This is a genomic window from Paenibacillus dauci, from assembly GCF_000971985.1.
Taxonomy (GTDB): domain Bacteria; phylum Bacillota; class Bacilli; order Paenibacillales; family Paenibacillaceae; genus Saccharibacillus; species Saccharibacillus dauci.
Genome location: NZ_KQ040801.1, coordinates 1 through 57,671 on the forward strand (window position 1 = coordinate 1; position 57,671 = coordinate 57,671).

54 protein-coding genes and 1 riboswitch (1 of these 55 running past the window's edge) are annotated in these 57,671 nt (G+C 46.5%); of the genes, 15 read left to right on the forward strand and 39 right to left on the reverse strand.

What is annotated here, in order from left to right; genetic code table 11:
• Positions 1-113 precede the first annotated feature (113 nt).
• Complete coding sequence (locus tag WH46_RS06130) at positions 114-1,415, reverse strand: MFS transporter (protein ID WP_046226111.1); 1,302 nt, start codon at positions 1,413-1,415, stop codon at positions 114-116.
• A gap of 116 nt (positions 1,416-1,531) precedes the next feature.
• On the reverse strand, positions 1,532-2,920 hold the full coding sequence (locus WH46_RS06135) for an aminotransferase-like domain-containing protein (RefSeq protein ID WP_046226112.1): 1,389 nt from the start codon (positions 2,918-2,920) through the stop codon (positions 1,532-1,534).
• A 443-nt stretch (positions 2,921-3,363) separates the two neighbouring features.
• Between WH46_RS06135 and WH46_RS06140 the strand changes: the two genes are divergently transcribed.
• Positions 3,364-4,005, forward strand: coding sequence for an RDD family protein (locus tag WH46_RS06140; protein ID WP_052714137.1), 642 nt, complete (start codon positions 3,364-3,366; stop codon positions 4,003-4,005).
• 225 nt (positions 4,006-4,230) lie between these two features.
• Here the strand turns inward: WH46_RS06140 and WH46_RS06145 are convergent, their stop codons facing one another.
• The 8 genes from WH46_RS06145 to WH46_RS06180 all read right to left on the reverse strand — a co-directional run bounded on the left by WH46_RS06145 (position 4,231) and on the right by WH46_RS06180 (position 11,261).
• Positions 4,231-4,599 carry an iron chaperone gene (locus WH46_RS06145; RefSeq protein ID WP_046226113.1) on the reverse strand — a complete coding sequence of 123 codons (369 nt, stop codon included), beginning with the start codon at positions 4,597-4,599 and terminating at the stop codon, positions 4,231-4,233.
• 328 nt (positions 4,600-4,927) lie between these two features.
• The gene (locus WH46_RS06150; RefSeq protein WP_046226114.1) at positions 4,928-5,566 is read right to left on the reverse strand and encodes a glycoside hydrolase family 11 protein; all 639 of its coding nucleotides are present in this window, start codon (positions 5,564-5,566) and stop codon (positions 4,928-4,930) included.
• 464 nt (positions 5,567-6,030) lie between these two features.
• A complete protein-coding gene (locus WH46_RS06155; RefSeq protein WP_046226115.1) occupies positions 6,031-6,600 on the reverse strand; it encodes an SF0329 family protein in 570 nt (189 codons plus the stop codon).
• Between the two features lie 147 nt (positions 6,601-6,747).
• Positions 6,748-7,284, reverse strand: a complete 537-nt coding sequence (locus tag WH46_RS06160; RefSeq protein ID WP_046226116.1) for a hypothetical protein — start codon at positions 7,282-7,284, stop codon at positions 6,748-6,750.
• Positions 7,285-7,357: 73 nt separating this feature from the next.
• Positions 7,358-8,080 (reverse strand): hypothetical protein, encoded by a 723-nt coding sequence (locus tag WH46_RS06165; RefSeq protein WP_046226117.1) that lies wholly within the window; start codon positions 8,078-8,080, stop codon positions 7,358-7,360.
• A gap of 515 nt (positions 8,081-8,595) precedes the next feature.
• Positions 8,596-9,579 (reverse strand): tRNA dihydrouridine synthase, encoded by a 984-nt coding sequence (locus WH46_RS06170; RefSeq protein ID WP_046226118.1) that lies wholly within the window; start codon positions 9,577-9,579, stop codon positions 8,596-8,598.
• Positions 9,580-9,814: 235 nt separating this feature from the next.
• Positions 9,815-10,705, reverse strand: a complete 891-nt coding sequence (locus tag WH46_RS06175) for a hypothetical protein (protein ID WP_046226119.1) — start codon at positions 10,703-10,705, stop codon at positions 9,815-9,817.
• A gap of 100 nt (positions 10,706-10,805) precedes the next feature.
• Positions 10,806-11,261, reverse strand: a complete 456-nt coding sequence (locus WH46_RS06180; protein ID WP_046226120.1) for a MerR family transcriptional regulator — start codon at positions 11,259-11,261, stop codon at positions 10,806-10,808.
• A gap of 170 nt (positions 11,262-11,431) precedes the next feature.
• On the opposite strand from WH46_RS06180, the gene WH46_RS06185 reads away from it, so the two are divergent.
• Positions 11,432-12,283, forward strand: a complete 852-nt coding sequence (locus WH46_RS06185) for an aldo/keto reductase (RefSeq protein WP_046226121.1) — start codon at positions 11,432-11,434, stop codon at positions 12,281-12,283.
• A gap of 119 nt (positions 12,284-12,402) precedes the next feature.
• Here the strand turns inward: WH46_RS06185 and WH46_RS06190 are convergent, their stop codons facing one another.
• The gene (locus tag WH46_RS06190) at positions 12,403-12,945 is read right to left on the reverse strand and encodes a GerMN domain-containing protein (protein WP_046226122.1); all 543 of its coding nucleotides are present in this window, start codon (positions 12,943-12,945) and stop codon (positions 12,403-12,405) included.
• A gap of 30 nt (positions 12,946-12,975) precedes the next feature.
• Positions 12,976-14,370, reverse strand: a complete 1,395-nt coding sequence (locus WH46_RS06195; RefSeq protein ID WP_331458220.1) for an N-acetylmuramoyl-L-alanine amidase family protein — start codon at positions 14,368-14,370, stop codon at positions 12,976-12,978.
• 333 nt (positions 14,371-14,703) lie between these two features.
• On the opposite strand from WH46_RS06195, the gene WH46_RS06200 reads away from it, so the two are divergent.
• Complete coding sequence (locus WH46_RS06200) at positions 14,704-15,639, forward strand: copper amine oxidase N-terminal domain-containing protein (protein ID WP_046226124.1); 936 nt, start codon at positions 14,704-14,706, stop codon at positions 15,637-15,639.
• A gap of 267 nt (positions 15,640-15,906) precedes the next feature.
• On the opposite strand, the gene WH46_RS06205 is transcribed toward WH46_RS06200, so the two are convergent.
• Positions 15,907-16,647, reverse strand: coding sequence for a glucose 1-dehydrogenase (locus WH46_RS06205; protein WP_046226125.1), 741 nt, complete (start codon positions 16,645-16,647; stop codon positions 15,907-15,909).
• A gap of 60 nt (positions 16,648-16,707) precedes the next feature.
• Positions 16,708-17,709 (reverse strand): LLM class flavin-dependent oxidoreductase, encoded by a 1,002-nt coding sequence (locus tag WH46_RS06210; RefSeq protein ID WP_046226126.1) that lies wholly within the window; start codon positions 17,707-17,709, stop codon positions 16,708-16,710.
• A gap of 187 nt (positions 17,710-17,896) precedes the next feature.
• Here WH46_RS06210 and WH46_RS06215 point away from each other — a divergent pair, with 187 nt between their 5' ends.
• Together WH46_RS06215 and WH46_RS06220 are read left to right on the forward strand one after the other, a co-directional pair.
• Positions 17,897-18,265 (forward strand): winged helix-turn-helix transcriptional regulator, encoded by a 369-nt coding sequence (locus tag WH46_RS06215; RefSeq protein WP_046226127.1) that lies wholly within the window; start codon positions 17,897-17,899, stop codon positions 18,263-18,265.
• A 247-nt stretch (positions 18,266-18,512) separates the two neighbouring features.
• A complete protein-coding gene (locus WH46_RS06220; RefSeq protein WP_046226128.1) occupies positions 18,513-19,073 on the forward strand; it encodes an NAD(P)H oxidoreductase in 561 nt (186 codons plus the stop codon).
• A gap of 121 nt (positions 19,074-19,194) precedes the next feature.
• Here the strand turns inward: WH46_RS06220 and WH46_RS06225 are convergent, their stop codons facing one another.
• Positions 19,195-19,581 carry a winged helix-turn-helix transcriptional regulator gene (locus tag WH46_RS06225; protein WP_046226129.1) on the reverse strand — a complete coding sequence of 129 codons (387 nt, stop codon included), beginning with the start codon at positions 19,579-19,581 and terminating at the stop codon, positions 19,195-19,197.
• A 200-nt stretch (positions 19,582-19,781) separates the two neighbouring features.
• Positions 19,782-20,750, reverse strand: a complete 969-nt coding sequence (locus WH46_RS06230; protein WP_046226130.1) for a phosphotransferase enzyme family protein — start codon at positions 20,748-20,750, stop codon at positions 19,782-19,784.
• A 289-nt stretch (positions 20,751-21,039) separates the two neighbouring features.
• Here WH46_RS06230 and WH46_RS06235 point away from each other — a divergent pair, with 289 nt between their 5' ends.
• Complete coding sequence (locus WH46_RS06235; protein WP_052714138.1) at positions 21,040-22,116, forward strand: polysaccharide deacetylase family protein; 1,077 nt, start codon at positions 21,040-21,042, stop codon at positions 22,114-22,116.
• Positions 22,117-23,107: 991 nt separating this feature from the next.
• Here WH46_RS06235 and WH46_RS06240 read toward each other — a convergent pair.
• From WH46_RS06240 to WH46_RS06290, 11 genes are all read right to left on the reverse strand, one after another.
• Complete coding sequence (locus WH46_RS06240; RefSeq protein ID WP_046226131.1) at positions 23,108-23,809, reverse strand: CPCC family cysteine-rich protein; 702 nt, start codon at positions 23,807-23,809, stop codon at positions 23,108-23,110.
• Positions 23,810-23,999: 190 nt separating this feature from the next.
• Positions 24,000-25,583, reverse strand: a complete 1,584-nt coding sequence (rlmD, locus tag WH46_RS06245) for a 23S rRNA (uracil(1939)-C(5))-methyltransferase RlmD (protein ID WP_046226132.1) — start codon at positions 25,581-25,583, stop codon at positions 24,000-24,002.
• A gap of 372 nt (positions 25,584-25,955) precedes the next feature.
• Positions 25,956-26,477: a glycosyl-4,4'-diaponeurosporenoate acyltransferase CrtO family protein gene (locus tag WH46_RS06250; RefSeq protein WP_046226133.1), complete on the reverse strand. Its 522-nt coding sequence runs from the start codon at positions 26,475-26,477 to the stop codon at positions 25,956-25,958.
• A 107-nt stretch (positions 26,478-26,584) separates the two neighbouring features.
• Positions 26,585-27,514 carry a YwqG family protein gene (locus WH46_RS06255; RefSeq protein ID WP_046226134.1) on the reverse strand — a complete coding sequence of 310 codons (930 nt, stop codon included), beginning with the start codon at positions 27,512-27,514 and terminating at the stop codon, positions 26,585-26,587.
• 364 nt (positions 27,515-27,878) lie between these two features.
• On the reverse strand, positions 27,879-28,778 hold the full coding sequence (locus tag WH46_RS06260; RefSeq protein WP_017814540.1) for a diacylglycerol kinase: 900 nt from the start codon (positions 28,776-28,778) through the stop codon (positions 27,879-27,881).
• Between the two features lie 90 nt (positions 28,779-28,868).
• Positions 28,869-29,642: a sirohydrochlorin chelatase gene (locus WH46_RS06265; RefSeq protein ID WP_026136324.1), complete on the reverse strand. Its 774-nt coding sequence runs from the start codon at positions 29,640-29,642 to the stop codon at positions 28,869-28,871.
• Between the two features lie 2 nt (positions 29,643-29,644).
• Positions 29,645-29,935, reverse strand: coding sequence for a YerC/YecD family TrpR-related protein (locus tag WH46_RS06270; protein ID WP_017814542.1), 291 nt, complete (start codon positions 29,933-29,935; stop codon positions 29,645-29,647).
• Between the two features lie 136 nt (positions 29,936-30,071).
• Positions 30,072-31,034, reverse strand: coding sequence for a magnesium/cobalt transporter CorA (gene corA / locus WH46_RS06275; protein ID WP_026136325.1), 963 nt, complete (start codon positions 31,032-31,034; stop codon positions 30,072-30,074).
• 104 nt (positions 31,035-31,138) lie between these two features.
• Positions 31,139-32,140 (reverse strand): inorganic phosphate transporter, encoded by a 1,002-nt coding sequence (locus WH46_RS06280; RefSeq protein ID WP_046226135.1) that lies wholly within the window; start codon positions 32,138-32,140, stop codon positions 31,139-31,141.
• A 214-nt stretch (positions 32,141-32,354) separates the two neighbouring features.
• The gene (locus tag WH46_RS06285) at positions 32,355-32,969 is read right to left on the reverse strand and encodes a DUF47 domain-containing protein (RefSeq protein WP_017814545.1); all 615 of its coding nucleotides are present in this window, start codon (positions 32,967-32,969) and stop codon (positions 32,355-32,357) included.
• 195 nt (positions 32,970-33,164) lie between these two features.
• A complete protein-coding gene (locus tag WH46_RS06290) occupies positions 33,165-34,334 on the reverse strand; it encodes a DUF3048 domain-containing protein (RefSeq protein ID WP_046226136.1) in 1,170 nt (389 codons plus the stop codon).
• A 687-nt stretch (positions 34,335-35,021) separates the two neighbouring features.
• Here WH46_RS06290 and WH46_RS06295 point away from each other — a divergent pair.
• The gene (locus tag WH46_RS06295; protein ID WP_046226196.1) at positions 35,022-35,552 is read left to right on the forward strand and encodes a DoxX family protein; all 531 of its coding nucleotides are present in this window, start codon (positions 35,022-35,024) and stop codon (positions 35,550-35,552) included.
• 126 nt (positions 35,553-35,678) lie between these two features.
• On the opposite strand, the gene WH46_RS06300 is transcribed toward WH46_RS06295, so the two are convergent.
• The 7 genes from WH46_RS06300 to WH46_RS06330 form a co-directional block, all read right to left on the reverse strand.
• Entirely contained in the window at positions 35,679-36,479 is an 801-nt protein-coding gene (locus WH46_RS06300) for a hypothetical protein (protein ID WP_046226137.1), read from the reverse strand.
• Positions 36,480-36,513: 34 nt separating this feature from the next.
• Positions 36,514-36,930: a hypothetical protein gene (locus tag WH46_RS06305; protein WP_046226138.1), complete on the reverse strand. Its 417-nt coding sequence runs from the start codon at positions 36,928-36,930 to the stop codon at positions 36,514-36,516.
• Positions 36,931-37,243: 313 nt separating this feature from the next.
• Positions 37,244-38,524 (reverse strand): helix-turn-helix domain-containing protein, encoded by a 1,281-nt coding sequence (locus WH46_RS06310; protein WP_046226139.1) that lies wholly within the window; start codon positions 38,522-38,524, stop codon positions 37,244-37,246.
• A 243-nt stretch (positions 38,525-38,767) separates the two neighbouring features.
• Positions 38,768-39,529 (reverse strand): thiamine phosphate synthase, encoded by a 762-nt coding sequence (gene thiE, locus WH46_RS06315; RefSeq protein ID WP_082208328.1) that lies wholly within the window; start codon positions 39,527-39,529, stop codon positions 38,768-38,770.
• Positions 39,526-40,335 (reverse strand): bifunctional hydroxymethylpyrimidine kinase/phosphomethylpyrimidine kinase, encoded by an 810-nt coding sequence (gene thiD, locus WH46_RS06320; RefSeq protein ID WP_046226140.1) that lies wholly within the window; start codon positions 40,333-40,335, stop codon positions 39,526-39,528. Before thiD ends, thiE begins: the two co-directional genes overlap by 4 nt.
• 81 nt (positions 40,336-40,416) lie before the next feature.
• Positions 40,417-41,214: a hydroxyethylthiazole kinase gene (gene thiM, locus WH46_RS06325; RefSeq protein ID WP_046226141.1), complete on the reverse strand. Its 798-nt coding sequence runs from the start codon at positions 41,212-41,214 to the stop codon at positions 40,417-40,419.
• A 125-nt stretch (positions 41,215-41,339) separates the two neighbouring features.
• A riboswitch (TPP riboswitch) is annotated at positions 41,340-41,441 on the reverse strand.
• 165 nt (positions 41,442-41,606) lie between these two features.
• Entirely contained in the window at positions 41,607-42,443 is an 837-nt protein-coding gene (locus tag WH46_RS06330) for an alpha/beta hydrolase (protein ID WP_046226142.1), read from the reverse strand.
• A gap of 256 nt (positions 42,444-42,699) precedes the next feature.
• On the opposite strand from WH46_RS06330, the gene WH46_RS06335 reads away from it, so the two are divergent.
• The 5 genes from WH46_RS06335 (at position 42,700) to ppk1 (ending at position 48,722) form a co-directional block, all read left to right on the forward strand.
• Complete coding sequence (locus WH46_RS06335) at positions 42,700-43,368, forward strand: DUF1129 family protein (RefSeq protein ID WP_046226143.1); 669 nt, start codon at positions 42,700-42,702, stop codon at positions 43,366-43,368.
• 457 nt (positions 43,369-43,825) lie between these two features.
• Entirely contained in the window at positions 43,826-44,833 is a 1,008-nt protein-coding gene (locus tag WH46_RS23300; protein WP_052714139.1) for a nuclear transport factor 2 family protein, read from the forward strand.
• A gap of 192 nt (positions 44,834-45,025) precedes the next feature.
• Positions 45,026-46,003: a polysaccharide deacetylase family protein gene (locus WH46_RS06345; protein ID WP_046226144.1), complete on the forward strand. Its 978-nt coding sequence runs from the start codon at positions 45,026-45,028 to the stop codon at positions 46,001-46,003.
• A gap of 204 nt (positions 46,004-46,207) precedes the next feature.
• Positions 46,208-46,426 carry a hypothetical protein gene (locus WH46_RS06350; RefSeq protein ID WP_017814558.1) on the forward strand — a complete coding sequence of 73 codons (219 nt, stop codon included), beginning with the start codon at positions 46,208-46,210 and terminating at the stop codon, positions 46,424-46,426.
• Between the two features lie 151 nt (positions 46,427-46,577).
• Positions 46,578-48,722: a polyphosphate kinase 1 gene (gene ppk1 / locus WH46_RS06355; RefSeq protein WP_046226145.1), complete on the forward strand. Its 2,145-nt coding sequence runs from the start codon at positions 46,578-46,580 to the stop codon at positions 48,720-48,722.
• Here ppk1 and WH46_RS06360 read toward each other — a convergent pair.
• Entirely contained in the window at positions 48,655-50,211 is a 1,557-nt protein-coding gene (locus WH46_RS06360; protein WP_052714140.1) for a Ppx/GppA family phosphatase, read from the reverse strand. The genes ppk1 and WH46_RS06360 overlap by 68 nt on opposite strands.
• Positions 50,212-50,454: 243 nt before the next feature.
• Between WH46_RS06360 and WH46_RS06365 the strand changes: the two genes are divergently transcribed.
• Complete coding sequence (locus WH46_RS06365; RefSeq protein ID WP_046226146.1) at positions 50,455-51,177, forward strand: HAD family hydrolase; 723 nt, start codon at positions 50,455-50,457, stop codon at positions 51,175-51,177.
• A gap of 109 nt (positions 51,178-51,286) precedes the next feature.
• Here the strand turns inward: WH46_RS06365 and WH46_RS06370 are convergent, their stop codons facing one another.
• The 4 genes from WH46_RS06370 to WH46_RS06385 all read right to left on the reverse strand — a co-directional run bounded on the left by WH46_RS06370 (position 51,287) and on the right by WH46_RS06385 (position 56,490).
• Positions 51,287-52,033 carry an SDR family NAD(P)-dependent oxidoreductase gene (locus tag WH46_RS06370; RefSeq protein ID WP_046226147.1) on the reverse strand — a complete coding sequence of 249 codons (747 nt, stop codon included), beginning with the start codon at positions 52,031-52,033 and terminating at the stop codon, positions 51,287-51,289.
• Between the two features lie 137 nt (positions 52,034-52,170).
• Entirely contained in the window at positions 52,171-52,878 is a 708-nt protein-coding gene (locus WH46_RS06375; protein WP_046226148.1) for a Crp/Fnr family transcriptional regulator, read from the reverse strand.
• Positions 52,879-53,052: 174 nt separating this feature from the next.
• A complete protein-coding gene (locus WH46_RS06380) occupies positions 53,053-55,128 on the reverse strand; it encodes a Na+/H+ antiporter (protein ID WP_046226149.1) in 2,076 nt (691 codons plus the stop codon).
• A gap of 75 nt (positions 55,129-55,203) precedes the next feature.
• Complete coding sequence (locus WH46_RS06385; RefSeq protein WP_046226150.1) at positions 55,204-56,490, reverse strand: serpin family protein; 1,287 nt, start codon at positions 56,488-56,490, stop codon at positions 55,204-55,206.
• A 214-nt stretch (positions 56,491-56,704) separates the two neighbouring features.
• On the opposite strand from WH46_RS06385, the gene WH46_RS06390 reads away from it, so the two are divergent.
• Positions 56,705-57,217 (forward strand): GNAT family N-acetyltransferase, encoded by a 513-nt coding sequence (locus tag WH46_RS06390; protein WP_046226151.1) that lies wholly within the window; start codon positions 56,705-56,707, stop codon positions 57,215-57,217.
• Positions 57,210-57,671, forward strand: the 5' portion of a protein-coding gene (locus WH46_RS06395; RefSeq protein ID WP_046226152.1) for a phage tail protein. 54 nt of this gene lie beyond the right edge of the window; 462 of the gene's 516 nt are visible here — the first part of the coding sequence; its start codon is at positions 57,210-57,212; the stop codon falls past the right edge of the window. Before WH46_RS06390 ends, WH46_RS06395 begins: the two co-directional genes overlap by 8 nt.

Genomic DNA, 57,671 nt, shown 5'->3' on the forward strand with positions numbered 1-57,671 from the left:
CCTGCAACATACAGGCAACAGCTTCTTCACGTGTCCTAACCTTTTTTTGAAATGTCCTTTACAAAGGGTACAGTTTAATCCAGCTGCCTCTTTTTTATATGCTTAAATCTCAATCACTGGGTAATGCTTTTACTGCGGCTCCACATAATCACTGGTATGAGCAGCAAGGACACTATGCCTCCGATGATCGACAATGTGGAGTAACTTGAGCCTGCCACGACCATGCCCGACAATACTCCTCCGGCAGCACCGGACAGAGCAATCAGTACATCCACGGTTCCCTGGGTTTTCGCCCGGGTCGAGGATTCCGTTGAATCGACGATCATAGCCGTTCCGCTAATCAATCCAAAGTTCCATCCCAATCCGAGCAGCACCAGCGCAACAACCAGCAGTACCATCGAATCTCCTGGCGCCCAGGCTGCCACCAATCCTGCCAACAGCAGGGTAATACCGGATGCTACAGCCATAGCCTTGCGTCCCAGCTTATCTACCAGCACACCCGTAACAAGTGACGGCAGATACATCGCTCCGATATGGAACCCGATCACCAGCCCGATCGCTCCCAGTCCATGCCCATGATGACCCATATGAACCGGTGTCATCGTCATAATCGCGGTCATCACCATCTGTGTCAGAATCATAACAATAGCTCCGGCAGTAATTCCCCTTTTGTTCTCGGCATGAGGGATAGCTGCCGGCTGTGATTTATCCAGGCTGTCCACTCTGGCAGCTTCAATCATCCGTGAGACCGTCAGGGGATCAGGCCGCAGCCAGATGAACAGAACAATCCCTGCCAGAATGTAAGCGGCGGCTGCCAGAATAAATGGCCCTGCCATCGCAGGCACACCGACTGCAAGAGCCACATTGCCCATGACATTGACCAGATTCGGTCCGGCGACCGCACCGAATGTAGTAAATACCATGGTCAGACTGACAGCGGTCGCTCTCTGCCGACTGTTGGCCAGATCCGTACCGGCATAACGTGCCTGCAAATTAGTCGCCGATCCCGCTCCATAGATGAGCAGAGACAGGAACAGCAGAAAGACATTATTCATTACAGCCGCCAGGATAACACCCAGCGCACCCACTCCACCGGTTATAAATCCGGCTCCCAGTCCGATTCCTCGGCCGCGACGCTGGGAGAGTCTACCTACCAATAGAGCAGCCCCCGCTGATCCAAAAGTAAACAAAGCAGACGGTACTCCCGCCAGTGCATCCGTACCGAGCATCTGCCGCGCCAATAGCGCACCGACCGTGACCCCGGCAGCCAATCCCGCTCCACCAAAAATTTGTGAAATGCTTACGATCCACAGGGTACGCTTGTATAGTGCATGCTGCTTTTCTGCGGAATGAACATATTCCTGCAATCGTGCCGACTGGCTATTCGGCATACTAATACTCTGATTATGCGACATCTTCTACTCTGCCTTTCCGGTATATAAATAATCGTGCATACCCTTGCTCCAAATATGAACGATCATAACACGCAGCAAAAAAGCCACACAATACAATAATTGTGTGGCGTACAATATTAGATGAGCGTATCCAGTAGATTTCGGAGAATGATTAATCCCTGCTCCAATTCTTCTACCGTGTCCGGTGCACATACCGAGATACGCACCGCTCGCTCAGGTATACTACTGCCGACGACAAAACGTTCTGCAGCATATACCTGCACGCCCTGCTGAGCTGCCAATGCTTCGAATTCTGCACCGGTGATTCTGCCCGGCAGCAGCAGCCAGCGGAATATCCCCGTCTCTGCACCGAGACAGGTGTAGTCTGCCAGATAGCGGTTAACGATCTGGTTTCGGTATGTATTCTGCTGCTGATGATTGGCGATTAGCGTCTCGAACTGATTCGATACAATCGTGCGGGCAGTCAGTTCGGTCAGCAGCGGTGACACAGCGATATTGAGATTATACAGTGCCTTGATCATCGGTTCCTTGAATGCTTCTGGTACAGCGACATAAGCCATACGCAGACCGGGAGCCATCGATTTGGATAGGCCGGCAATATGGATCACGTGCTCCGGGGCAAGGGACGCGATAGCAGGCAGCGGCTGATCGGTCAGCAGATGATAGGATGCATCTTCAACAATAAATATATTGTACTGCTCAGCAATAGCGGCAATTCTGGAACGGGTATTCATCGACATGACCGAAGCGGTTGGATTATGGTAATCTGGGATGAGATAAATGCCTTTGATATTCTCATTCCTGCACGCATATTCCAGAGCATCCGGACTCATCTCATACTGCTCCGAACGAATCGGTACCAGCTGCACATTCAGCATGGCGGCAGCTGTTTTGAGACCCGGATAGGTATGGGAGTCAGCGCCGATACGATCTCCCGGCTTGCACAGGCTGGCGAGTACAGCCGCAATCGCATTCTGTGCTCCATTAGATAGCAGAATACGGTCTGCAGTGGTATCGAAGCCGCCTTTGCGCATCAGCTTCACGGCAGCATCCTTTTGCCAGAGACTGTCACCGGCACGCCCATAGCCAAACCATTTGGCGTAATCCGTCTCCTGCAGCATACTTTTGAGCTGGTGAAGCAGCGGCTCATAGGAAGCATCATCCGGCAAGGTGGCGCCCATCTCGATCAGATGCTGCGGCTTTGTATCCTCCAGCAGATAGCCGCTCGACAGCGCATCATACGATACAAAGGTTCCGCTTCCTACCGTTGCACTGAGCAGTCCTTTTAGTTCGCAGACCTTGAATGCTTTGGAAATCGTGCTCAGATTAAGATCCAGATAATCAGCCAGCTCCCGTTGGGGTGGAAGCTTGGTGCCGGGTAACAGCAGACCGTTCATAATATCCTGTTCCAACTGTCCGGCCAGTGCCTGGTAAATAGGCTTTTGCGATTTGTCGATCTCCGGCTTCCAGCTCATCGGGTAATGTTCAAATGAATTAATGGGCATGATACGCATCCTTTTTATACTTTTATATGATGGTACTGATTATAGAACAAAAATGACAGTCTGCGTAAAGATGAATCGTTCTCTTCTCCATAAGGTCCTGTGGGCCTATTCCTTAAAAGTTACCTGCACATAATATAAGTCTATAGTTGAATATCTCTCTTCTTTTAACTTATATATAATATAGTTTTGGGGAAAGGAGGAAATAATCAATAGATTTAACATTCATTCCAGTAAACAGGCTGATATCAGCGAGACTCTTCAGCAAATAGGTGGTTACCGTATATACGATTGTTATACATATCGTACGACATGAATACAAGCCCATCCAAATAAGCATAGCGAGTTTTGATAGAAAGTTTGTACCCAATCGCTTCTTCTCATTACAGACAGAGGCAGCAGAACGAAATGAATACAATACATAGAAGCATGGAGGATTTGTTATTATGATGAATGAACATATGGATGTAAATGCAGCCCGAACGGTGCACAATCAACAAGTGTATCAGCAAAATGCAAGAGACGAATGGAAGGACCTGTATGCGGGATTCTGGAAAAGATTTCTAGCGACCTGTATCGATTCTTTTATTCTACTATTGGTAGCCGGCATTATGATCGGTTTCGTGGTTTTGATGCTTAATCTGAATGGTGATATGAATACCGGTTATGCTAATGAACCGATGTCGACAGGCAAGAGCGTCTTTGTTGCACTCTTTCCATTTCTGCTCCTATTGCTGGAACTGGTCTTCCCATGGCTGTACTACAGTATGTTTGAGCATTCCAAATATCATGCTACTCCAGGCAAAATGGTACTTGGTATTGTAGCGGTAGACCAACAGTATCGCCCACTGAGCTTTGGTAGAGCCAGCGGACGATATTGGGCACAGCTTCTGAATGGATTCACGCTAAATATCGGCTTCATGGTCGCTGGCTGGACAACACACAAACAGGCATTGCATGATCTGGTTGCTGGTACATATGTGGTGAACAAACATGCCCTGGAACGCCTGCATCAACAGCAGCGTGAATATGAGCAGCAGCTGCAGGAGTATAACAACCAGATGGCTGCGCAGAAGAATATACTCTAAATGAATATATGCTAAATAACTATATTCTAAATTCAAGCGTACAAAAAGACGACTGTTCTCAGTCGTCTTTTTTTGGCTTATCTATTGCTCCTCTATCACTGTTGCTTGCGGATATCTATGGATTGCGGATACGATAGCTGACCTTTACAATGCTTATCTCCCTGATCCGGTTCTTCTATTCCTGAGGTTCAGCTGATATATGCAGCAGCTCCCACTTCGTACTGGTTATCGCCAAAATGTTGAACAACCAGCTTTGTCTTCCAGATTAAACTGGATCATTTCCTGCAGTAATTCATAATTAACTTCGCTTTTCCAGGGAATCCGAAACAGCTGGTTGGTATGGGTATAACCTGCCTGTACAATCTGCTGTGCAAAGCGGTCGATTCCTGCTTTTTCCGGTGCGACAGAGAGGTGATGTTTGGCTGTACTGAATGCAATAATAAACGTGTCGTGATCCGTGAACATGGGCTGATTCCAGGCAATTTTCGGAACCAGATCCGGAAAGGTCTCGCCTACCCATGATAGTACATGTTCCATACGCTCCCGCTGCTGTGGATCATTCATCGAACCCAAGTATTCTGCAAATACTTCCATTGGTCTTCCCTCCTGAATAGAATATTCAAACTGTACCACTGGTCATTCTGTCCTGATCGCTGCGACGGGCAATATTGTAGTCTTTATTTCAGTTTGGAGCGTCTGGAAGTACTTTACAAGTGTTTTATGTACTCTTCTTTTCTCTGAAATTATAGTCGATTTACGAGTTTGCACCTGTCTGATCCATTCTTCATAGGATGCGCAAAAAAGGCTTATCCCCCTGTCTTTGGTAAAGACTGCAGGACAAGCCTTTTTCTAATGAAATTACAGGATCAGGCAGAGCCGTCTCCCACTTCTTTACGGTTCATACTGCAATAGACAGATTGCCTTACCATACCGTCACATTGGAGCTGCCGCTGCTCTGATAACCTTCAGTCGCCATGACCTGATACGACCAGGTGCTGCCAAGTTTCATACCGTGACTGGCCCATGCTTTTACATGGTTGCTAAAGGTGATCGTAGCATTGCTGCCGGTCGGACGCTTTGTCTGACGTACACTCCAGTATTGGGTGAATGTTTTGTGGTCGCCTTCGATCGAAGGTGCATCATAACGGGTGGTTGTGTAGATATCGTATACACCGCCGTCGCTGGTGACCGTTCCTTTGTATGTACCGGTCGGACGGTACGTTCCCCAGCTGTCTACGACATAATATTCAATCAGCGAATTGCGGGTCCAGCCGTATAAGGTCAGATAGCCGTTACCGGATGGTGCCCACAATCCTGCATTATAGTTAATCACTCGATTCGGTGAACCGGTCGTCCAGCCTTTACCTACGACAAAGTTACCGGTATTTTGCCAATTCACACTGTAGTTACCGCCGGTTCCATTCACCGAATTCACTGTACCGCCGCCATCTGTCCAGTTTTGCCAATAATCTGTAGCTGCGCTAGAAGTAGCTGCGAACACACTGGAACTCATGGAAACCGCCAGGATGGTCGTGAGGAATTTCTTTTTGAATGTAGACATATTGTGCCTCCTCTGAATCTGAAATGGATTGTTGGCATCACCTATAACAACCGTTTGTACGAGGTTATGAGCAGAGTGATAGCCACAATCTATATATTCCATATTAAGTAACAAAATCCTTTTTTAACATGTTGATATCAACATATAATATAAACGAAGTCGAGCTGGAAATATGTAATACACAGAAAGGTGATGGCACTGCTATTCTGGTTGCCATAACTTTATATTATCCGATCCGATTACGATGATCTGGAAATTAAATAATCTGCGGCAATCTCCACTCCTCCAGAGTACGTAACAAAGGCTGCCGAATCATCGACAGCCTCGCGTATTATACATGTTGAATAGGGTATATCGCTATTTCATAGTGTGTCATCCGCTGCCTGTTTGAAACATACAGCTAGATCGTTAGCCTGCTCGTTGTTCATGATGGTACAGAATCTCTTGCTATTAACTGGATTGAACTAACATTTACCCAATCGCAGCTCATAAAAGTACTGCACAATCGGATGTTTGAGCTTGATCGTACTGCTCATGCTGAGAATTCGCTTTTTGCCTACGCGGCGGTCCATCAGTGCCAGAATATTCAGCAGGATATCACTGCTTTCCAGACTATCTTCGATCGAACTTGCCAGAAAACGGGTAGCTACAGCGGTAAAATTGGATTTGCTGAGCGCTGTCTGGGCAGTCAGGATTTCTTTGGCATAGGTTGTGACTTTGCGATTTCTCGCCATTACCTTCATGCGTTCTTCCGGTACATTTCCGTTGGTTTCTTTGCGGATCGCTTCGATCTCTTCCGGGCTGACCGGAATCTGCAGTTCCGGATCAGTCTTGATTTCCTGCTCCGTCTGATACCAGCGGATCGGGCTGGTCTTGTCGTTCATGTTGAAGATATTTTTCTTGTCTACCGTAATATAGCAGTTTCCCGATTTGCCGGTCATATAACTGTAACTGGTCGCCCGGTACTCCACTCTTCCATCCAAGGCAGGAGCCAGAAAGCTCTCCAGATTTTGCTTTAATTTACTCCAGGACATGTATCCTCCTATATTCTCCAAGCCGAACTATTATTTATATAAAGACTATTCAGCTGATCCCATGAAATTATATATTGTTAATAATAACTCATAATCTTGGAATATAGGAAATTGTCATATGCTTTTTATCCTTACTTTTGCACAAAACTATACATACTTAGGATCATATAAAAACTTTTCGCTATCATTTTGTACTCCAAAATAACGTAAGTAATATCCTTTTTTATATAATTCGCGAATTTCATTAATGCACGTATCATTTTCAAATTGAATGTATCCTGCCAAATAAAGCATAATTAAATATTCTTCAAATTCCAAATTACCAATTGACATATTTTCAGGATTTATCCCATAAAAAATTGTGATCTCTAATGTTAATAAATTCGACATACCTAATTGAGTAGAATTGATTACCCAAGCATGCACGGAATCACTATCTATATCTTCATTATTGTTTAATTGCATTAATTTTTGAATACCACGTTCATCTTCAAAAACATATGCTCCTGTTGCTTTATCGAATTCTGCATACATGTCTTCTTTTAAATCCGAGAAGCGATCAAGATCAACTTTTTGAGCGTAATACGTTTTAGTTAAACGTTGATGAATCTGTTCAGGCGAAAATGGGTTAGGAATATTTAATTCCAAATACTTTTTATACAATTTTTGAATATCGATTTCCATGCTAGATTCTCTACTTTCATTTTTGGTAAATGATACAAAATGGTTTTGGAGGTTTTTATTTTTGTTTATTTAATTACCGTCTAGTAATACCTAAACGATAAGATGTTCCATAAAAAATATGGCCCGTACGATATTGAGTAGCCGTAACTTTGCCATGATAATGATAGAAATATTTTGTATCATTATATCCTGTATTATAATGATTTTCTGGTCCTATGACATTTCCAAATTTAGTAGCCAATGCTTTCGCATCGCTCATATTTGGAGTCCATACATCATAACTTGAGCCTTTTAGTAAATAGGCTACAACATCACTATCTGGAATAGGAGATAAGACATATAGATCTTCTTTGTCGAATTTCACTTTGAAATATTTTGGCTTATCTTGTCTATTATTTTTAGAAAGTTCTTTAGCAAAATCAGCAACTCTTGCTACCTCTACTCCAAATTTGTAAATAGTAATACTGGCAGCTGCACCGGCTGCTAACCAACCAAGTAATTGTCCAACTCCCATCCCAATCCACGGAAGAGCAGGGAGAATCGTAGGCTCGACTGTATTATGATCTCTTTCTATATTTGTATTAATAAAATCTCCCGTATTATCTAGTTGATATGTAACATCTGTTACAGTTGTAGCATCTAGATTTTCATTTGTAACTAAACTTGTGCTTCCTGGCTGTTCTGGCAAATTAGAAGCTAATGAATAGGAAGGAGTACAAGTAGTGAAAAGAATTATCAGAGCTAATGCTAGTGCTGTTACTTTAAAGAAAGATTGTAATTTTTTTGTGTATTTCATATTTCCTCCTAAAATAATTTTTCCTCCAAAACCAGTTTGTCAGCTCCAATTTAAGTTCTGATCAAAAGAGCATGAATATTATTATTAACGAAGTAAAAGTGAATGTAAATCCCATAAATTGTTAATATGTAACTTTTTCCAAATCATTTGACCTATTAGTTAACAGACTTCATGCCCATTTACATTTATGGATTGTCAATAAAATTATATATTCAAGAGTAATATGTAACTAAATACTTTCTTCAATAGAGTAATTGAATATAAATTAATATTTTTACTTAATTAAAAATAATCTTTATATACTATGAAGTATTTATATCTATGTTATGGATTCATCTTAAAAGTGTTGTAGCATTTTATAAATCAAAAAGGTTATTTTAGATCTAATAATTTCATATTTTAAAACAATTGAAAAAGATGATCATTTATTTAAAAATACAACTAAACTGTCGTTCAAATAAATAAAGAGATATTACTATGCACGTTATGCAAAGTAATATCTCCATCTTATACATTTAGACTTCTTCCACCGTCTCCATCTGCTTCGCCAAAAACTCATCCAGCATCGCACGCACTTCATCGGTCGACCGTGCACTCATCAGCTCATTGCGCAGTTCACTCGCTCCCCGGAATCCGCGAACATAGATTTTGAAAAAGCGTGGCAGTGGCTTGAACGAACGAGGTTCAATCGCTGAATACTTGTCATGCAGATCCATATGCAGTCTTAATAGATTCAGCAGATCCTTGCTGCTATGCTCTCTCGCTTCCTGCTCAAAAGCAAACGGATTACTGAAAATTCCTCGTCCGATCATCACACCGTCCACACCGTACTTTTCGATCAGTTCCAATCCGGCTGCTCGGTCGGCAATATCGCCGTTAATCGTCAGCAACGTATTCGGTGCGATCTCGTCACGCAGCTTTTTGATCTCGGGAATCAGCTCCCAATGGGCAGGGACTTTGCTCATCTCATCCCGTGTTCGCAGGTGAATCGACAGGTTCACAATATCCTGCTGTAGAATATGAGTCAGCCAGCTGCGCCACTCGTCGACTTCGGTGAAGCCAAGCCGCGTCTTCACGCTGACTGGCAGGCCGCCGGCTTTGGCTGCCTGGATAATCTCGGCTGCGAGTTCGGGACGGCAGATCAGACCGCTGCCTTTGCCATTCTCGGCTACATTCGGTACCGGGCAACCCATATTGATATCGATTCCCTTGAACCCCTGCTCCGCCATACCAATACTCATCTGGCGGAAATATTCCGGTTTGTCCCCCCAGATATGCGCCACAATCGGCTGTTCATCCTCGGTGAACATGAGCCGGCCGCGTACACTATGGTGCCCTTCCGGGTGACAATAGCTCTCCGTATTCGCAAATTCAGTAAAAAATACATCCGGTCTGGCCGCTTCACTCACAACATGACGAAAAACAACATCCGTCACATCCTCCATCGGTGCCAGTATGAAAAAAGGCTTTGGTAATTCACGCCAAAAGTTGTCTGTCATTTTAAAAATCCTTTCATGGTATATAGCTGTAAGTCTTCATTCTGTATTTATATCTAGACGGCTATTAAATTTGGAAATCGTAAGCTAGAGCGGATAGAAGCGCCTGCTCCTATATACCTTACGTATGGTACTCCGTTATCTGCCAAAAAAATATACAGCAACAAGCACTGACATATACAACGATAACGATATAGACCTCCATCATTATACTAGATTGCATAGCCAAAACAGAAGGTTAATTTCTTCTTTTGGCTAATTCATCAGGTATATCTCTATTAGTAAGCGTTATATTGATAGCTTCTTTGGTAAAGGTATACTTTTTCTTTTGCGGGAAAAAGTCCACCTGCTCAAGCGTAGGCGATTGCAGCAAAAAGCTCAGGTCTCCGTCCTGTACATCCCAGAAACGGATGGTTTTCAGATTGATCATATGCGGTACAAAAGAGAGTGTTTGGATATCTGACAGAAATAATTGCCGAATCGATGTATTGCCCTTTAATACAGTATAGTCGGTTATTCGTTTACATTTCTCTATGTATAATTCGGCGAGATATGCGCATTCATTAAGCCCCTCCAGATTAGCGAGCCGCGGGCTGTGAGTAATCTGCAGAGATTCCAGCATTTGCAGTGAATCTATACCGGTTAGAGTTTCTATACTACTGCTGCTGATTCGTAGGCTGATAAGAGAAGATAGTGAACTCAGACAGCGGCAGTCTTTATTTTTGGTTCCTGCCAGCAAGAGATGCTGTAAGTTAGGAATATCGATCAGTTCAATCTCTCCGTCAGCTCTCGTGATATAGAGAGTATGTAGTCCTTGAAGCCGCGAGAAATCCAGCCGATCTTTGACATAAGCGAGACTGAGATGCCGGAGATGAGGCAGAGAATAGAGCGGTTCCAGAGATGTTTTTTTTAATGGAATCTCTTCATCTATCGTCAGGAAGTAAATATACGGTTTGTTGGCTAGCGGAGCAAGAGCCAGCTTGGTCCCTGAATGATTTGTATCTTTTGGGATAGGGATGATCTTCAAATGATGAATATCTTGTTGATCCATGTATTGAACGCCTTTGGCTAATTGATGCAGCGGAACTTCCAGATAACCGGCATCTTCATTGTAAATAAACTTTACCAACGCATTCCCTCCTGTTTGCTTGGACTCTGTGTATCGCCATAATGGACATATCATTAGAAGCATGCACGCGAGTACGTTCATTAATTTTTTATGCCTTATGTTATTCCTCAACACTTCCTGTAGAAGAAGCATAAAATACATCACTGTGCATATGCTGAATACGGTCCCAGTTCCGGGGATTCATCATGTCGAGAGAAGCGCCCTTCAGGATGGTCTGATACAGTTCGGTTTTCTCTTCCAAATGAGCAATATGCCGCTGTGCTTCTTCCAGTTTGATCTTCGCCGATTCTTTGTGCTCCATCATAAGCTCATAACGCTGCTGAATCGTCGTATCGCCTTCGAGGCAGAGATCAACGTACATTTTAATCGTTTCAATCGACATGCCGGATTGCTTGAGGCACCGGATACCATGCAGCCAGTTGATCGATTGCTCATCGAAGAGCCGAATATTATTCTGATTTCGCTGTACGCTGGGTACCAGCCCTTTATCTGTATAAAAGCGGATCGCATGCTCGGTAAGCCCTGTGATCTGTGCAGCATCTTTGACCGTATACATGGAATTCCCTCCCGAAAAATAAATTTTCATCTTCCTCTTGCCTTCGTGTAAGACGAAGCTATTAGGCTTACTGTAATGCAAGCCGCTGATAAATGGAAGTCTATCGACCAGATCGATGACGAACTGCGCGGCAGCATATCTTTTACTTTTACCATTCGGGAGGAATAACGATGCAGACTGTTACATTAAACAACGGTATAGAAATGCCAATTATCGGCTTTGGGGTATATCAGGTGCCGGATGCTGAAGAATGCGAGAATGCGGTATACGAAGCTCTGATGGCAGGTTATCGCCTGATCGATACGGCTGCTGGTTATGTGAATGAGGAAGCGGTCGGACGTGCGATCAAGCGCAGTGGTATCCCGAGAGAGCAGCTGTTTGTGACGACCAAGTTGTGGGTGCAGGATGCCGGCTACGAGAAGACCCAACAAGCCTTTGCCCGTTCTATGCAAAAGCTGCAGCTGGACTACCTTGATCTGTATCTGATTCACCAGCCGTTCGGCGATTACTATGGTGCCTGGCGCGCGATGGAGGAGCTGTACCATCAAGGAAAGATCAGAGCGATCGGTGTCAGCAACTTCCTGCCTGACCGGCTCATGGACCTTATCATGAACAACGATATTACTCCCGCAGTGAACCAGATCGAGACGCATCCTTTTTACCAGCAAAACGAGAGTGCTGCTTTCCTGAAAGAGCATGGCGTATACCATCAGTCATGGGCTCCATTTGCCGAAGAGTTGAACAATATGTTCGGTAACGATGTACTGGTCGCTATTGCAGCCAGACACAACAAATCGGTCGCCCAGATTGTGCTGCGCTGGCTGGTACAGCGTGACATAGTAGTCATTCCCAAATCTGTTCGAAAAGAACGCATTATCGAGAACTTTGATATTTTCGATTTTGAGTTGGATGCAGAGGACATTCGGCAGATCGCGTCTCTGGATACAGGCAAGAGTCTGTTCCTGTCCTACCTCGATCCGGAAGTTGCCAAGAAGATGGGCAGCTGGAAAATTGATCTGTAAAGTTGGATATAGATAGGCTATCTCTGTGGCAAATAGGTAAAATCATTATCCAGTTAGCCTTATTATTGAACAAAAAAGCAGCCGATTCTCCAGGGAGTGTCGGCTGCTTTGGTATTCATCTATTCGCGAGTGAGCGGATTTTCCAGCTCCGCTTGCCCCATCAAACTGTCCGTCTGTTTTCCATCAACCAGCAGCTGAATATTTTTTACTTCGTCAAATTGAAAAAGGGTCTTTTTCAAAGCATCGAGCGCCAGAATCTCTCCGGAAGATCCCATGCGTGCTTTATCCGGAATATGCACATCCAATGTTAATGTCCCTTGCTCCAACTTGGCGGAGAGCAAGTCAATATTCTCCCACAAAGGAATAAGCTCTTTTTGATCGCTCTGCTGGAGAGCTGCATAAGCTGCACTGTATTTCTCCGAATCCTCTTTAAACGTAATGGTCTGTGTATGTGGTTCCAATTGCATGACTTGAACATCCGAATAATACACTTTGATCTCCTGGGACTTCTCTTCTTGATTGTCCTTGGTATCTGCCGGTGTCGGCTTATTCGTTGCAGGATCAGAACCTTGAACGGTAGTGGCAGCAGGCTTGCTCTCGCAACCGAGGGCGAGTACGCTCAGAGCGCATATGATGATCGCCAGATAAATTCCTTTTTTCATAATGCACATCCTCTTTATTTAATTCGTATTCTATAGCTCCAGATATTCTTTGATACCATCCACAATCGCTTGTGCCGCTTTATTCTGATTGTCTTCTGACATCATGGCTTCTTCCTCTTCTTTGTTGCTCAAGAATCCAATTTCCAGGAGGACAGCCGCCATCGTGGTTTCCCGAATAACCTGAAAATTTTGATTTTTAACTCCGCGATCTGTAAATCCCAAAGCCTGAATTAATTTTTCATGAATACAATTGGCTAATTCTTTGCTACTTTCTCGTTGGTAATAATATGTCTCCGTTCCTTTAGCCTGGGGAGAAGCCAGAACGCTGTTGGCATGGATGGATACAAATACATCTGCGCCGAGATCATTGGCCAGCTTCACTCGTTCCGGTCTGGTAGGATAGACATCTGTCTCGCGAGTCATAATTACTTCTATACCGGGTTCATTTTGTAAAAGAGCCTGCACTTTAAGACTTAGCGCAAGGGTAAAGTCTTTCTCATGTTTTTGTGTGATACTTATTGTTCCCGGATCTGTGCCTCCATGACCTGCATCAATAACGACTATCTTTTTCCCGTTGTCTACCGGGAGGGCAGAACCGGAATCGTTCACCATGTCCAGATCAAGAATAAACTTGCCAGTACTGGTCTGCGGTTGGTACTGAACAGAGCTGACATTGTTCATTTCCATAACCACACGAACCTGGGCAGGATTATTTTGATACAGAGAATAACGTATTTCCTTCACATTGGGAGAATCGCTCGTATCGAGTCTTGCTATCGCTCCTGGAGAAGGTGCGTTTTCCATATTGCCAAAATTGGTAGCTGGGAAATCCAAAACAAGACGCTCCGGATTTTTGAGCTCTGTGATCACCGGATTAATCTCGCGATCCAGCGAGACCACCAGCTGGTTATTGACATAATTGATCTCATGAATCCAGTTCGTGGCTACTGCATTCCCGCTATCAGGCAGCGGTGCATCAGGTGTACTGCTGACCAGACTGGCCAAAGTCACTATTTTATCGCTATTGTTCCACTCTACTCCCAGCCCCATCGCTTCACTAACAAAACGCAAAGGAACAAAAACTGTATTTTGGATAATCTGGGGAGCTACTCCGAGCTTTACTGTCTTGTTACCTATAGAGGCTGCATTCTTGCCTACTGTCAATGAAACGGTTTTAGATCCTTGCTGAATATGTACATTTTGTGTAGCTTGATCCCAATTTACTTGAAACTTCAAATTTTCGGCAACTACACGGATTGGAATCATAATATTATTTTGCATATTAACGACTCCGACATCCTGGGGTAGACTCAGTTCCTGACCATCCAAAACGATCCGGGTTTGATTTGCCGCTGCATCAGTCTGTGTGGGGATCAGAAAAATCAAAATCATACTAAACAGTAACAGCATTATTGAATTTTTCATTTTACACCTCGGTTTTAAGTTACATAGACTCTATTTTCAGTAGAATACGAAAGTAGCTATGCCGTTATACAGCTATACTTTATCAGAGAAAATCACAGAATGATCTCCCTCTTCGAAATAAGACTCTCCTCCAATCAGGGATATGATGCCAGCCTTACCGTGTACGTCGAATTGCATTAGAAGCAATCCTAGTACGATAAGTTGCCCAGCTTGCTAAATGTAAAACGTTATTGCATGATAAAAGTTGTGAAATAAATGATTTTTATCCAGTATTATTCAAATTGCAGTTTTTTTATGTAGTTTATTCCACCCAATCAAAGGAGAATCCGAATTATGAAACGATTGACCAAAACCATTCTGACTTCATCACTTGCTGTCGCCCTGCTCGCAGGCAGCTATGCTGGTATGAACAAAGCCCATGCTGCCGGTTCAAAGGATGATATCTCCATCATCGTCAATAATGAAACGGCCAACGTAGATGTAACACCCTACATCCGGGATGGAGCTACCCTGGTACCGCTAAACGCGATCAAAACGATCCCGGATGTTCAGATTTCCTGGAACAACAACAGTAAAATCGTCACCGTCAACAACAGCGGACAGAAATCTACACTAAAAGCAGGTTCCACTACAGCTACCATTATCGGACACCAGGTTAAGCTGACCAGCGCAGCCGAAATGAAAAATGGACGCATCATGGTTCCGATCCGCTTTATTACATCTGCGGCTGATGCTTATGCATATTGGAATGCAGAGCAGCGCGCTGTATATGTCGCCAAGCCATCAACCACACTGGCCAAACAGCTTCAATCCAGCGATACCGCTACAGCACGTAACGCTGCGATTCGTTTTCCCGCAGTCGACAAAACAGGCACCTTGCTGGAGACACCAGAGACAGGCGACAATATGCTGTATACGACCTACTTCCCCAAAAATAAAGTAGACGAGTTCTTCAAACAACATATGGATATCGTGAATTACTATCGTATTATCAACAATCATGCCGAACTGCTATGGTCCGCAAAAGTGGATCTGAAGCAACAAGTCAAAAACACGAATCTGCCTATAATTCCTTATAAAATAATAGAGTCCAAAGGCAAAATGCCATCGATCCCGACAGGTGGAGTCTACTTTGCTTTCTCTCTTCCGGGAGCATTCCATTATGGAATCATCGATAAAAACGGCAAAATGACAGAACTACCAACCGCTACACCCGAACAAAGCCAACAGGGTATCTTCAATATACCGGAAGAAGAACAGCTGAAATAGACAGAGCGACGCTGTTAAGCCAATATCTCATCGTCAATATTTCCCCTGGTATCTCTTGGTACGAATAGAATCTGTCTATACTGTAGTCTCATCAAAAACCAGCAATCGGATATCGATTGCTGGTTTTTTGATAAGTATCTATTATTAATATAATCTGATATTCATCCAATCCGACTCGCCAAATAGAATCTACTTTGGATACATTTCCTTTAGATATCCTTTGCCAAAGTCAGTCGCATTCCTGCAACTCGCCTCTGACATAATCTATTACTGCGCCGTATATCCCCCGTCTACCACAAACTCCGAACCCGTTGAAAATTTGGACTCGTCCGAAGCAAGGAACAGCGCCATATTGGCCACATCCTCGGCTTCTCCAAGATGCCCCATCGGATGCAGTGAAATCAGATACTTCAACGTCTCCGGATCTTCGCCGATCATCGGTGTGTTGATATATCCCGGATGGATGCTGTTCACACGGATCTTGTACGGAGCCGCATGCAATGCAGCCGACTTGGTCAGTATGCGTACGCCGCCTTTGCTGGCATTGTAAGCGGCGATACGCGGATCACCGATCAGACCTTCGATCGAGGAAATATTAATAATCGATCCGCCATGCTCTTTCATATGAATCACTCCATATTTGGTTCCGAGGAAGACGCCATTCAGATTGACGTCGATCACTTTCTTCCAATCGGAATAGCTGGTCTCCTCCACGTTACCCTGCAGCCCGATGCCCGCATTATTCATCACGATATCGACCTGTCCAAATGTCTCTTCTGCTTGCTTGAATACATGCTGCCAATCCTCTTCCAGGGTGACATCATGTTGGAGGAAGAGGACTTTGCCACCTGCTGCTTCTACCTGTGAGACGATCTCCTCTTTGCGAGCTTCAGTAATGTCTGTCAGAACTACATTCGCACCTTCCTGTGCAAAACGAATACCGGATGCCAGGCCAATGCCGGACGCTCCTCCTGTGATTAACGCCGTTTTTCCTTCGAGTCTTTTCAATGTAGTTCATCCTTTCTGAATGGAATGAGCAGTTATGCAAATAAAGCCTTTATGCTTGAGTTATTTACCATCGACCACTTCTTTTAGAATTTCGAATGAACGTTTTAACTTATCTTCGTCATAAATGAATGAGTTTACGATAAGCTCATCAACATTATAATGATTCTGGAAATCCGTAAGCTGTTTTTTCACGGTATTCTTGCTCCCTTTAAAAGTTACTTTCGCCATCGACGAAATGATTTCCTTTTCCATCGGATCGATAAAATGATCAACATCCGCAACAGGTGGCTTCATCGGGATTTGTGTACCTCTGATTACATTTAGCAATACAAGGTCCATAGTGGAAGACAAGAATTGGGCTTCTTCATCAGTCTCTGCTGCAACTACATTTGCAGCAGCCATCACATAAGATTTATCCAGATATACAGACGACTTGAACTGTCTGCGATAAATGGAAATAGCTTCTTCCAGATGAGCAGGCGCAAAATGGGAAGCAAAAACGTAGGGTAATCCGAGCTCTGCTGCCAAGTAAGCAGAGTCTGTCGAGGAGCCCAGAATATAAAGAGGTACTTTTGTTCCTACACCGGGATAAGCTTTTACGGCTCCCTGGATTTCTTGTGAACCCAGATAGGTTAGCAGCAACTGTACATCATCAGGAAATGTAATAATCGAATGTCCTTGGGAACGCCGGATCGCCGCTGCAGTTACCTGATCCGTACCTGGAGCACGGCCAAGCCCAAGATCCACACGATCCGGATAAATGGTTGCTAATGTCCCGAACTGCTCTGCCACAATGAGGGGTGAATGATTGGGGAGCATAATTCCACCCGATCCTACACGGATATGATTCGTATGTTCTAATGTATGCTTAATTAAGATCGGTGTTGCAGAGCTCGCAAGCGTGGCTGCATTATGATGCTCGGCAATCCAGTATCTTTTATAACCCATTTGTTCAACAGATTGAGCGATTCTCGCCAAATGGTCAATAGCTTCTTTGCCGCTGCTTCCTTCACGGATGGGCACAAGATCCAGTACAGATACTGGTATATTTATATTAGACATATGATGGTATCCTCCTGATTGAAGTTGGTACGATTGTCATACTTACAGAAAATGAGTTCTTTGTTTTGAACTAAGCTGTATAATAGACACTCTCTTTTTTCCTATACAATCATTTTATTACGTGATATAACCGTGTACAAGTACGGTAAACAAAGTGCGATACTAACCCAAAGGAGAGTGTACACCAGTGGACTCACAGTCATTTGCTTATACAGGAGATTTGAAAAATACAGGCTTTGGTTATACATTGTCACTAATAGGCGGCAAATACAAAATGATTGTTCTGTATGCTTTATATGTAAATAAAGGACCCATTCGTTATAACGAATTGAAGCGGGCTATTGGTATTGTTTCGTTCAAATCATTGACCAGCACCTTAAAAGAATTAGAAAGCGACCAACTGATTCACCGTAAAGAATATCCTCAGGTTCCTCCAAAAGTAGAATATAGCTTATCTGAGCAAGGACTCTCATTAATTCCTGTACTGGAAACAATCTGTAATTGGGGAGAAGAACGATTGACCAAGCAAGCTCATACTGCAGTAATATTAGATTGAAGTAGAATTTTCTTTTCCCCCTGTTTTAAAGTATTCTTAGTATCCAAATCGAGAGCAAAATCTGGCTGTGATTCTGAATTATATTCATTTACATCTCTTTTTTCTTCATTTTCTCTCCGCTGTAAGTAACGTTCAGGTAAGTATCTCACTTAAATGTGCGTACTTCCCGTAAATCACATTCAATTCTATAATGACGTTTGTCGGGGAAGAACATGACAAATAAAAGAAAAAAGGTAGGTTGGTATTTGTGAGAATCAAGTTGGTCGTTGCACATCCACGGAAGAATTCTCTTACTTTCGCTGTGATGAATCGCTTTATTGACGGATTGAAAGAGAATGGACATCAAATAGATGTGCTTGATCTATATAACGATGGATTTGACGCCCTATACAGTGCTGAAGATGAATATGAATGGAAAAATCCAGAGAAAGTCTTCGCTCCTCTGGTACAAAAAGAGATGGACCGCGTTATCGCAGCTGATGCTTTTGTATTTGTATTTCCGATCTGGTGGTACAATATGCCATCTATCATGAAAACCTATCTGGATCGAGTATGGAATATTGGCGTATTTGATACGCTGGCTGGTAAAAAAGTTTTTTGGCTTGCTCTTGCCGGAGGAACCGAGGCAGTATTTCACAAGTACGACTATACAAATATGATCAGTCACTATTTAAATAATGGTATCGGCAAGTATGCCCGTATGGAGGAATCCAAGGTTGAATTTCTCTATGATACTCTGAACGAGTCTCAAGAACATATAAACAGCTTATTGGAGCAAGCTTATCTTGCTGGAAAAGTATATGCTTAAGCCGCTCATTAGTAGCCGGTCTGCTATTACAGTCCAAGCAAAAGAATAAATGTTACATTGAAAATGCATATGTATATAATAAAAAAACAGCTCTCCCTTCAAATGGAAGTGAGAGCTGGCTTTATTGCTGATCCTCGCATGCAAAGGTAATCAATTCGCTGTTCGATTCCGACTCAAAGTTCTCTTCTCCCCATATACACATTGCATCCAGAACAGGAATAAGCGACTTCGCTTTGGGTGTTAATGAATATTCTACTTTGGGAGGGACCTGGGGGAATTCCACTCGCTTCACGAGCCCGTCCGCTTCCAGCTCTTTCAAGGTCAAACTTAGTGTTTTAAAAGGAATCTTTCCGATAGATCGCTGTAATTCATTAAATCGAACAGTATGAAGCTCGGAAAGGAAGTAAAGAATGGTCATCTTATATTTACCGCTTATGATCGATAGTGTGTAACCAAACCCGGTGTTTTTTTGTTGGAAAGCAAAGGATAAGCTAAGCGGGTCATTCATAAACTGATTCCTCCATCGTACATATTGGATGCCAGGCCGATGCCGGACGCTCCTATCCCAGTATATATCATCTTTGTATTCAACTGATAGTTCACTTCTTTTTATAAATTAAAAGATATGTATAGGTTTAGAACAGGCCAGATCCACTCTGCATGACACAAGGTGGATCTGGTTGCTTATTTATCTATTCATCCTTATTCTCAGAATCCCTGTCTCAATCGATCTCTGGCACGGGCAAGTTTGATTTTCAGATCCTCCAGCCACTCCGGTGCATCTACAATATCCGAACCTTCCAGCGACCATAGCAATTTCGAGAATTGATACAACTTCATGAACCGCTGCAAATAGGGTAGCGCTCTCATATCTTCGTCACTAAGCGGACGAACCAAACGGTATTCTTGCAGAAAGGACTTCACTTGCGAATGGTCCAGATTCATATCATCGTCCAGAAAATCATCCAGCGCTGTAACCAAATCCTGCACATACCAACTGTAGAACGCATCATCGAAATCAATCACGGTAAACAAGCGACGCTCCTCTTGGTAGAACAGATTGTCCAGCTGAAAATCATAATGGATTAAACCGAAATTGTTGCTGGAGATTGGCAAAGAATGCAGCTGTGCTGTCAGTATACGCAGCTCTTCTACAGCTTCTTTTTCATCCGGATGAGCCTGTAATACTGTGTCTATGTTCTGCAGGATATCCTGCCAGCTCCACCGCGTCACCTGATCAGGTTGATACGACATGGCTAGCTGGTGCAGAGTGGCAAGCGATCTTCCCCAATCTTCACACTGCATTTCGGTAATATCCTCATCCAGAGCAGCTCCTGCAGCTGCCTGAAATACAACAGCAAAATAGGTTCCTCCATTATGTGCCAGCGTCTCCACGTATCTGCCATGTACAGAACGAACCGGAGCAACACAAGGATAGTTATGGGACAACAGATACTCCATGTATTCAAGCTCTGCCGTAATCTGCCGAATAGAATGTTCCTGATCCGAACTGAATCGCAAAAAGTATCGTGTCTGCTTGTGCTCGAATGCATATACAAAGTTGGAACTGGCACGCCAGAATAACAAGCTGCTCTCGTCATGTTCCCAATGCTGGATAAGCTCCTGGGCGATAGCATCCCCGGACAAGCCTTTGACCATATTGCTTAATTTCATCATTTCGTTTTTTCCTCCCGTTAGCCATGAGAGGACTGCATTTCACTAAGAGGACAGCCCTCTCATCACTATGTAATTTGGATTAGTTACGCTTTTCAAAACCCATCACTCCTTTCAGGTTTGGGAATAACTTGCAGCTATAGGTTACCATAAAATGGTTGGTATGATATTAAAAAGGTACAAAGTCTACTTCTTTCACTATTTGTACTACGTAACTGTTATCTCCTACTCTCTATTTTCCGATATTACGTCTATTGATGCCTCTTACTTTCTGGCAAAGGATGGTCTATGTATGAAGTTATTCAAAATATCTGTGTTTGTCATTACCGGCCTAGTAACAGCTATAGCTATGGCGCTTATCCTGATGGCACTGTATTCCGATCATGATTTATTTTCATCCTTTACTACTGCGCAAGCCAATCGCATAGGAGATTCTATTCAGGGAGCTTCTAACAACGTAGTAAATCAACCTTTATCCGCAGATCAGCTTCCGCCTGTAGAACAATTTGCTTCGATTGCCAAAAAAGATCGTTATCAGCACAAAGTGGCTGTATTGATGTATCACGATATCGATCCGGTCAAGCAGGGTGGAGATATCATTACCCCTGCGCTGTTTGCTGCTCAATTGGATTATTTGCGTTCCAAAGATATGAATTTCATTTCGCTTGAACAATTCCGTCTTTTTATGGAAGGCGGCAAAGTACCGGATAATGCGGTACTGGTCACATTTGACGATGGGTATGAGAATTTCTATACCACTGCTTATCCGATTATGAAACAGCGCCATATTCCGGGCGTTAGCTTTGTCATTACAGGAGATTTTAGCAAAGGTGCTCTGGTGGCAACTCCCCATATGACCAAAGCCGAAATCCAAAATATGACCCGCTCAGATCCCAATATGGAAGTTCAAGCACACACCAATAAATTGCACTACAAAACAAGCGATACCACCGATGCACTTACCGCTCCACTGGTAAAAGATGGCGTCACCGAGACTCATGAACATTATCTGGCACGTATCGAAAATGATCTCAGACGATGTGTAGAAGCACTTCGCCCGCTTACGCCTCATGTCGTGAATACCTTTGCTTATCCTTACGGATTGCATACACCCGAAGTGGAAAAAGTTGCTCAAGATGTAGGCATCCGTTATGCTTTTACAACCGAGCTTGGACTGGCTACCCGTGATACGGATCTAATGAAGATTCCGCGTATTAACGGAGGTTCTCCACTGATTGATCCAGAACGTCTGTACAATTCGATTATGTGGGAAAATCAACTGCCAGGTCGCAATCTATTTATTCCTGATTCAATCCAGCACAGTGGTCGCGAAGCAGGAGAATCGGAAAAATCTGCTTCTTCCAAATAAGCTGAGGTAATCCAGAGCGATCAGCTGTAGATAATAAGCGAATAGATATAGGGATAGCCTTCTCATCACCAGTTAATATTGATGTGTGCTCTTGTCGGAATTATAATCTTTGCTCTTATCTCCCTGTATTGAAGTAATATTAATTCGTTAATTAATTACTTTGAGTATATCCTACTATAATAAATATTACTTTAAAGGAATAAAATTACATGCAGGAGGGGTAAAGATGAAAAAGCTATTTATTCTTTTGTTTTTATTTCTATTCATTGTACCTGTATCACCTATTCACGCAGCCTCTGTAAATCCCAGTGACGTCCATGTATATTCCTATGATGGAAGTCAATTCCTGGGTACCCTATCAACAAATATATATGATCCATACTCAGTGTTTAACCGCTATGGGACATATGGGAGTAAATACAGCACCAATAGCATATGGAATCAATACGGCACGTATGGAAGCAAATACTCATCTTATGGAGTAGCTAACCCCTATACATCAACTCCGCCTATTTTGGTTTATAACGGATCAGTCGTCGGTTATGTGACAGCCAACAAATATCTCCCTGGTAATCGAGTGACACTTTTGAATCTTTGGGGTTTAGCGAGATCACTGTAAAAAAGTCCCTGACTGAATTGGTCAGGGACTTTTTTATCTAGGAGAATAAATCCGGTTGATATCGGTATCGATCACAAAATCTACTCGCAGATCTGCTGAATACGGTACTATCTCAAAATGATAGAGATCACAAAATACTTTGGCCAGCTCTTCAATATGTGTGACTCGTGTTAATGCATGATAATACATTGTGTTCAGCTCATATTGGTTGCATTTACGCCCCCAAACCATAACTTGTTGAAAAAACCATCGATTTCGACTAACATATTTCTCACGACCGGTTGCTAACCAATCCATATAGCTTAGTATGTTAAAAAGAGCCTTCTTAATTATAATTAGCAAACCGATTTGGACAGCATATTTAAGCTTTGTTTACTTACAAAACCTATCGATATCTTCCATTGCTGACTCTGCATGTCCTCTGACAAACGAACTTTCATCATGTAGTGCATTTTGGATAAGCGGGATAATTCGCTCCTTATGTACTACTCCGTGTATTCTTGCGATATGACCAAAACAAAGAATCGCTATTCCTCTTATGTTTTCATTATCATGCTGACTGTATCTGGTCATCATATTTTCTGCAAATGCTCCATCATCTGCATTTAATGCCAGAGATAATAAGCCGTCTACAACGGTATCTGGATTGTCAGAATTAATCAGGTGGATGACCTTCTGATGTTTCTCTATATTGTTGCTGTATCTTTCTACTGTTTCATGAACAAGATCTGCTAGCACCTTTTCAAATGAATAGATTTCCTGCCATATGTATGGGATACATGTATCTTGTGCAGTTTCCAGTTGCTTGAATGCATGAATCAGGCTTTTCTTTGTCTGGATTTCTTTATCAGTTTGTTGCAGGATTCTTTGTGTGTCTCTGTACATAGTGTAGTGCATTTTGAAGTTCTTCCGGGCTTCGGTAAGAGAATAATCCTCATTAGGTCCACCATAGACTCGGTCTGCATCAGGATCATCCTGCCCATCATCTTCCCAGTTACATAAACAACAAATCTCCCAACTCCGTCTTTCCTCCAATGTAGGATAGCCACAGCAGGGACAATTATACCGATTCATTTCGTACTCACCTTCTTTTCAGTTATTGATGGGTTACGCTTTACAGTTATGAGAATTATCAGCAGCAAACCAAGCATCGTATAGGCTACTTCATTTCTATAGTATTAGAATTTATGCAACTGTGAACCTTATTTTTCATACAAGAAAGCTCCCTCAAAAAGAGAGAGCTGGCTACCTTTACACTTGTATATTATTTTTCGCGAACTAATACCGCCACCGACTCCACATGCACCGTATGCGGGAACATATCCACCGGCTGCACTTCCGTTGTGACATACCCGCCATCTTCCAGCACCTTCAAATCCCGTGCCAGCGTCGATGGATTACAAGACACGTACACCACACGCTCCGGTTGCATCTCCAGAATCGTCGTCAGCAGGCGCTCATCGCACCCTTTGCGCGGTGGATCGACGACGATGACGTCCGGCGTGATACCTTGCTCTTTCCAGCGCGGGATCACATCTTCGGATGCGCCGACTTCGAACTCCACATTATCCATTTGATTCAGCTTCGCATTCTTACGGGCATCCTCAATCGCTTCTTTGACAATCTCCACGCCATATACACGCTCGGCATGCTGGGCGAGGAACAAGGAGATCGTACCGATGCCGCAGTAGGCGTCGATAACGGTCTCTTTGCCGGTTAACCCAGCATACTTCACTGCCTGCTCATACAGCACTTCGGTCTGTGTCGGATTCACCTGGTAAAAGGAACGTGCCGAGATCGCAAACTTCACATCACCGATGTAGTCATGAATGACTTCACTGCCCCACAGTACACGCGTCTCGTCGCCGAAGATTACGTTCGTCTGGCGGGTATTGATATTCTGGCAAATGCTGGCGACCTGCGGAATCTCGGTGCGAATGCGCTCAATCCATTCTTCCTGGCGCGGTAGACGATTGCCATTGGTGACGAGCACGACCATCATCTCATTGGTGCTGAAGCCGACCTTGACCACCACATGACGCAGCAGTCCTTCGCCGGTCTCTTCGTTATATGGACGAATGCCCAGATCGCTGCCGATCTGCTTGACCTTGTTGACCAGCTGATCGTTACGGTTGTCCTGGATCAGGCAGCTCTGCATGTCGATAATCCGGTGCGTTCCCCGTGCATAGAATCCGCCGATGAGGCGACCATTTTCTTCGCCCATCGGGACCTGTGCCTTGTTGCGGTAGCGCCATGGCTCGCTCATACCGAGTGTAGGCAGGACACGTATACCCTGTGTCGAAGCTGCTGGATCTGGCTGCCCGGTGGCTGCGCTAAGTGGTTGGGTATTGCCGTCCTGCTGTTCGGCAGCTCCGGATGTGATACTCGCTGATCCAGCTGCTCCTTGCGGCAGGTTCGCATGATCTGACAGCACATTCAGCTTGCCGATGCGCTGCAGATTGTCGATCACATGCTGACGTTTCCATGCTAGCTGTGCATGATAGTTCATATGCTGAATCTGGCAGCCTCCGCATTGGGAGTAGATCGGACAAGGCGCACTGACACGATCCGGACTCTCCTGCAGCAGTGTCAGCATTTTGGCATATCCGTACTGCTTCTTCGTCTTCACTACGCGAGCTTGAACCTTCTCACCAGGCAGTGCACCCGCGACAAACAGTGTATATCCTTCTGCGCGACCTACTCCTTCTCCCTCATGAGTCAGTCCAACAATATCCAGCTCCAACTCATCATTCTTGGCAACCGGCAGATTTGCGATCGCCGCCGACACCGCCGCCGGTTTACGCTTATTCGAATTATATGTTTTGCCGCCTTTGCGGTCTTTATTCATAATCATTACTCCATTTTCTATACCATATTTCCACACGTCATTCTTAGCCTCTTCGTCACTACCTCAGACTGCCCGATGGGCAACTACTAAATTGTATAGAAAACCAACGAATGTGACAATACAATATAGGTACTTTCATCAAGTATATTTTTAGTAACGGGAAGAAAGCTCGTTCTTCTTACTTATCGGTACATCTTCATATAGCTTAAAAGGGGAGGCAGCCAGGAAATGATGCTCAAACTAAAAAAAGATTGAGCGCAGCATCCAAGAGCTGCATCTCAATCTGGATAAAATCAATTATAAGTTAGTCTTGTACCCTATTGTGAAGACGCAAGATAATTCGAAATGGACTTCTGCTTGGATACGGCTTGATTAGACACCAGCATCGGTCTGGGGCTTAGTCGTATGTGATTGCGTATTCTTACGGGCCAAACGTGATTTCAAACGAATCAACCGTGGCCTATTGTACCGCTGAATCAAACAAAACGGGATCTGAACGATCACATTGACTATCGCGCAAATCAGAGCGACATTCGCATAGCTGCTTGGATTCACCCATATGCAAGCAAAGCCCAATACAGCCATGCACCAATGCCCGACTTCGCCATATTTCGTTTCTAAAATAAATCGATCTGTATATTCCAAGGTAAGTGTCTCATGGAGTTCTTTCTTTTGGAATTTCCATAACCCGCCGCCTTCTGGAAGCTTATCTTTCCACCGATCAAGATGAATTTTTTTATATAATTTTCTTTCGAAAGAATGTTCCGTAAAAAACCAATCATTTTTTTCGTACCAGGACTTGGGCAAGAATCGAACCACATGAGCTGTGCCAAGGCAGCAGACTAACCAAAACAGCGTATTGATTACGATCATCCACACAATAAAACTACTCATGTACCACCACCCTTCCCTCTTGCTTCTCTTCCGCTTCCTTATGTATTCACCCGTTTCAACATATAAAACGGATGATGGATTCGCTACATTTTAAGCACATTACTATTTTAACTAGAGTAAATCGAACAATACGTTCGTTCAAAATTCCCTGCCAGCAGATCCTCCTTGCGAATGAAAAAATGGATGCAGCCTGCATCCCACCAGAGGAATCCAATATCTCGGTTACTGTCCACCTCAAGCAGCATCAGCATCTCATCAATCTCCTGATCCACCTTTTGTTCATCTCCGCCAAAGTGCTGAATCATGCGCTTTTTGTCTTTTTCCTGATTATACGTATGCTTCCCAGTATGCAAATACGATGCCGCGACGAACTCGTGATCCCCATGCTGTCCATCACCGTAGCCGAGCATTTTGCCGATCACATGTTCAGGTTCCCAGCCCATCTCTTCGGTGAGCAGCAGATAGTTTTCTGCGGTCTCTTCTGTAATCTCTTCATCATCCAGATTATAGACTTCACTATATCCGTAATTCGGGAATTCAACTCTGGCCTGTGCATGCACCTGGTAAGGTAAAAACGGCTCCTCTGCTTCCTCTTCCAGTATCGTCAGACCATCCGGCTCATAACAGGTTAATAGCGAAGTATCCATACCTGACCAGTACAGCACACGGTGTTCGATGTTATAAGCAGGCTCGTCTTGGCCTACGAAAAAGTACAGCATCCCCTGCGCAGGAAGCAGCGATCCAGGAATTGCGCCATGAGCTGAGTCCTTGATCTCCGCAGTAATCTGTGACAGGTTTAGCTGAGCGACCAATGTCATCCATTCGCCACCTTGACTTCGCGGCCACTCCATACCTGCTGGCAGATCCGGACTGCCTCCAAAGCGTGAACAGCCGGTCTGACCGTTGCCGCCTTCACCGCGTACCATTTTGACCACTGGACGCTGATGTTCTCGCAGATAGTTTTCTAATTCAGGGACTTCATATCGTTCCATGAGCTGCTTCAACTCTTCGTCTGATAATAGATTGCTGTATTCCATCGTAATCCTCAATCTCCTTTACACTTGGATAGGTATGATTCTGGATAACAGTTCTAATGCATATACAGCAAAAGATGTCGTACAGGCAGGTAAATATATGTATTTGAACGTACTTGAATATACTTGGATGTACTTACGTGTCATTGACGATACTGTTCATCTCCACTGTATCTATTATACTCTGATTTTTGGCAACAGCAAAAAGCTCCCATCCACTTGGCAGAGACATTTCCATGTAGAAACGTCAACGATAGAGTGTACAGGAGCTGTTATGAGCTTGAGTCAGTCATACAATTAGTTAAATCTAAATTCTACACTATCCATCATAACTATCAGATAAGAGAACAGCGGATTAGATCAGTCGTTACTTATCATCCGCGAAGATACGCAGCTTGTGCTTCATCACTTCAAAATGGCCCGGCAGACTACCGCCCAGCTCTCCATCCAGATTAAGCATGACTTCATCCGCTCGTGGGGCTTCGATATCCAGCTTGCTTGTCCGGAAATAGAGTACCTTGGGATCGTCCAGATGCTCACCGCGCAGCGCCATCGTGACGAGGCGGATAAACTCGGCCAGATTGCATTTGCGTACTGCCAGCACATCAAATAGTCCATCGTCGATCCGCGCATCCGGCGCGAGCTTCTCAAAGCCGCCGACCGAATTCGTATTAGCCACGAGGAAGATCATGAACTGGTCATGGATGGTCTCCATGCCCTCAGCCCGTATAATCAGCTCGGTAGGCGCCAGATTGACCATTTTCTCGATGCCCTTCATGTAATAGGCCATCTGTCCAATCATCGTCTTGAGCTTGCTGGGCACCTCATACGTCAGCTCGGTAAAGGAACCACCGCCCGCGATATTGATAAAGTAACGGTCGTTGACCTTACCAATATCGATTGGACGCGACTGCTGGCGGATGACCAGATCACAGTACTGCTCCCAGTTGCGCGAGATTCCCAGCGCACGGGATAGATCGTTGGTTGTTCCCAGCGGGAAAATGCCCAGCGGCGGCGGGTTGTCGTAAGCAGCCATGCCATTGATCACTTCGTAGATCGTTCCATCGCCACCAGCGGCAATGATCATATCGTAACCGCCGCGTTCAATTGCTTCCATGGCAGCCACCGTCGCATCGGATTCACCTGTCGTTGCATGACAGCTGGCCTCGATGCCTCCCTCGTCCAGACGCTTCAGGATATCCGCCAGACGGCGTCTCATCTCTTCACGACCGGAAGTCGGGTTATAGATTAACCTCGCTCTTTTCATGTTCATGCCACCTAATATTGTTGTGATTCGCCTGTTGTGCAGATCATAGAGGCAGCGCTAACTACCCGATCCGGTCAGGCCGGCTATGTCCTATTCTACAACCTGAAGCTGCTGCATCAGAAGTTCTACCTGACGCTCCATCCAGTGGGACAGCCGCGGATGCGGCAGCAGCGCTTCACCGGCATATTCATAGCTTAACCCTTCAATACGCCCCGGAATCACAGACCGCAGGAAAATGCCCGAGCTCAGGAACAGTGGCGCAATCAGCACGCGATAGCCACGGCTTGTCCACTCTTCGGTCTTGGCACGCAGACTGTCCGGATTCAGCAGCGCATAATCGGCATGAGCCGTACCGCTGATATGTCCAACACGCTCGGCAAGCGACGAGATGCCCTTTTCCCAGCGATGGCGGAATCCATCATGGATACTGCCATGACCAACTACCAGCACTGTCTCCTCCTGCGGGACAGTGGACAGATGCTTGACCTTGTCCCATACCATATGGGCAATATCATCATCGTCATCTACCGGATAACCAAAGTGCACATTGGCTCTAATGGTAAACGGTTCCAGATCTGTCTCCCGATCCGGTTCTGCCTTTACGCCCAGTGCGTAGGCAATCTCATCCATATGTGTACTGCCGGAGGACACGAACAGCGGAATAACGAGCAGATCAGTCACTCCCTGTCCCTCCAGTTCATCAATCCCGTCCTGTATGAATCGTCCCGGAACATTGTCCAGATAGACGGAACTTACAGGCAGATCGGCAGGAAAGGAGGTGTTTGCTACTGCATCATCAATCCAGTGCATCCATGTCGGGTCCGGCGATCCATGACTGATTATCAATACACCCGGTTTCATCATGATTATCTCCCCAGACGCTCCAGCGTCATTTTGTATCCGTCATTACCATAGTTCAGGCAGCGTTTGACACGGGAAATGGTCGCTGTACTCGCGCCAGTCTCCGCTTCGATCTGATTATACGTTGCGCCTTTGCCCAGCATACGAGCTACTTCCAGACGCTGGGACAGCGATTGAATCTCGTTCACTGTGCACAAGTCATCAAAAAACACATAACATTCTTCCAGGTTTTTGAGCGTCAGGATCGCTTCGAATAATTGATCGACACTTTTATCATCAAGTTTTTTAAGTTGCACGATTAGATCATCCCCTACTACGGTTAATGTAATTTCATTGTATAGATTACCATTTGTTTTTTCAAGCGTTAACGATGTACAGTATCACAGAATCAGCACGTCTTCTTCATAAAATCTTCCAAAATTACCGTACAGCTTATTTAAACCATCCCCGGCGCTGGAATAGCAGCATCATGCACCCGCCCAGCAGGAACATTAGCAGCAGCACGCCAAAGTAACCATATTTCCAATGCAGTTCCGGCATAAATTCAAAGTTCATCCCATAAATACCTGCGATCAGTGTCAACGGCATAAAGATGGTCGTAATGACCGTTAGTGTCTTCATGATCGTGTTCATCCGGTTGGAGTTGAGCGAGATATAGCTGTCACGCAGATCCGATGTCATCTCGCGGTCCGCTTCGATCATATCGGATAATTTAAGCAGATGATCATAGATATCGCCAAAGTAGGAATGGTGCTCATCGACCTTCTGCATATGCTGGGAGTTCACAACCCGGTACATCAGATCGCGCATCGGTACCACAGTGCGGCGTAGCTTGAGCAGACGTGAACGCAGAGCAAATACCTGTGCCAGCAGTTCATCGACCGCTTCATCAGGTCCCAGACTCTCCAGTTCGTTCAGTTCATCTTCGATATCGAATACACACGGGAAATACTCGTCGACAATTTTGTCGATAATAATATACGCTGCTGCTACCGGTCCACGCATCCATTTGGGACGCTTGCCGGTACGATAGCTCAGTACCCTTTCCCAGGCAGAATCGACTTCCGGCTGCTTCTGATGATGGAAGGAGACGAGCAGATGCTCACCAATGAACAGATCCACCTCTTCCACATTCAGCGTATCCCTTTTCACCGCATGCAATACCATAAATTCCACACCGGTATAATAATCCATCTTGGGCCGCTGCAGCAGATGCATACAGTCTTCCACAGCCAGCGGATGAAAGTCAAAAAAGGTGGTCAACAGCTCTGATTCCTCTTCGGTAGGACGATCCATATCGACCCAGCACCACAAATAATCGCCGGATTTCACTTTCTCCAGCGGTACATCTTCCACAATCATATGTTCATGCGTAACGCCCATTATACGTATCACGGTTCGACCTCTTTTCTCGGAAATCAGATAAGGCTAGAATCGCATAAAAAACCGCCGTTCGCAAGAAACGGCGGAATCGTTCAAACGGATATACGAGTAGAAGCTTAGAACAGATCGAACATGACTTTGTAAATAATTCCGGACAGTGTTGCCGCAATAGGAATGGTCACTACCCAGGCAATAACGATCCGGCCTGCCAGTCCCCATTTCACTTCACGGAAGCGTTTGGCGGCGCCTACACCGAGAATTGCGGAAGTTACCGCATGGGTTGTACTTACCGGCAGGTGAGTCAGTGTAGCTGTAAAGATAACCGTCGCGGATGTCGCATCAGCGGCAAATCCGTTGATCGGCTCGATTTTGAAAATCTTGGTACCCATCGTTTTGATAATTTTCCATCCACCAACAGAAGTACCGAGTGCCATCGCAGTCGCGGCAGAGATTTTGACCCAGAGCGGAACTTCCAGATGATCCTGGACATTTGCCGCTACGAGAGCAAAAGTGATAATCCCCATTGCTTTCTGCGCATCATTCGTACCATGGGAAAAGGATTGCAGGGCTGCCGTCAGAATCTGCATCGTCCGGAAGCCTTTGTTCACCGAGTGCGGGCTGCGCTTGGCGAAGATCCATTTCAGAATATGCATAACGATAAAACCAATCACAAAAGCGATAAGCGGAGACAACAGCAGACCTTCGACGATCTTGATAAATCCGCTCCAATTGACAGAACTTGAACCTGCTCCGACAAAGACAGCTCCTGCCAATGCACCAATCAGTGCATGGGAGGATGAGGATGGAATCCCGAACCACCAGGTCGCGAGGTTCCAGATAATCGCTGCGATCAGCGTCGCTATAACGATTGGTATCCCATTTTCCAGCGTCGCCGGATCGGCTACACTGCCGCCAATTGTCTTGGCAACACCGGTGAATGTAATCGCACCGAGGAAGTTCATGATCGCAGCCATCAAAATGGCAGTACGCGGCGGCAGTGCCCGGGTGGACACCGATGTGGCAATTGCATTAGCCGTATCATGGAAGCCGTTAATAAAATCAAACGCCAGTGCCAGGAATACGACAATACATAGCACGAATATTGAGGTTTCTACCATAGTTGTTCATCACACAGGATTTCTCCCCACTCCTATTGGCAGAGAAGCTGTATGATACTACCTCCTTAATTATCTTAAGATTTTGCAATCGCGGCAAAATCCGAATCTTCTGTTAGCATCAATAATCTGTTCCTAAAAGTAGCTCAGTTTCTGCCAGGTGACAAAAGAAAAACGAACCAGCTCGTCTATATGTCGGTTCGGTTTCTTTCCGGTATCAGGAATTGCTCATAACGATCGATTCCAGCATATTGGCTACGTCTTCGCAAGAATCTGTCGTATTCTCCAGACGTTCGTAGATTTCTTTGCGTTTGATCAATTCGATAGGGTCTGTAATAGTAGCAAACAGTTCCGTGATGCATTTGCGCATGATATCATCGCCCTGGTTCTCCAGATCATTCAGGCGGATCGAGTGCTCACGGATCGGCAGCAGTTTTTTCTGGGAAAGCAGTTGGATCGCTTTTTGAATCTCATAGGCACACTCGCGCAGGATTTCTGCAAAGGCATTGATATACTGGTCCGGCTTGTTCAGATGATACATCTCGAAGCGGGAAGCACAGGCTTCAAGACCGTCCATTACATCATCCATTTTGGTCGTGAGTTCCATGATATCGTCGCGCTCCAGCGGCGTGATGAACGTCTTATTCAACTCGGTGATGATCGTATGGGTATACGTATCGCACTGATTCTCATAATCCTTCATCGTTTTGGTAAACTGTGGAATGTCTTGAAGGCTTGCGACCTGCTCTGCGAAGTAATCCGCAGCCTGTACCAGGCTATCTGCCATATTCTCCAGCGTCTCAAAAAAGATATCCTTCTTTTTAATACGCATTCCTATAACCCCTTTTCGAAATTTTGCCGAAAAATGTCGTAAAATCGCATTTTAAGCACAATTCTGGCTTTGATAACAACCTTTGTTATCTTATCAATCCGTGTGCGGTTTTGTAAAGAATAGCTTAACAAATAATCTACAATTCTCATACAAACTTCAGCTGTTCTTTATATCATTACACCGAAAGTCTTAATTTTATCCATTATTCTCCATTTTTTTACCGTCAATTGTAAGGTGACTGTCAAATGAAGGGCTATTCGGCACAATATTGTAGTAAGTGACGCCGGGAACGAGCGGGGTCTCCTGACCGTCGCTTCGGAACCGAATTACATCCCCTTTCGTGCGGCTCCATTCACCGCGAATCATCCGCCCCTGCTGGAACATTAGCGCTTTGCCGCCGGCATCCAGATTAAGACTGAGACGTCCCACATCATCCAGCACTTTGTAATCCGCACCCATTACGATTACATTGGCAGCGGTCAGTGGCTGCTTGGTGTTCAGATCGATATGCGGCTTGTTATTCATGCTTCGGGTATACAGGCCGCTGGCTGAATCATACGTGTAGCCGACCGTATAGCTATCGAGCAGATACTTGAGCTGTATGGAATTCACCTGCTCTGCATCGGAGGCAGACGCTGGAGAATTATCTGCGGCAGTAGAATTAGCCGCTTCACCGGTTGTATGTTCTGTACTCACTGCATCTTTGGATGAGTTATCCTCGGCTGGCAGGAACGGATAGACCGGCAGGGTTACCTGCTCCGTGTATCCTTTACCCGCTGCTGCTTTGCGCAGCTTTTGCTCATTGGTATACAGATTATGAGGTGCCTTGCGGCTGGAATCACGCCAGAATGGAGCGCTGGCGTTAGTGATTTCGTCGAGATGTTCCTTGTTTCCATTTTGCAAAATCGCGTAGGCATCCGTACTGCCGCCGGCATGGACGAGCAGCCCATTAACCGTCTCCCCGAGAGTAATCAGATATGGACGGATGCTGCGTACCGGACCGATCGTAGCGTCACCGTGGTAACTCTGATAAATGGCGACCAGACGGGTAATCCCTCCCTCGGCCAGCACTTCATAGATCATATCCGCTTCGGCAAGACCGGACTGCGGCCTTGCTGCTGGTGCGTTGTTAATCATAACTGCTACAGGACGCGCCGGATCAGGCTTTTTGACCGCAAGACCGGTGAGCGGCGCAGTATAAGCCGGTGCCTGTACTGCCGGTTCCGGTGCAGGCTCTGCTTGTTCCGGAGCGGGTACGGCAGTGGGCGGCGGAGCAGCAACTTCCTCCGACTGACAGGCAGTCAGGCTGATGCCGAGCACAACAGGCATCAATCCTTTGAAAAATGGCAACCTGGTAATTTTCATCATATCCTCCTCTGAATAAAGGACGCAGCAGAGAAAGCAGCCAGCGTGACAACAGCGCATCGGCTGCAGACAAGAGCATTTCTCTCATCATCCCAAACCGCAACGTCAGGCATGAGCAGAAACCCAATGAACACAGCTGCTATATCAAATCATATACCACGCAGGTGAATTCCCTGTGAACCAGATCATAGAGAGCAATACATAAATACTGCAGTCGGCTGGATCGATGGATCTGCTGTTCTGTTATGTCCTTGTAATAGGCGTTTCTACGGATTATGTACGTTTGTATTCATCTCCTGACGGATTACCGAATACAAGCAAGCAGTTTCAGACAATATATCCATTATATACATAGCTGTAGCAATGGGAGAACCGAAAAGATCAGATTTGGCAAATTTCTGTCTCATTTGGAAAGCATATCGCACAGACAAATAAGCGGTCTGGTATTGCACAGACGAGATACCTATCCCAACCATAAAGTAACAAATCATATGAATATGCTATTTTTTACAAACTCTAAAGTTTAAGCTCCTTAATCATAAAATATTAAAAATTAAGCTAGATTGTGATTTTCGTTACATATTAAAATTTAGGAATGTTTTAAGATAAAACCATGAAAGAGACAATCATCACATAACATCACAGCATTAACAAAATAGCTTGATACTATACTTAAGGGGTGCATCAATTATGAACAGATGGCTTAGAGAAAGCAAAGTGGCAATGTGGTTGTTAACTATCGTACGTGTGTATATCGGCTTCAAATGGATCGAAGGTGGCTGGGGCAAATTGACCGGTGGATTCGATGCTACCGGATTCCTGACCGGCGCTATCGCTAACACTGGCGGCGAGCATCCAAGCGTACAAGCTGGCTGGGGCGCTTTCCTGCAGCACTTTGCACTGCCGAATGTAGAATTGTTCAACATCCTCGTACCGATCGGTGAATTCCTTGTCGGTCTGGGACTCATTCTCGGTACCTTCACTACTGTCGCTGCCCTGATGGGTATGGTCATGAACTTTGCCTTCCTCTTCTCGGGTACTGTGAGCACCAACCCGTACCTGCTACTGGCCGAGATCTTCATCGTTGTCGCTGGTGCCAATGCCGGTAAAGTCGGTTTGGATCGCTGGGTACTGCCTTATCTGAAAGCTACTCTGTTCAAAAGAAACAATCATCAGCGCGGCGGCAGCCCGACGGCTCCCACACATAAAGCAGCTTGATCATATGCCAAAAATATAGCAAAACAGCCATCTCTAAGCGGATAATCCGTACGAGTTGGCTGTTTTTTTGTAGTTGGTCTATTTCGTGTATTTCGAATAACAAAACGGATAAATCGAACAAAATGCTTATTTATTTTGCCCGAATACACGGCGCAGTTCCTCTTCCCCTGTCGGCAACGCAAGGGCTACCTCGGACGGATGAGCACGGGAATACATCACCCGGATCACATGCCCCTGCTGTACCAGAGGAAGCTGACTCTCAAAGATTTCCTTCTGTGTATTTATCGTAACCGTATCACCCTGATTGGTTGTAATGGATAATGTCAGTTGCAGCCGGACTTTGCCGTGTCCAGCATTTCCAAGAGGCACTATATCTGTCACCTTGGCATAAGCCTGCTCACCATGCTGGGCAATCTCCATAATATCCGGCGATACTCCCTGCTGCATCATTCGCTCATGCAGCAGATTCTGTACATCAGCCTGGGAGACCTGGCCTTGTAGATCGACGCCGACTTTGGCAGGGTCTTTGGGTGAAACCAGCAGCGGAATAATGCTGCCCGGCTGGAACTGGGCAAGTGCCGTCTGCGGAATAACCGCTCGTGTACGTGCCGGGTAAGGCGAATGACCCTGACGGGTAACTACAACATCAATCTCCAATTGCGGCTGCTCGTTGATATAGGTACCAGTCTGTTGTACCCGCTCAATCAATCCTACAGCGGATTCCCCGGATTTTACGGTACGCAGGCTAAAAACAGTACCCAGAATAGAGGGAATAAATACAAGAGCAAAGCCAACATATATCAGTGGACGATACCAGCTGGAATTTATAATGCTGAATGCACCGTCTCCCTGAAAATTGGCATACAGCGGTAGAATCGCAACAGCCATAAGACAGAGTGAACCTATTGTTACAAGAATTTTTCTCATTTTATTTTGCTCCTTATCGATGATTGAGTCTCAACTATCCGTGCAGCGGTCCCATATAGATCCAGTCGGATGGTCGGGATGGATGTGTACCGAGTCCAATTCGATCACCCGGACGGGGAATTTGCATTTTGGGCACCAGTGTCTCCATCGTTTTCTGATAGCGGGCACCGCTATTTTCCAGGATATCCAGCGTCATGACGACAATAGGGTCAAAGTTGACCAGTTTGCCGGTATCCCGAATCGTAAGTACTGTCCCCATGGCAGTCACCGGAATATGTCCCTGCGCGGCTGTCTGTGCATCACGGGCAGATTGCAATCCTGCATTCATCCGGTCACGATGTTCTTTGGGGATGATGCTTTTGACAAACAATCCGCTGATTCCTTTGTTTAGTGTCTCTTCTGCCTGATCGAGTGCATCCTGCTGCTTCTTATTTCGTCTAAAAAATCCCATCTTGATCACGCTCCTGCGCCTGTATTGTTGTTCCTGCTTTTATTATAAAAAGGTTGCAATCGTGCCACAATACATTCCGGCACATACAAAAAAGCAGGCTGTTAGCCTGCTTTAAATACGATAATCGTTTGAATTTTTGCGGAAACAAGACACTTACGACAAATAAAATCAGGTATGCCAGCGAGGAATCTGCTACTCATCTACTTTTTATTGCAGCAAATCGGCTTTTTTATGAATATTTTCACCTTTTAGATATGCATTTCATGCCCATATACGTATTCTGGCAGATGTTATATCCCTCTATTACTGCCTTTTAGGCATGTCGTAGCAGATAGACCAGTTTGCGGTAATACCAAGCTGCATCCTTGTATCTGCGCTGCTCTTCCGACACGACAGCCAGCCCTTCATACAGAATGTTCAATCGTTCCTGATGACGAATCTGCTCAAAATAAGGCAGACAGGCTGTCGCTTCTTCTATAAAAAGATCCGCCTGTCCATGAGCCAGTGCCTGCTGGCTGCTATAAAATCGTGCTGCCATCTGCTGGTCCTCTGTCAGCGTCAGAGCGCGCAGCTGCTCCAATCGCTGCACCAGCGCTGCCCAGTCCTGCCTTGCCAGTTCTATCTCGCACCGGTACACCAGCAGCACCGGAGTCATCTGCTGCTGTACTTCGACCGTCTGTGTATCGACCATACTGCCGAATCGATCTACTTCCTGCTCTGCCTGCACCAGTTCGCCAGCCATGGTAAGCATCAGGATACGATTATTCATAATCGCGCTCCATGTATCGCTCTGATGCTGCGCATACACCAGATGCGCTTCGGCCATCGACAGGGCGAGCAGCGCTTCATGAGGCTGCTGCATGGAATGACAATATCCGCTATATAGTACATACAGTCCGGACAGACGGTGGAATAGCCGCTGTTCATAAATATACGAAGTGATCTTTTCAAAAGCCTGCTTGGCATGTTCAAATTGCCGGGTATGTACACAAGCTTCCATGCGAATCTGCTGTGCAGTCAGCCAGGTCTCTCCCTGCTCGGGCAACAGCTTTAGCCACTGCTCTACCTGCGTTAACACATCATGATATTTTTGCCGGGAGCGGGCAGACTGGATTTTGTAGAACAGCATGGCCTTGGTTAGCGGCAAGGGCAGCATGGCTTCATCCGGACGTCCAAACCGTTCCAGATAAAAGTTCAGATAAGACTGATGCAAATAAGCATAGGCATCCTGATCATTCAGCTGCTGATAATAAGTCGCTTTCATGAGAGCGGTAGTCAGCTCCACCGTCAGCGTATCATGCCGATCCGGCAGATCATTCACCTGCTGCTCCTCAAGCGCTGATGCCTGCACCGATAACTGCTCTACAATCTGCTCCGCCTGCTGTAATACATCATCATCCTGATCGTCAGTATGCAGCAAATAACCCGGCGATACGCCCAGCCGCTCGGCCATCGGTTCTGCCAGATCATCCGGCAGCGGATACCTGCCTGCCAGAATATTGGAGAAATGCGCCTGCGTCACCAGTCCGTCGGTCAATTCCTTGCGTGACATGTCTTTTTTGTGACAGAGATAATCAATCCGTTCTTTTAACAAATGACTCTTCCTTTCGGCAGCGGATCATACGAGCCGCTTTGCTGATTGCTTATATACCAGATTGTAAAGGAAATGCCGGATCGATCTCAAATCGCCATGAACCAATAGTATGTCTCTGCTGCATAACAGATGATCCCACACAAAAAGAACATCACATATGATAAAAAGCCTGCATCCGGTTTACCCTGTGCAGGCACAACCGAATGCAGACGCTATGAATAATCCTTTACTCCAATTCTGCTATCAATACATATCACTGGCCGAAAATAAAGCAGCAAGCTCGGCGGCTGCCTGTCTGCTGTCTATGGCCCCCGCGATAGCTGAAATAACAGCGATCCCATCTGCTCCGGCCTTCAGTACAGGTGATGCATTATGAACATGAATCCCCCCGATGCCAACGAGAGGTATGGTTATCCCCGCTGCACGGATCTGTTCAATAATCGCAGTTCCCCTTACTGGCTCGGCATCGGCTTTGGAACGGGTTGGATAGACAGGTCCGATACCCAGATAATCTGCTCCATCTGCAATCGCCTGCTGTGCTTCGGCCAGGGAATGGGCAGACACGCCCACAATCTTGTCCGGCCCCAGCTGCTGCCGGATCAGTACAGCAGGCGCATCATCCTGACCAATATGCACGCCATCCGCATCCAGCAGCAGTGCCAGCTCCAGATCGTCATTGACTATAAAAGGAACGCCGTGCGCTCTGCATATCCTTTGCAGCCTCCGGGCCAGTTCCAGGGAATCGCTGCCAGTCAGTGCCCCGTTCCCTTTTTCACGATATTGAAAAAGAGTCGTTCCTCCCGCAATTGCTTCTGTGAGCACCTGTTCCGGTGGACGGGTACAGTTGATGCTGCCCATCACCAGATATACCGGCAGCCTTCCGCGAATCCAGCTGCTGCGTGCTTCGGTGCCATGCGCAGGGATACGATTCTGCTCCTCTGATTGTACGGTATATTCTGCCGACTGCCCGGCATTCGGTTCGGTATGTTCTCCGGAAGGCATCATAATACAGCTCCTTTGCGCCGATAGGCAAAATGATTGGTCGGCCCATGTACCGAGCCGATCCCCAGTCCGTCTGCTATTGCAGCCTGGACAAATGCTTTGGCGGTGCGTACTGCAGACAGCATATCACTGCCGCGTGCCAGCTCGGCGGTAATTGCTGCCGAATAGGTGCATCCCGTCCCGTGTGTATGCGGCGTGTCGATACGGGGACTCTCTGTATAATGGAACTGCTCTCCATCGTACAGCACATCCACGGCCTGATTGGTGGACAGATCATGTCCTCCTTTGACGACTGCATAGCGTGCGCCCATCTGGACCAGCTGTCTGGCAGCCTGTTCGCGTTCAGCCAGTGTATGGATAGTCATACCGGTCAACAATTCAGCTTCCGGCACATTTGGCGTAATAATCGCTGCCAACGGCAGCAGCTCATCGATCAGTGCTCGTACAGCCTGCTGCTGAAGCAGTACCGATCCTCCTTTGGCTACCATGACCGGGTCGATTACGAGCTGTCGCCAGCCATGCCGGCGTACAGCCTGTGCTACTTCGCAGATAATATCTGCACTGAACAGCATGCCCGTCTTGACTGCATCCGGTGCAAGATCCTCTCCGATCGAATCCAGCTGCTGGATTACGCCTTCCATCTCGACAGGATATACGCCCTGTACGCCCGCCGTATTCTGCGCGGTTACCGCTGTGACCACGGACATGCCGTACACACCCAGCTCCTGAAATGTTTTTAGATCCGCCTGTATGCCTGCACCGCCCCCACTGTCCGAACCTGCAATCGTTAATGCCTGATGAATATTCATCGCTGCTCTCTCCTTTGGATAGGGATATATAGATCGAAATATGGAATGCACGGTATGACTGTTTATGCATGGGATCGCTTCTTACAAACGTTCGATTTGTGCCAGCTTCTGCAGCTCTTCCGGGGTTAGCAGGGAAAGCTGGTTGATCAGTTCCACCTGGAAGCTGCCTGTTCCCTGTCCCGCAGTAAGTTTAGCCGCAATCTCTGCTGCTGCTCCGTAAAAGGCCAATGCTTCGGCTGCGGCAGGTAACCAGTATTCTCTGCCTCCACTCACTGCCGCAAAGGCTGCTACCACCGAGCTGAGCAGGCAGCCTGCACCGGTGACGCGTGTCAGCAGTTCATGCCCATTACTTATGATCAAGGTCGTCTGTCCATCGGTCACGATATCTTGCTGGCCGGTTACCACGACCAGCGTTCCCAATTGCCGGGCAGATTGCTGCGCCAGCTTCACCCGATCCCCTTCGCCTGCTCCAGCATCCACGCCCCGAATATTCCACTCTGCTCCGGCAACATGAGCCAGCTCTGCAATATTGCTGCGTAAAATATCGACCTGCATCTGTTCGGTCACCTGCCGGGCAGCCTTTGTACGATAGGCAGTCGCTCCGGCCCCTACCGGATCAAATACAACAGGTACTCCCGCCCGGTTAGCCGATTGCCCAGCCAGCATAATCGACTGCAGTGTGTACTCATCCAGCGTACCCATATTCAGCATGACAGCTCCCGCCATCGCTGCTACATCAGCTACCTCTTCATGGGCATACGCCATAAACGGTGATGCACCCAGTGCCAGCAGACCATTTGCCGTAAAATTGGTCACCACCACATTGGTAATATTGTGCACAAGCGGGTTCTGCTGACGTACCTTCTCCAAAAACGACATTTTCTTTTTCCTCCTTTAGTTTTGAACTGCAAAATGCATATACAAAAAAGACCCATTCACCTCCAGCAGGAGATCAATGGGTCGTGTCATTCATTCAGGCGTATAGTGCCCCATGGGGCATGAGTGAATATCCGCGTCCACTTCCCTCCGCTGGTATAACCCAGATCAGGTTCCAAGGGTCCGGATGATGATCCGTCTCAGCCTCTGCGGCTCCCCTAGTGAATTCCAAACAATATGATGAGCAACAGAGAATCATCTGTCGGCGATAACGCTACAGCTGTATCCACTGTCCTCTTATAGTTACGATCTTATAAGGATATCCCTTGACTGTCAAATCCATGAAGCAGCCGTCCGCAGCATGATCACACGGATCTATTCAGGAGTCCAATCATTCAGATCATCCAGTGCTGCCACTGCGTCTGTGCGGCTTCGCGTCCGGCCAGCCATTCCCGGGTATAACGAAGCAGCTCGCGGCGATGCGGCCCTGACGAATACGTATGATTCGCCTGGAAAATAATCTGCTTGTCACAGCGACCTTCCTGCCGGCTCCAGAATTCCTGCTGATACAAAAAAGCATAATCCACCGGAATCACATCATCGCCGGTGCCATGGATCACCAGCACATCCCCGCTAAACTGCCGCGCTTCGATAAATGGCTGGTAATTCCCCAGTGACTCAAAGTACACCGGCTTAAAGCAGTAACCCAGATAATCCGCTTCTCCTTCGATAACAGCCTGATCATACGTCTCACGACCTACAATTTTAACAATATCATTAAAAGGATGCCCGACTGCCGACCAGAGAACCAGATGCTTGACACGGTGATCGCGCACCGCCGTCAGGATCGCGACCGCGCCGCCGAGACTGTGCCCGATCAGTGTCACCCGCGTTGGATCGATATCGCTGCAGTTCATCACATAATCCAGTACACTGCGTGTCTGAGCCACCATGGAATCCAGTCCCTGTTGACCATACAGACCACTGCTCTCCCCACAGCCCGCATAATCAAAACGAACGACCATATACCCTTCAGCTGCGAGTTCACGCGCACTGTTAACAAACAGACGATCTACGCCAATCCGGCTGCCAACAAATCCATGGCAGATGACGATCAGTGGTGTGCGATCTTTGCCTTTTCCCTGTCCATCGGCATCGCGATCCTGCGATGGATAGTGAATACTGGCTGTTAGCTCCAGTTCCTGATGACGAATAATGATATTCCTTTCCATACTGATTCCCCCCTACGATAGCTGTGTATATAATCAGCAAACTCCTATTTTTATAAGGTGAATATCTCAATTTAAATAATTCCGATAAGTTTAATAAGGATTAAATTAACAATATATTAGCATCCCGGTAATTCAATTGTCAATGGAGCAAAAGTGTGGCAGAATAATAGATTCCAGACCGATCTCCGGTACTATACGAAGCCGGTATAAATAGGAATATATTCAGGTACAATTTATTACGATTGGAGGAACGATTATGAGTACTGTACGTCATTTGGTAAAGGACATTAATTCGATTCGTGATCAGCTTAAACAGGATAACCTGAGCTACTATGATGATGTAATTGTACATGTGCGGGATGCACGCATCCGCCGCGAATCCGGTGAAGAGCTGCTGCTGGAAATGGGACAGCATCTGCTAGAAGCCCAGCAAAGAGGCAAAACGGCACATCAGCTGTTCGGCAAAGAATCGGACAGCTATGCAAACCAGCTTATCGAGAACCTGCCGGAGGCCCGGCAGATGAGCAAACCTATGTATTATCTGATGATTGTCTGGGTCGCGCTTACATGGGTGTTCCTGCTACAGGCACTGATGGGGTTTTTCAAAATCAATATCAGCGGCTCCGGCGTTGTAGGCGAGATCAGTCTCTCCACCTTGATCCTTGTTGCTGCAGGTGCGGTTGTGCTGGTTGAACTGGTACGCCGCGTTGCCGATCAGCCTGCAGAGAAGAGCGATCTGGACCGTCCGCGGATGCAGATCAATGGCCGCTCGGTCGTCTCCTATCTGGTCATTATGATAGCAATTATTGTCGTCGGAACCTATCTGCGCAATGTGATGCCTGTACTGGTTATCTCGCCGTGGGTCAGCCTGATTCTCTGTATAATCGGAATTCTGGGACAGAAGTTTATCTTTATGCGCCGCTAGGAATGCTCCGGATATGCATTCGATTCTATCGGGATCATTCCTTCCACTCCTAACAATATGCATTCATTTCAAAAACGGCTTTTATTGGGTTATACAATAAAAGCCGTTTTTTTGTTGGAATATATACGGAACCTCGATATAGAAAATAAAGAATATCTTTCACTGAAACGATCAGTTAAACCGTGAATCATAGTAACAGCATGAATACATACCGGATATTCTGCAACTTCGTAATTACGCTTTACGTCTTTTATAATAGAACCAGTCCTTTTCAACCGGTTCGAAAATAGCCTCTGTTCGTTATTAATGGCAGTCATGAACTCTCGATAGCTTCTATCTTTTGGTGAACGACGCGTTCGCTGGCTAATCATTTGGTTAATATAAGCAAAGCAGCCTGCTGCCTATCAAGACAACACCATGAACCGAATCCCTAACGAATAACCAAAGGAGTTTTATTATGAAAAAAACCAGTGTATTACTCTCAAGTCTTATGTTATTAGGTGTACTATCCGCCTGTTCGGGCAATAATACGTCCAATGCCCCGGCTCCATCAACAACCCCAAGTACCGAAAATTCTGGTGGTACGACTCCGGGTACAGCCGAGCCTGCCCAACCGGACAGCTCTGCGAATGCATCTGCCGAAGAAACCAAAATCACCAATAACAAAAAGCTGGTGACTGGATTGTATAATGATGTCCTGAACAGCCACAAGCTGGATCAGGCAGAACAATATCTGGCCGAAGGTTATGTAGAACATACTCCCGCTGCAGCTAACGGCCGCGAAGGATTCGCAGCATACTACGCAGCATTATTCCAGAAAAATGCCGACTACAAAGTAAATGTACGCGGCATGCTCGGCCAGGGAGATCTGGTTGCTGTCTTTAGCGAGCCTGCTGCTCCGGCGGGCAGCTCTGCTGATACAGCTACCCAGGCTTCATCTGCTCCCATGGTCGATATGTACCGGATCGCGGATAACAAAATCGCCGAGCATTGGAGTGTGAAGGCAGCCAATCTGACTGGCTCCGAGAAACCGGCTGATCTTCTGCCTACTCCTTCCACTGAGGCAGTGGTAGCTGATACTCCACGTGCTACAGTGGCTGCGAATGCCAATTTCGTCAAAAACTTCTATGATGCATTCTTCAATAGCCATAATGCCGATGCTGCCAACGAAGCAGTCAGTGAAAATGTCATTCAGCATGGTTCCGGTATTGCAAATGGTCGTGACGCACTCACCAGTCATTATCTGATCGAATTCCGCGCTCACGCTGATAGTACTGCCATAGTAACCAATGTGATTGCAGAAGGCGATCTGGTGCTGGTGTACAGCCAGATGCAAAACAGTGCCGATGATCGTGGTAATGCAGTCGTGCATATTTTCTGTGTTGAGAATGGCCAGATTGCCGAGATGTGGACACTGAGCCAACCCGTCCCTGAAAATCCCGCCAATGATAACACCATGTTCTAAATCATGATCCACCCTACAGCATGATTAATGCTTGAACCAGTACGTCTTCACGTTTTGTGAAGGCGTGCTTTTTCGTTATATAGGACATTCTACATGATTCGACAGTAGCATAAAATTTCACGGCTTCTTGTCCGATGTTATATATGGGAAGTTTATTCTCCCCACTCAGTCGACAGAAAAGGAGCCTACGAAATGCGAATCCGACGTATCCGTAATTTATTCATCATTCTACTCTATATTACTATCGCCTTCGTCGTGACCTTCTATGTGCTGAGCCTGAAGTATCCACATGCTTCCGCTTTCTCCTATGAGACATGCAAGGCCACATATGATATGACCGATGATCTGTTTGAGACACTGAACGGCGAAGTTCCCGAAGGAGCGACCAATGTGGCTGCCGCTTCGGAAATTACCCACAGCGCCCCTCCCGGCAAAGCCAGCCATATCCCGGTGCTGATGTATCACTATGTGGTACCGGAGAAATATAATGTTGAACCGAATAATGCGCGGATCAATCTCGAAGCCTTTGAAGAAGGTATCAAATATCTGCACGATGAAGGTTATCATACCGCTACACTCAAGGAACTGGAACGCTATGTAAATGGCGAGATTCAGTTGCCCGAGAAGACGGTCGTACTTACCTTTGATGATGGTTACCAGAACAATGTCGTGTATGCCTATCCGGTACTCAAAAAGTACGGATTCCATGCTTCGATCTTTATCGTGGGCACCAAGCTCAAGGATCACAAACAGAAATTCGTACCTACAGCCAAAACAACGATTTCCCGCAAGGAAATGAAAGCAACACGCGATGTATTCGAATACCACAGTCACACGTACAATCTGCATTACAAGCGTCTGGTACAATGTGCAGAGTACTATGCTGCCGGCAAGGACAGTACACGCTTCACCCATGATATTGATATTATGAAAGCCAAAACCGGTATCAATACGCCTTATTTTGCTTATCCTTATGGAGAATACGATCCCAAAATGGTCTATGACCTGAAAATGAACGGATATCGCATGGCCTTTACGGTACGTCCCGGTTATGTGCATCCCGGTGACGATCCGATGTATCTGCCACGAATGAACGTGACTTCGACAACTACAGTCAAACATCTGCTCAACTTACCGGATGTTCCCGAACCGCCAGTCAAATCCAAATGATGCGTAAACTCTGTCTCAATATTATCCAAATATCACCCGATCCTGCCTGTCCCCTTTTACAAGGAGAAGAGCGGAATCGGGTCTTTTTGCATTTTGTGGCCATTTTACTCAAAATGAAAAGATAAGGGTAATAAAGAAAGAATACGCCTGTGCATCCGCTGGATGCCTGACGACCATTTTCCATGTGCAAAGGAGGCTGACAATATGACTCTTGGTGAATGCCTGAACCAGCTGCATAATGATCTGCTACTGATCGATCTGAGCCGTCCTGGCTATCCAACCCGAACCGTAGCCGAGCTCAAGAAGACAATGCCGCTCGAAGAAGAGGGCTATGAAGTGCGCATTCGCAGCTTTAATTTTGGCCGCACGCAGAAAAGATCCATCGGCAGAATCGACGGCCCTAATTTATGGAATGAAACTTAATACCTCTTTTTACACAGCGTTAACAAAAGAAGGCTATACTGGCTACATATGATGTATTTTTGCAGATTTCGACAATATTCCTACACGTTCTGCACTATACTGGTAGTACCAGTACGTTAGAGCAGGAAGTAAATGATTAACCGGAGGCATTATGGAAAACAAACATGGACATCAGCAATCCCAGTCGTCTTATATTAACCGTGACTTAAGCTGGATCGAATTCAACACCCGTGTGCTTGAAGAGGCCCAGGATACAGAGACTCCCCTGTTGGAGAGAATCAAGTTTCTCGGTATTGTATCCCGTAATCTGGACGAGTTCATGAGTGTCAGAGCAGCAGGTATCCGTAACCAGATCAAGGCCGGATACATCAAAAAAGACTTTACCGGCTATACGCCCGCAGGTCTGTACAAGCGCTTGACCAAAAAAGTTGAAAAGATGGTCTCCCAGCAGTACCGTACCTACCGCGAACTGATCCGCCAAATGGGCAAACAGGGTATCACTGTTAACCGTTATACGGATCTTAGCGCTTCCCAGCAAAAAGCTGCGGATACTTACTATCACGATGTGATTTACCCCGTGCTTACTCCGATGGCGGTCGACCAGAGTCGTCCGTTCCCGCTCGTGCACGGACTGAATGTATATGTATCGGTCGTGCTCGAACGCAAAGGGGATAAGCAGGAAAATGCCGAAGACGGCGACAGCTACTATTTTGCCATCGTACAGATTCCTTCGAATCTGCCACGCATGGTAGCACTGCCGCATCGTCAAAACAGCAAAAAGCAGCAGTACGTTATTATCGAGGATCTGATTTGCCATCATGTGCATACTCTGTTCGGCGGCTACGAACCGGTGGCAGTAAATGCTTTCCGGTTGACGCGTAATGCCGATCTGGATATTAACGAAGAAGAGGCAGAAGATCTGATGGAAGAGATTGAGAATCAGCTGCGCAAACGCAGACGCGGCGCACCGGTTCGTCTGGAGATCCAGAAGGATATTCATCCCTATGCCATGCAGATGCTGATGGAGGAATTCGATATTAGCGAAGCGGTATTCGAGATCGATGGGCCGCTGGATCTGGGCTTCCTGCTCTCCTTTTCCGATTCGATTCAGGGACACGATTCCCTTCGTTATCCGCCGGAGATTCCGCGGTACTCTCCCGAGTTCCCGGAAGGCAGTGAAACCGATTATTTCAGCGTGCTCAAAGAGCGCGATGTGCTGCTGTATCATCCCTATGAATCGTTTGATGCGATCAGTGACTTTATTGAACAGTCTGCCGAAGATCCGGATGTAATGGCGATCAAGATGACACTCTACCGGGTCAGCGGCAAATCTTCCCTGATCCACTCGCTCGCCAAAGCTGCCGAATCCGGCAAGCAGGTAACGGTCGTCGTGGAGCTGAAAGCACGCTTTGATGAAGAACGCAATATCGTATGGGCGCGCATGCTGGAAAAAGCGGGCTGCCATGTCGTCTATGGTCTGGTCGGTCTCAAAACCCATGCCAAGGTCATTCTCGTCGTACGCCGCGAAGGCAGTATGTTGCGCCGATATATCCATATCGGTACCGGCAACTACAATGCCTCGACAGCCAAAAGTTATACCGATGTCGGTCTGCTAACCGTGAACCAGCAGATCGGAGAAGATGCTTCCGAGGTATTCAACCATATTACCGGCTACACGGAAAGCCATGACTGGCAGGCTGTCGCTGTCGCTCCCGATACCATGATGAACAAATTTATCGAGCTGATCCAGCGTGAAGCCGATCATGCCCGTAACGGCAGAAAAGCACGGATCATTGCCAAAATGAACTCTCTGTCCAACCAGCGCATGATTGACGAGCTGTATGCGGCTTCTCAGGCGGGTGTCGAGATTGATCTGATTATTCGTGGTGTATGCTGCCTGCGTCCGGGTATACCGGGCCTGAGTGAACGCATCCGGGTACGCAGCATTGTCGACCGTTACCTGGAGCACTCCCGGGTCTATGCTTTTGAGAATGGCGGCCAGCAGGAAGTATGGCTGTCCAGTGCAGACTGGATGACACGTAACCTGACCCGCCGGGTAGAGCTGATGTGTCCGCTGTTCGACAAAAACACAAAAGCCGCCATGCTGAATATTCTGAACCTTATCCTTGAGGATAACGTCAAAGCCAGAATACTTCTGCCCAGCGGCAATTATGAATTATTCAAAAATGGCAAACCACCGCTTCGCAGTCAATTTGTAGCATGGGATGTTAGTTCGTGGAAACCGTATGTACCACTAACCGGACCCGCACATCCCACTCCTTCTCCAAGTCTTTGACTGCTTCGGTAATATCGTTTAATTCCATAGAGGCTTCGGTGCGACAGTGTATAGTCAGCTCGAAGTCTCTTCCTTTGCGTACAGCGGTCATCCGATCGACCGGCTGTGTCTCGCTCGTATCCATAGCTGCCGCGAGCTGCAGCAGCGCTCCAAGGCGGCGGATGCGCTCCTCATCCTTCGGATGCAGGATATCTGCATATTCGACCGAGATGCGTCTTTTTTTGATTTTGCCTTTGCTGCCGAAGATGGCGATAAAAGCAACCAGTACCGTTTCCCGGTGATCCAGGCCGGCTACTGCGCGCGTCGTAAGCAGATAACGGGTGTGCTCTTCATATTCGTGATAGCCCACATTCATCCCAACCTGATGCATCAGAGCGGCTGTACGCAGCAGCTTGCGGTTCCAGGCATCGCTCTGTCCTTCGCCCAGTGCTTCATAGAGACGGACAGACAGCGCGTCTACCTGCCGCAGATGACGCTGCCGGGGCAATGGCTCCTGGAAAAGCGCCGCATGAATCTCGTATTCCAGTACATTGTCGAGTACCGCATGCTCTTTGCCGCGATCCCATTCAAAAAATAATCCGTCCCGCAAACCGGTACCGCTGATAATATAATGATCGCACTGCATATGGCGGAACATGGTATGCAGAATAATCGTACCCGGTACAATAATATCACTCCGCGTCTTGCTGAGACCGGCGATACGCTTGCGCTGTTCATTGGTCAGGGATGGGAGTTGCTGGTAATAATAGTCGGTATCTTCCGGCTGGAGAGTATACTGGTGAATCTGCTCCATGGAATATTTGCGCTTGCGCTGATGCATTTTGCCGACTGCACGGATCGTACCGCCAAGACCCACAAGCGGCAATCCCGGATGGCTGCTGATCCATGGATGTTCACGTGCTGCCTGCAGTACCATTGACTCCAGTTCGGAGACAGATTTGTCATCCCATTTGCCGTTAACATGATTGCCAAAGCGCACATTCATATTAACTGCTCCAAACGGGAAAGATACTGTAGATACCCGTTTGCGATCCTGGAACAGGGTAATCTCTGTACTACCGCCACCGATATCGATAATATAGCCATCCTGGATATCAATCCGGTTCACGACGCCGATAAATCCGTAATGCCCCTCCATCTCCCCAGGCAGCAGTTCGATCGACAGACCGGTCCGCTCATTCAGATAGGAGATTACTTCTTTGCCGTTCACCGCATTACGGATCGCTGCTGTAGCTACCGCTCGGATCTCACTTACCTCATAGACCCGGCTTACCTCTACAAACTGGCGCAGCACCGGTACGATCACACTCACTGCTTCCAGTGGCATCTCTCCCTCCGGTGTCACAATTGCACTGAGACGTGCCGATTCACGGCATTCCTTGAGTACTCTGTATCCGCCCGCCTTGCTGGTCTCATAGATAACCAGACGGATGGAGTTGGAACCTATATCCATGATGCCTACACGGCTGCGCTCCATTGTATTGTCCATAATATCCTCCTGTCGTTAACGGATTCAGCCAGGGAAACCGCCGTTTTGTCCATTTGATCCGATAACCTGCAGATCGGCCCGGGTTTACAAATCAGGGACGATCCTACATAATCACGCTTACAGTCTATCTTATTTTAATACAGTGTACAATAAAGCAGCGATCACATTACTTCTCGACCCGCGCTGTGGTTCCGCAAGATTACGTACCATTATACATTGTCAAATGATACGGAGGTACCTTTAATGAATTTACTACTGGATGTAGATGATACACTGTATGATCAATTAACACCCTTTACCGAGGCTTATCAATCAGTATTCGGTCCCCTGCACTATGAACACAAAGTAGAAGATGTATTCGCCCGAAACCGATGGTACAGTGATGAAGTATTCGAGCAGGTCAGAAGCGGACAGATGCTGGAAGCCGATATGCATGTATACCGGATCACACGGGCGATGGAAGATATGGGCGTTCACATATCGGTCGAGCAGGCCCGCGCTTTTCAGAACAGCTATGCGGATCAGCAGCAGCGGATTATTATCCATCCACAGATGCAGGAGCTGCTGGATTTTGCGGTTCAGGCAGGGATACGGCTGGGTATTATCACCAACGGACCGGCAGAGCACCAGGCGAGCAAAGTTCGTCAGCTGCGCATGAACCGCTGGGTAGATGAGCAGAATGTATTCATTTCCGGCAAATTGGGAGTAGCCAAGCCGGATATCCGTATTTTCCGTCATGTGGAAGAGAGCATGCAGATTACACCGGAGCAGTCCTGTTATATCGGGGATTCCTATGCCAATGATATTATCGGTGCCAAAGGTGCCGGCTGGAAAGCGATCTGGATCAACCGTCGTAATCAGTCTTTGCCTGATAATGCGCAGTATGTACCGGATAAAGTGGTGGAAGCAGACCTCACTCCACTCGATGCATTCAAATCTATATGGGCTGCATCCGGACATGTCTGAAAATGAATAAGCACATACCAAATGTGATTATGGAACAAGTATTCAACGAGATCGATTTAGACAAAAAAAGAACCCTTAATGGGTTCTTTTTTATTTGAGTCCTATACTTTTATACTTGGGCTACACCGCCATCAACAAATAATTCAATGCCGTTCACATAGCTGCTCTCTTCTGAAGCCAGGAACATCACTGCGCTGGCAATCTCCTCCGTTTTGCCAAGGCGACCAAGTGGAACGGTCGTCTCTGCTGATTTCAGAACTTGATCCAGCGCCTCGCCAAACAGCTCATCGTAAGCCGGTGTATGAATCATCCCTGGACTCACTACATTGAGTCGTATGTCTGTGTCTTTTAAGTCGATGATCCAGTTCCTCGCCATCTGACGAAGAGCAGCCTTGGTCCCTCCATAGACACTAAAACCCGGGTCCCCGATCGTACCTGCTGTTGATCCCGTCAAGATAATACTTCCGATCTTGTTGGGAAACAGCGGCAATGCCTTCTGGACAGTGAACAAAGTACCTTTTACATTCACGTCAAAGGTCTTGCTATACTGCTCTTCCGTAATCTGACCCAGCGGCAGGATGCTGCCGATTCCGGCATTGGCGAATAAAATATCCAGATGCCCTTTCTGCTGCTTTACCATATCAAACAATCTGTCCAAGTCCTGCAAATTGGAGACATCACCTTGAACGCCGGTAACCTGGTCACCGATCAGGTTTACAGCTGCATCCAGTTCGCTTTGTCTACGTCCGGTGATAAATACATAGGCTCCTTCTGCAACAAATCGCTGTGCTGTTGCAAGTCCAATACCACTCGTACCTCCAGTAATCACTGCTACTTTCCCTTCAAACTTCTTCATATATATGCCTCCATAGGTTTCATATTTTGTTATGATCTGTTACTGCACTTATCATAGCGTCATATGAATAATTCGACAGTAATGTAGATTACGAAGGGCATATATAGTCCGAAGGAAATTAACTACGAACCGTAAAATCAGGCCAGTTCCTGCAGTGTTTTTTCGGTATGGATCATGACTCTTCTCCGGCTGGTCACAAGAACTCCTTCATTAGATAATTCTTTTAGGGTCAGTGACACAGCTTCTCTGGTCGCTCCGATCATATTTGCCAACTCTTGATGAGTCAGCGGGATATCGATTTTTCGGTATTCATTTTCTTCGACACCAAACTTGATCGATAATCGATTAAGAAAGTAAAGTACTTTGCCGCGCAGATCCCTGAAAACCAACTTCTCCACTAACTCATCTTGCTCCCGCAGCCGTCTGCTTACTTCCTGTAAAAACCGCAGCGATAATTCAGAATGTCTGGCCAACAGCGGTTCGAATTGTTCCGGCGGAATCGAAAAAACGATCGAGTCTTCCATCGTCTCTATATACGTTCCTCGGGTACCCAGTGAGAAAGTCTCTACTTCGCCAAACATGCCACCTTCACTTAAAATACATACCGTATGCTGTTTGCCGGCTGAATTGGTTTTGTAAAAGCGAAGTGTACCGGAAATGATGAAGAACAAGCCTTTTTTCTCATTATCAGGAGCTTGCAGGATAGAATTTCCGGGCAATATATACGTATTGGCTCTGGTGACCAACTGTTCGAGTTCATGGATGATATTTGCCGGGAGCGCTTCAAATATTTTGATTTGCGGCAAAAAGGAAGTGATGGTTTCTATCTCCTTAACTTGTACCATTTCCGTCCTCCTTTTCTGTTTGCGAGCGGCAATTGTTGCATTCTCCGCGATGAGGGTTCCTCACATAAACTGCTTATAGCAGGGTATTATTTTCATCATAAGTCACTGTAATTTTCTCTTCTGTAATCCAGATTACAAAACTTGGCGCTCTGCAAAAAAATCGAGTCCATGTGGTCAGCTCTCCATCAGAATCCATTTCTCCAGATCCTGGACAAAACTGCGCATCTTGCGGGCATGCTGGCGGTCAATTTCGCCGCTCTCGTACAATTCCTGAACCGTATCACGCTGATTCTGGACAGCTGTGGTAATCAGGTTCAGCTTGCCCTCGTTCAGCGTCACATCCGGTACCATTTTCTCCGTATAATAACGGATGGATTCCATGACTTTGCGGTATTTGGCGATAACTTTCTGCGCGGCTTCTTCATTGTGATCATCGATCTTGCTGCGGATCGACTCAATTGCTGCCGGGCAGGTCTGCATTTTGAGCTGTTTCAGCATATGGATTTTGTCCAGCATCTGCTGTGAATGGGTCTCACCGGAAGTCGTCTGTTCGGACAGTGGCGGCGGAGCCGGAACATGGATCGGCAGCATGCCTTTCCATTTGTCTACACATTCGGCAATACCCGTATCGACCCGGTTACTCAGTACCGTCTGGATGCGATCCAGCCGATATTCGAACTCCATGGCCAGCTCGGGTGTAATCTCGCCGCTGTCCCGCATCCGGCGGGCGACCTTGCGTTCTGCCTGAATACCTGCCAGATACAGCTCAATCTCCTGCGGATTCAGATCAGGATCATTCATAATTTGCTGCTTCAGCATATTTTTGCGGAACATATACTGTGTAATATCCGTGATCAGTCCCTGAGCCACTTCTCGGTTGGTCTCCGTTGTACTGGACTCTACCGACTGGATGGCTGCCTGCAGCACTTTCATCCGGATATGATCATCCATATCACGCATGGTAGGCGGCTGAGTGGAAGCAACGTCTGTGCCCGATTCGGCGGGCTGCGGTTTGGAAGATAATATCGGCAGCAGTACACTCGCCAGAATCAGACTGAACAGGATCACCCCTGCTGCGATGAACAGGATCAGTTCGCGCTGCGGAAAGGCTGAACCGTCGTTTAGTACATACGGAATCGAGAAGGCAGCAGCCAGCGTAAGCGCCCCTCGTACCCCCGATAAGGAAGTAAGCAGGATACCGCGCAGATCGGGCTTGTCGTCTTCCATCTGCCGGCTCATCATATAGCGCACACTCCAGTACAGATAGATCCATACAAATCGCAGCACATACAGCAGCAGGGTGATCAGTGCGACATACCCCAGTACAATCCCATTGTTAAAGGCCGGGTCCGAGAAAATACTACCCATCACTTCGGGAATCTGGCTGCCCAGCATCATGAACACCAGTCCATTCAGCACGTAGACGATCACCGACCAGGTGCTGGTAGAGACGATTTGCATTTTCAGCTGGACCGATTCGGCGCGATCCTTTTCCATGGCATAGATAATTCCGCCTGCGACGACTGCCAGGATGCCGGACACACCAATCTCTTCGGCTACCAGATAGATTACAAATGGCGTCAGCATCTGCCAGAGCACATGTACAGTAATATCTTCCATGCCCCATTTACGGACCAGCACCTGACAACGGATCAGGACAAAGGACATCAGCGTCCCTATAGCCAATCCGCCCAGCGCCACCAGTACAAAGTTAAATGAAGCCTGCCACAGCGAGAAAGTGCCTGTGACCATCGCAGCCACAGCAAACTTGAACGCAACCAGACCAGAGGCGTCATTCAGCAGAGACTCCCCTTCCAGCAGCCGATGTATGGAACCAGGCAGATGGATTCGTTTGGCGAGCGATCCTACAGCGACCGCATCGGTTGGCGACAGAATCGCTGCCAAGGCAAAAGCAGCAGGCAGCGGTATGCTCGGGATCAGATAATTAATCGCATACCCGGCCACTACAACCGTTATAAAAACAAGCCCAAACGCCAGCAGTACAATAGGTCCACGCAGATTCCACAGTTCATTGCGCGGAGTCTGCCGGGCATCGTTATATAACAGCGGCGCAATAAACAGAACGAGGAACAGCTCCGGGTCCAGATCAATCTTGATTCCGACCAGTGCCACCATAATTCCCAGCGCAATCTGAAATAAAGGTACAGGAACAAAGGGGATCAGGCGGTTCAATACATTGGAGATTCCGATCATCAACAGCATAGCAAGTACAGCAATAAAGTATTCCATAGCCATCCCCTTTCCATAAATAGACGAGAGATGCCCTGTTACAGGTCACCTGCTGTTATTTTACCATGAACCTGATCATATCGGATGATGAAGCTCGCCCATAAATACAATCAATCCGGTTGTCCGGTCAGTTACTGCCACAAAAAAGGGACGATCCATAATCATACGAAAGGGCTGGGATGGCATAGCTCCGGCAGCTATTTCCGCAGATGTAGCTGCTGCTGCTTCGGTCCCCTTCTCATCAATAATCAGATGAGTGTTCTGCTGTACTTTGCTCAGATACAGCGGTACACTCTGGCTGATACCATCCAGCTCTGCCCGCTGTGGATCGAATACCTGGCGTATGCCCATAGAACGCAAAATATCCCTGAACTGCAGCTCCTCATTCAGCTCCAGACGAGGCAATCCTATCTCGCCTGCAGTAGAGCTCATCGCACTCGTCCAGTGCGCGAATTCAGGCAGATCATGCTGACGGAACTGTTGAAGATCATAATCCCGATCAGGCAGTACCACGACCATTCCCCATTTTCCGGTAGCACCATAGGGTATCCGTACTGCCTGAAAATGCGGCTGCCGGGTATACTCATATTCTCCCTGCCGATGCATCATCTCCACACTGGATATTTCCCCTTTGCCGGATACAAAGGACTGCTTGTGAGTCTGCTGCTGCTCAAAAGGTTCCGTCCATCCTCCCTTGAAATAAACCGCATTAAGCAGCACCAGCATCGTATTCCCTTCCAGCGGATTCTGTATCATTTGATGGATGCCGCCGTGTGTAGCTTCGCTCACCCAGCTGTTTATATCCTTTACCGCTTGAGAAGAAGTGAAGTCTGTAGCGTGCAGATCGGCTCCATAGCTGTGCTGCAGCCTTTGAACAAAAGTATCTTCCGGCGCCCATCCGCTACGGCTCCATAACGAACCTGCCAGTTCGATCTGCACATCATCGTCCTGGTGCTCCAGCAGCTCTTGTATTACTTGCTGCCCCTGATTAAGCTGCTGCAGGGTTATGCCTTTGGTATAAAGTGCTTTTTGCAATTCAGTGGCTGTCTGTCTGGAAGCTCCGTTATACAGCATGGACAGATTCATATACAGACCCACCGGCGAAATAAACAGATTATCCGGGTCAGCCATCTGTGCCGGGCTATCTGGATCGTTTTGATACGATTCGTTATAGACAGTCAGGGCAAAACGATTCATCGCCTCGGTCAGTTCAGGCTGCATATCACTCTGATTATAGGCCTGGGTCTGCACATGTTCCTGCCGTAAAGTAACAAGTTCTTTTGGTTGAGAGCAGGACCCGAGCAAGGGAATAACTGCCACGGTAACCAGCAACAATAAGCCCATTAGATTGGTGAATTTCATAAGCGATGCCCTCCTTTATTGGGGATTGAGAATCTGTATCGATTTTCAGTTGGACCACAGTAATGTTCGCATAATCAGTACTTGTAATGATTTGAAGATTCATTTCATCTTAAATTCGTTAATTCCTTATATATTCTTATATATAAGTATATTTTTATTTTTAAAGGAATATAATGGGATTATACTTCACTTTAGGAAAGGAGGCTTGTATTTCGTGCTTTCTTCCACACCGACAATTGTGCAGGTTACTGCTGCCGATCGTGATTTTCTGTTTGATGTCTACATGGATACACGACTATCGGAAGTGGCCTCATGGGGCTGGACACCAGAACAGCTGCACTCTTTTTTACATATGCAGTTCGTTATGCAGCAGAGCTATCTGGATAACCGGTATCCACAGCTGGATCGGCGGTTAATTAACTCGGATCAGACAGCAATTGGCCAGATGACCATCTTTCATGGAGAAAATGAACTTCGTCTGGTAGATCTTGCTGTTCTGTCCCGTTATCGCAACCAGGGAGCAGGCACATTTATCCTGCAGGAACTTCAGCGACAGGCTGCTGCCTATGCGATTCCTATTCGTCTGCAGGTACGTCTCGATAATCCGAGAGCCCAGCGACTATATCAGCGACTGGGCTGGCATGAAATCTCCTTGGAGGAGCTTCATATGGAAATGGAATGGTCTGTTTTTCAATCCAGCAACGGAGGTGTCCGAAGTAATGAGTGATTGTTATCTGGGCGAGATACGCATGTTCACTGGTAATTATGCGCCGCAAGGATGGGCATTATGCAATGGACAACTGTTAGCGATCGCAAGTAATCAGGCGCTATTTTCTTTGATCGGTGTCAGTTACGGAGGAGACGGTATCACTACCTTCGCTCTGCCTGATCTTCGCGGACGTGTCCCTCTTCATAATTCCACTGTGCCCAACAATACCTTTCCGCTTGGTTCCCGTGCAGGCAGTGAAACTGTAAATCTGACCACAGCCCAAATGCCTGCTCATTCCCATACTGTACAGGCATTATCTACTCCGGCTACCCAATCATCTCCGGATGCCAATGCTCTCTGGGCCCAAACGGCTATGTACTCGGATGGCACCGGTACCGGTCTTGCTCCCATGAATCCGGCAGCCATTTCAACAGCCGGTGCTGCGCAACCGCATAATAATATGATGCCTTCC

Coding starts and splice junctions, on each gene's coding strand:
- thiE (WP_082208328.1), bottom strand. CDS start 39,529: ATGATGCCTTCCGGAGAACATACCGAACCGAATGCCGGGCAGTCGGCA.
- WH46_RS06370 (WP_046226147.1), bottom strand. CDS start 52,033: ATGAAGAAGTTTGAAGGGAAAGTAGCAGTGATTACTGGAGGTACGAGT.
- WH46_RS06305 (WP_046226138.1), bottom strand. CDS start 36,930: ATGGGATTTTTTAGACGAAATAAGAAGCAGCAGGATGCACTCGATCAG.
- WH46_RS06230 (WP_046226130.1), bottom strand. CDS start 20,750: ATGATGAAATTAAGCAATATGGTCAAAGGCTTGTCCGGGGATGCTATC.
- WH46_RS06210 (WP_046226126.1), bottom strand. CDS start 17,709: ATGTCTAATATAAATATACCAGTATCTGTACTGGATCTTGTGCCCATC.
- WH46_RS06290 (WP_046226136.1), bottom strand. CDS start 34,334: ATGAAAATTACCAGGTTGCCATTTTTCAAAGGATTGATGCCTGTTGTG.
- WH46_RS06225 (WP_046226129.1), bottom strand. CDS start 19,581: ATGAATGACCCGCTTAGCTTATCCTTTGCTTTCCAACAAAAAAACACC.
- WH46_RS06200 (WP_046226124.1), top strand. CDS start 14,704: ATGAAACGATTGACCAAAACCATTCTGACTTCATCACTTGCTGTCGCC.
- WH46_RS06330 (WP_046226142.1), bottom strand. CDS start 42,443: ATGGAAAGGAATATCATTATTCGTCATCAGGAACTGGAGCTAACAGCC.
- WH46_RS06165 (WP_046226117.1), bottom strand. CDS start 8,080: ATGAAATACACAAAAAAATTACAATCTTTCTTTAAAGTAACAGCACTA.
- WH46_RS06195 (WP_331458220.1), bottom strand. CDS start 14,370: ATGAAAAATTCAATAATGCTGTTACTGTTTAGTATGATTTTGATTTTT.
- WH46_RS06280 (WP_046226135.1), bottom strand. CDS start 32,140: ATGGTAGAAACCTCAATATTCGTGCTATGTATTGTCGTATTCCTGGCA.
- WH46_RS06285 (WP_017814545.1), bottom strand. CDS start 32,969: ATGCGTATTAAAAAGAAGGATATCTTTTTTGAGACGCTGGAGAATATG.
- WH46_RS06155 (WP_046226115.1), bottom strand. CDS start 6,600: ATGTCCTGGAGTAAATTAAAGCAAAATCTGGAGAGCTTTCTGGCTCCT.
- WH46_RS06365 (WP_046226146.1), top strand. CDS start 50,455: ATGAATTTACTACTGGATGTAGATGATACACTGTATGATCAATTAACA.
- WH46_RS06350 (WP_017814558.1), top strand. CDS start 46,208: ATGACTCTTGGTGAATGCCTGAACCAGCTGCATAATGATCTGCTACTG.
- WH46_RS06385 (WP_046226150.1), bottom strand. CDS start 56,490: ATGAAATTCACCAATCTAATGGGCTTATTGTTGCTGGTTACCGTGGCA.
- WH46_RS06300 (WP_046226137.1), bottom strand. CDS start 36,479: ATGAGAAAAATTCTTGTAACAATAGGTTCACTCTGTCTTATGGCTGTT.
- thiM (WP_046226141.1), bottom strand. CDS start 41,214: ATGTCGTTTTTGGAGAAGGTACGTCAGCAGAACCCGCTTGTGCACAAT.
- WH46_RS06380 (WP_046226149.1), bottom strand. CDS start 55,128: ATGGAATACTTTATTGCTGTACTTGCTATGCTGTTGATGATCGGAATC.
- thiD (WP_046226140.1), bottom strand. CDS start 40,335: ATGAATATTCATCAGGCATTAACGATTGCAGGTTCGGACAGTGGGGGC.
- WH46_RS06160 (WP_046226116.1), bottom strand. CDS start 7,284: ATGGAAATCGATATTCAAAAATTGTATAAAAAGTATTTGGAATTAAAT.
- WH46_RS06235 (WP_052714138.1), top strand. CDS start 21,040: ATGAAGTTATTCAAAATATCTGTGTTTGTCATTACCGGCCTAGTAACA.
- WH46_RS06360 (WP_052714140.1), bottom strand. CDS start 50,211: ATGGACAATACAATGGAGCGCAGCCGTGTAGGCATCATGGATATAGGT.
- WH46_RS06170 (WP_046226118.1), bottom strand. CDS start 9,579: ATGACAGACAACTTTTGGCGTGAATTACCAAAGCCTTTTTTCATACTG.
- WH46_RS06240 (WP_046226131.1), bottom strand. CDS start 23,809: ATGAATCGGTATAATTGTCCCTGCTGTGGCTATCCTACATTGGAGGAA.
- WH46_RS06260 (WP_017814540.1), bottom strand. CDS start 28,778: ATGAAAAGAGCGAGGTTAATCTATAACCCGACTTCCGGTCGTGAAGAG.
- WH46_RS06150 (WP_046226114.1), bottom strand. CDS start 5,566: ATGTCTACATTCAAAAAGAAATTCCTCACGACCATCCTGGCGGTTTCC.
- WH46_RS23300 (WP_052714139.1), top strand. CDS start 43,826: ATGAAAAAAACCAGTGTATTACTCTCAAGTCTTATGTTATTAGGTGTA.
- ppk1 (WP_046226145.1), top strand. CDS start 46,578: ATGGAAAACAAACATGGACATCAGCAATCCCAGTCGTCTTATATTAAC.
- WH46_RS06190 (WP_046226122.1), bottom strand. CDS start 12,945: ATGAAAAAAGGAATTTATCTGGCGATCATCATATGCGCTCTGAGCGTA.
- WH46_RS06180 (WP_046226120.1), bottom strand. CDS start 11,261: ATGTATACGGTCAAAGATGCTGCACAGATCACAGGGCTTACCGAGCAT.
- WH46_RS06375 (WP_046226148.1), bottom strand. CDS start 52,878: ATGGTACAAGTTAAGGAGATAGAAACCATCACTTCCTTTTTGCCGCAA.
- WH46_RS06130 (WP_046226111.1), bottom strand. CDS start 1,415: ATGTCGCATAATCAGAGTATTAGTATGCCGAATAGCCAGTCGGCACGA.
- WH46_RS06255 (WP_046226134.1), bottom strand. CDS start 27,514: ATGGAATACAGCAATCTATTATCAGACGAAGAGTTGAAGCAGCTCATG.
- WH46_RS06250 (WP_046226133.1), bottom strand. CDS start 26,477: ATGAGTAGTTTTATTGTGTGGATGATCGTAATCAATACGCTGTTTTGG.
- WH46_RS06145 (WP_046226113.1), bottom strand. CDS start 4,599: ATGGAAGTATTTGCAGAATACTTGGGTTCGATGAATGATCCACAGCAG.
- WH46_RS06135 (WP_046226112.1), bottom strand. CDS start 2,920: ATGCCCATTAATTCATTTGAACATTACCCGATGAGCTGGAAGCCGGAG.
- WH46_RS06335 (WP_046226143.1), top strand. CDS start 42,700: ATGAGTACTGTACGTCATTTGGTAAAGGACATTAATTCGATTCGTGAT.
- WH46_RS06185 (WP_046226121.1), top strand. CDS start 11,432: ATGCAGACTGTTACATTAAACAACGGTATAGAAATGCCAATTATCGGC.
- WH46_RS06140 (WP_052714137.1), top strand. CDS start 3,364: ATGATGAATGAACATATGGATGTAAATGCAGCCCGAACGGTGCACAAT.
- rlmD (WP_046226132.1), bottom strand. CDS start 25,583: ATGAATAAAGACCGCAAAGGCGGCAAAACATATAATTCGAATAAGCGT.
- WH46_RS06265 (WP_026136324.1), bottom strand. CDS start 29,642: ATGATGAAACCGGGTGTATTGATAATCAGTCATGGATCGCCGGACCCG.
- WH46_RS06345 (WP_046226144.1), top strand. CDS start 45,026: ATGCGAATCCGACGTATCCGTAATTTATTCATCATTCTACTCTATATT.